52 protein-coding genes and 2 pseudogenes are annotated in these 56,818 nt (G+C 61.5%); 25 read left to right on the top strand and 29 right to left on the bottom strand.

Annotated features, from left to right (window positions below; all coding sequences use genetic code 11):
* Positions 1-254: 254 nt before the first annotated feature.
* Together H3V53_RS00545 and H3V53_RS00540 are read right to left on the bottom strand one after the other, a co-directional pair.
* The gene (locus tag H3V53_RS00545; RefSeq protein WP_336596222.1) at positions 255-1,352 is read right to left on the bottom strand and encodes a hypothetical protein; all 1,098 of its coding nucleotides are present in this window, start codon (positions 1,350-1,352) and stop codon (positions 255-257) included.
* A gap of 95 nt (positions 1,353-1,447) precedes the next feature.
* The gene (locus H3V53_RS00540; RefSeq protein WP_336596221.1) at positions 1,448-2,482 is read right to left on the bottom strand and encodes a helix-turn-helix domain-containing protein; all 1,035 of its coding nucleotides are present in this window, start codon (positions 2,480-2,482) and stop codon (positions 1,448-1,450) included.
* 685 nt (positions 2,483-3,167) lie between these two features.
* Here H3V53_RS00540 and H3V53_RS00535 point away from each other — a divergent pair.
* Positions 3,168-3,979, top strand: a protein-coding gene (locus tag H3V53_RS00535) for an IS5 family transposase (RefSeq protein ID WP_336596220.1) whose coding sequence is annotated in 2 segments (ribosomal slippage) — positions 3,168-3,516 and positions 3,516-3,979 — 813 coding nt in all. Because the reading frame shifts where the segments join, the coding sequence is not laid out codon by codon here.
* A 192-nt stretch (positions 3,980-4,171) separates the two neighbouring features.
* Here the strand turns inward: H3V53_RS00535 and H3V53_RS00530 are convergent.
* The 5 genes from H3V53_RS00530 to H3V53_RS00510 all read right to left on the bottom strand — a co-directional run bounded on the left by H3V53_RS00530 (position 4,172) and on the right by H3V53_RS00510 (position 6,248).
* Positions 4,172-4,465 carry a hypothetical protein gene (locus H3V53_RS00530; RefSeq protein ID WP_336596219.1) on the bottom strand — a complete coding sequence of 98 codons (294 nt, stop codon included), beginning with the start codon at positions 4,463-4,465 and terminating at the stop codon, positions 4,172-4,174.
* Between the two features lie 108 nt (positions 4,466-4,573).
* Positions 4,574-5,008, bottom strand: a complete 435-nt coding sequence (locus H3V53_RS00525) for a GNAT family N-acetyltransferase (RefSeq protein ID WP_336596218.1) — start codon at positions 5,006-5,008, stop codon at positions 4,574-4,576.
* A gap of 83 nt (positions 5,009-5,091) precedes the next feature.
* Positions 5,092-5,373 carry a DUF6566 family protein gene (locus H3V53_RS00520; protein ID WP_336596217.1) on the bottom strand — a complete coding sequence of 94 codons (282 nt, stop codon included), beginning with the start codon at positions 5,371-5,373 and terminating at the stop codon, positions 5,092-5,094.
* Between the two features lie 135 nt (positions 5,374-5,508).
* Complete coding sequence (locus H3V53_RS00515; RefSeq protein ID WP_054925833.1) at positions 5,509-5,727, bottom strand: DUF2795 domain-containing protein; 219 nt, start codon at positions 5,725-5,727, stop codon at positions 5,509-5,511.
* Positions 5,724-6,248, bottom strand: coding sequence for a hypothetical protein (locus H3V53_RS00510; protein WP_336596216.1), 525 nt, complete (start codon positions 6,246-6,248; stop codon positions 5,724-5,726). The genes H3V53_RS00515 and H3V53_RS00510 overlap by 4 nt, the downstream gene beginning before the upstream one ends.
* 181 nt (positions 6,249-6,429) lie before the next feature.
* On the opposite strand from H3V53_RS00510, the gene H3V53_RS00505 reads away from it, so the two are divergent.
* The 3 genes from H3V53_RS00505 (at position 6,430) to H3V53_RS00495 (ending at position 11,819) form a co-directional block, all read left to right on the top strand.
* Positions 6,430-8,847 carry an FdhF/YdeP family oxidoreductase gene (locus H3V53_RS00505; RefSeq protein WP_336596215.1) on the top strand — a complete coding sequence of 806 codons (2,418 nt, stop codon included), beginning with the start codon at positions 6,430-6,432 and terminating at the stop codon, positions 8,845-8,847.
* A 164-nt stretch (positions 8,848-9,011) separates the two neighbouring features.
* Positions 9,012-10,055 (top strand): glycosyltransferase family 4 protein, encoded by a 1,044-nt coding sequence (locus tag H3V53_RS00500; RefSeq protein ID WP_336596214.1) that lies wholly within the window; start codon positions 9,012-9,014, stop codon positions 10,053-10,055.
* 15 nt (positions 10,056-10,070) lie between these two features.
* Positions 10,071-11,819, top strand: a complete 1,749-nt coding sequence (locus H3V53_RS00495) for an HAD family hydrolase (RefSeq protein ID WP_336596213.1) — start codon at positions 10,071-10,073, stop codon at positions 11,817-11,819.
* A 140-nt stretch (positions 11,820-11,959) separates the two neighbouring features.
* Here the strand turns inward: H3V53_RS00495 and H3V53_RS00490 are convergent, their stop codons facing one another.
* Together H3V53_RS00490 and H3V53_RS00485 are read right to left on the bottom strand one after the other, a co-directional pair.
* Positions 11,960-13,012, bottom strand: coding sequence for a glycosyltransferase family 4 protein (locus H3V53_RS00490; protein ID WP_336596212.1), 1,053 nt, complete (start codon positions 13,010-13,012; stop codon positions 11,960-11,962).
* Positions 13,013-13,202: 190 nt separating this feature from the next.
* A complete protein-coding gene (locus H3V53_RS00485; protein ID WP_336596211.1) occupies positions 13,203-14,138 on the bottom strand; it encodes a hypothetical protein in 936 nt (311 codons plus the stop codon).
* Positions 14,139-14,276: 138 nt separating this feature from the next.
* Here H3V53_RS00485 and H3V53_RS00480 point away from each other — a divergent pair, with 138 nt between their 5' ends.
* From H3V53_RS00480 to nadE, 3 genes are all read left to right on the top strand, one after another.
* Positions 14,277-14,540: a hypothetical protein gene (locus H3V53_RS00480; protein WP_336596210.1), complete on the top strand. Its 264-nt coding sequence runs from the start codon at positions 14,277-14,279 to the stop codon at positions 14,538-14,540.
* Between the two features lie 185 nt (positions 14,541-14,725).
* Positions 14,726-15,229 (top strand): CinA family protein, encoded by a 504-nt coding sequence (locus H3V53_RS00475; RefSeq protein ID WP_336596209.1) that lies wholly within the window; start codon positions 14,726-14,728, stop codon positions 15,227-15,229.
* Between the two features lie 164 nt (positions 15,230-15,393).
* Complete coding sequence (nadE, locus tag H3V53_RS00470) at positions 15,394-16,236, top strand: ammonia-dependent NAD(+) synthetase (RefSeq protein WP_336596208.1); 843 nt, start codon at positions 15,394-15,396, stop codon at positions 16,234-16,236.
* 87 nt (positions 16,237-16,323) lie between these two features.
* On the opposite strand, the gene H3V53_RS00465 is transcribed toward nadE, so the two are convergent.
* Positions 16,324-16,671 carry an ElaB/YgaM/YqjD family protein gene (locus tag H3V53_RS00465; protein WP_336596207.1) on the bottom strand — a complete coding sequence of 116 codons (348 nt, stop codon included), beginning with the start codon at positions 16,669-16,671 and terminating at the stop codon, positions 16,324-16,326.
* A gap of 323 nt (positions 16,672-16,994) precedes the next feature.
* Between H3V53_RS00465 and H3V53_RS00460 the strand changes: the two genes are divergently transcribed.
* The 5 genes from H3V53_RS00460 (at position 16,995) to H3V53_RS00440 (ending at position 21,675) form a co-directional block, all read left to right on the top strand.
* Positions 16,995-17,441, top strand: coding sequence for a response regulator (locus H3V53_RS00460; protein WP_336596206.1), 447 nt, complete (start codon positions 16,995-16,997; stop codon positions 17,439-17,441).
* A gap of 296 nt (positions 17,442-17,737) precedes the next feature.
* Positions 17,738-19,177 carry a DUF7125 family protein gene (locus H3V53_RS00455; protein ID WP_336596205.1) on the top strand — a complete coding sequence of 480 codons (1,440 nt, stop codon included), beginning with the start codon at positions 17,738-17,740 and terminating at the stop codon, positions 19,175-19,177.
* An 18-nt stretch (positions 19,178-19,195) separates the two neighbouring features.
* The gene (locus H3V53_RS00450) at positions 19,196-19,591 is read left to right on the top strand and encodes a response regulator (protein ID WP_336596204.1); all 396 of its coding nucleotides are present in this window, start codon (positions 19,196-19,198) and stop codon (positions 19,589-19,591) included.
* 90 nt (positions 19,592-19,681) lie between these two features.
* Positions 19,682-20,038, top strand: coding sequence for a response regulator (locus H3V53_RS00445; RefSeq protein WP_054925813.1), 357 nt, complete (start codon positions 19,682-19,684; stop codon positions 20,036-20,038).
* Positions 20,039-20,100: 62 nt separating this feature from the next.
* Entirely contained in the window at positions 20,101-21,675 is a 1,575-nt protein-coding gene (locus tag H3V53_RS00440) for a sensor histidine kinase (RefSeq protein WP_336596203.1), read from the top strand.
* Positions 21,676-21,758: 83 nt separating this feature from the next.
* On the opposite strand, the gene H3V53_RS00435 is transcribed toward H3V53_RS00440, so the two are convergent.
* The 6 genes from H3V53_RS00435 to H3V53_RS00410 form a co-directional block, all read right to left on the bottom strand.
* Positions 21,759-22,466 carry a TetR/AcrR family transcriptional regulator gene (locus H3V53_RS00435; RefSeq protein WP_336596202.1) on the bottom strand — a complete coding sequence of 236 codons (708 nt, stop codon included), beginning with the start codon at positions 22,464-22,466 and terminating at the stop codon, positions 21,759-21,761.
* A 171-nt stretch (positions 22,467-22,637) separates the two neighbouring features.
* Positions 22,638-23,477, bottom strand: coding sequence for an MFS transporter (locus tag H3V53_RS00430; RefSeq protein ID WP_336596201.1), 840 nt, complete (start codon positions 23,475-23,477; stop codon positions 22,638-22,640).
* Complete coding sequence (locus H3V53_RS00425) at positions 23,470-24,006, bottom strand: MFS transporter (RefSeq protein ID WP_336596200.1); 537 nt, start codon at positions 24,004-24,006, stop codon at positions 23,470-23,472. The genes H3V53_RS00430 and H3V53_RS00425 overlap by 8 nt, the downstream gene beginning before the upstream one ends.
* A 54-nt stretch (positions 24,007-24,060) precedes the next feature.
* Positions 24,061-25,347, bottom strand: coding sequence for a CaiB/BaiF CoA transferase family protein (locus H3V53_RS00420; RefSeq protein WP_336596199.1), 1,287 nt, complete (start codon positions 25,345-25,347; stop codon positions 24,061-24,063).
* Between the two features lies 1 nt (position 25,348).
* A complete protein-coding gene (locus H3V53_RS00415) occupies positions 25,349-26,125 on the bottom strand; it encodes an enoyl-CoA hydratase/isomerase family protein (protein WP_336596198.1) in 777 nt (258 codons plus the stop codon).
* A 212-nt stretch (positions 26,126-26,337) separates the two neighbouring features.
* On the bottom strand, positions 26,338-26,634 hold the full coding sequence (locus tag H3V53_RS00410) for a DUF1330 domain-containing protein (RefSeq protein WP_054925802.1): 297 nt from the start codon (positions 26,632-26,634) through the stop codon (positions 26,338-26,340).
* A 163-nt stretch (positions 26,635-26,797) separates the two neighbouring features.
* Between H3V53_RS00410 and H3V53_RS00405 the strand changes: the two genes are divergently transcribed.
* The 8 genes from H3V53_RS00405 to H3V53_RS00370 all read left to right on the top strand — a co-directional run bounded on the left by H3V53_RS00405 (position 26,798) and on the right by H3V53_RS00370 (position 35,597).
* On the top strand, positions 26,798-28,240 hold the full coding sequence (locus H3V53_RS00405; RefSeq protein ID WP_336596197.1) for an NAD-dependent succinate-semialdehyde dehydrogenase: 1,443 nt from the start codon (positions 26,798-26,800) through the stop codon (positions 28,238-28,240).
* Between the two features lie 9 nt (positions 28,241-28,249).
* Complete coding sequence (locus tag H3V53_RS00400) at positions 28,250-29,134, top strand: beta-keto acid cleavage family enzyme (protein WP_336596196.1); 885 nt, start codon at positions 28,250-28,252, stop codon at positions 29,132-29,134.
* Positions 29,135-29,294: 160 nt separating this feature from the next.
* Positions 29,295-29,738, top strand: a complete 444-nt coding sequence (locus tag H3V53_RS00395) for a tautomerase family protein (RefSeq protein WP_336596195.1) — start codon at positions 29,295-29,297, stop codon at positions 29,736-29,738.
* A gap of 707 nt (positions 29,739-30,445) precedes the next feature.
* Positions 30,446-31,573 carry a sugar ABC transporter substrate-binding protein gene (locus H3V53_RS00390; RefSeq protein WP_336596194.1) on the top strand — a complete coding sequence of 376 codons (1,128 nt, stop codon included), beginning with the start codon at positions 30,446-30,448 and terminating at the stop codon, positions 31,571-31,573.
* A gap of 36 nt (positions 31,574-31,609) precedes the next feature.
* Complete coding sequence (locus H3V53_RS00385) at positions 31,610-33,196, top strand: sugar ABC transporter ATP-binding protein (protein WP_336596193.1); 1,587 nt, start codon at positions 31,610-31,612, stop codon at positions 33,194-33,196.
* Positions 33,193-34,173: an ABC transporter permease gene (locus H3V53_RS00380; protein ID WP_336596192.1), complete on the top strand. Its 981-nt coding sequence runs from the start codon at positions 33,193-33,195 to the stop codon at positions 34,171-34,173. The genes H3V53_RS00385 and H3V53_RS00380 overlap by 4 nt, the downstream gene beginning before the upstream one ends.
* On the top strand, positions 34,170-35,156 hold the full coding sequence (locus H3V53_RS00375) for an ABC transporter permease (RefSeq protein WP_336596191.1): 987 nt from the start codon (positions 34,170-34,172) through the stop codon (positions 35,154-35,156). The genes H3V53_RS00380 and H3V53_RS00375 overlap by 4 nt, the downstream gene beginning before the upstream one ends.
* A gap of 198 nt (positions 35,157-35,354) precedes the next feature.
* On the top strand, positions 35,355-35,597 hold the full coding sequence (locus H3V53_RS00370; RefSeq protein ID WP_336596190.1) for a hypothetical protein: 243 nt from the start codon (positions 35,355-35,357) through the stop codon (positions 35,595-35,597).
* A gap of 216 nt (positions 35,598-35,813) precedes the next feature.
* Here H3V53_RS00370 and H3V53_RS00365 read toward each other — a convergent pair whose 3' ends face one another.
* From H3V53_RS00365 to H3V53_RS00350, 4 genes and pseudogenes are all read right to left on the bottom strand, one after another.
* A complete protein-coding gene (locus tag H3V53_RS00365; protein ID WP_336596189.1) occupies positions 35,814-36,095 on the bottom strand; it encodes a DUF1488 family protein in 282 nt (93 codons plus the stop codon).
* 236 nt (positions 36,096-36,331) lie between these two features.
* Positions 36,332-36,647: pseudogene (locus H3V53_RS00360) on the bottom strand (hypothetical protein).
* Positions 36,648-36,948: 301 nt separating this feature from the next.
* Positions 36,949-37,161 carry a 30S ribosomal protein S21 gene (rpsU, locus tag H3V53_RS00355; protein ID WP_082427331.1) on the bottom strand — a complete coding sequence of 71 codons (213 nt, stop codon included), beginning with the start codon at positions 37,159-37,161 and terminating at the stop codon, positions 36,949-36,951.
* Positions 37,162-37,236: 75 nt separating this feature from the next.
* On the bottom strand, positions 37,237-37,524 hold the full coding sequence (locus tag H3V53_RS00350; RefSeq protein ID WP_082427329.1) for a hypothetical protein: 288 nt from the start codon (positions 37,522-37,524) through the stop codon (positions 37,237-37,239).
* Positions 37,525-38,038: 514 nt separating this feature from the next.
* Between H3V53_RS00350 and H3V53_RS00345 the strand changes: the two genes are divergently transcribed.
* The 3 genes and pseudogenes from H3V53_RS00345 to H3V53_RS00335 all read left to right on the top strand — a co-directional run.
* Complete coding sequence (locus tag H3V53_RS00345) at positions 38,039-38,242, top strand: cold-shock protein (RefSeq protein ID WP_054925770.1); 204 nt, start codon at positions 38,039-38,041, stop codon at positions 38,240-38,242.
* Between the two features lie 281 nt (positions 38,243-38,523).
* Positions 38,524-38,748, top strand: coding sequence for a hypothetical protein (locus H3V53_RS00340; RefSeq protein ID WP_054925768.1), 225 nt, complete (start codon positions 38,524-38,526; stop codon positions 38,746-38,748).
* A gap of 94 nt (positions 38,749-38,842) precedes the next feature.
* Positions 38,843-39,001: pseudogene (locus H3V53_RS00335) on the top strand (Zn-dependent hydrolase); the annotation flags it as partial.
* Between the two features lie 62 nt (positions 39,002-39,063).
* On the opposite strand, the gene H3V53_RS00330 reads toward H3V53_RS00335, so the two are convergent.
* The 6 genes from H3V53_RS00330 to H3V53_RS00300 form a co-directional block, all read right to left on the bottom strand.
* Positions 39,064-40,080, bottom strand: a complete 1,017-nt coding sequence (locus H3V53_RS00330; RefSeq protein ID WP_336596188.1) for an alpha/beta fold hydrolase — start codon at positions 40,078-40,080, stop codon at positions 39,064-39,066.
* A 13-nt stretch (positions 40,081-40,093) separates the two neighbouring features.
* Entirely contained in the window at positions 40,094-41,794 is a 1,701-nt protein-coding gene (locus H3V53_RS00325; protein ID WP_473766650.1) for an amino acid ABC transporter permease/ATP-binding protein, read from the bottom strand.
* A gap of 60 nt (positions 41,795-41,854) precedes the next feature.
* Positions 41,855-42,616: an ABC transporter substrate-binding protein gene (locus H3V53_RS00320; RefSeq protein ID WP_336596186.1), complete on the bottom strand. Its 762-nt coding sequence runs from the start codon at positions 42,614-42,616 to the stop codon at positions 41,855-41,857.
* Between the two features lie 166 nt (positions 42,617-42,782).
* Complete coding sequence (locus tag H3V53_RS00315; protein ID WP_336596185.1) at positions 42,783-43,685, bottom strand: polysaccharide deacetylase family protein; 903 nt, start codon at positions 43,683-43,685, stop codon at positions 42,783-42,785.
* A gap of 138 nt (positions 43,686-43,823) precedes the next feature.
* Positions 43,824-46,199 (bottom strand): acetamidase/formamidase family protein, encoded by a 2,376-nt coding sequence (locus H3V53_RS00310; protein ID WP_419539377.1) that lies wholly within the window; start codon positions 46,197-46,199, stop codon positions 43,824-43,826.
* A 133-nt stretch (positions 46,200-46,332) separates the two neighbouring features.
* Positions 46,333-47,367: an acetamidase/formamidase family protein gene (locus H3V53_RS00300; protein ID WP_336596182.1), complete on the bottom strand. Its 1,035-nt coding sequence runs from the start codon at positions 47,365-47,367 to the stop codon at positions 46,333-46,335.
* Between the two features lie 391 nt (positions 47,368-47,758).
* On the opposite strand from H3V53_RS00300, the gene H3V53_RS00295 reads away from it, so the two are divergent.
* Positions 47,759-48,688: an ABC transporter substrate-binding protein gene (locus H3V53_RS00295; RefSeq protein ID WP_336596181.1), complete on the top strand. Its 930-nt coding sequence runs from the start codon at positions 47,759-47,761 to the stop codon at positions 48,686-48,688.
* A complete protein-coding gene (locus H3V53_RS00290) occupies positions 48,688-50,319 on the top strand; it encodes an amino acid ABC transporter permease/ATP-binding protein (RefSeq protein ID WP_336596180.1) in 1,632 nt (543 codons plus the stop codon). The genes H3V53_RS00295 and H3V53_RS00290 overlap by 1 nt, the downstream gene beginning before the upstream one ends.
* A gap of 182 nt (positions 50,320-50,501) precedes the next feature.
* Here H3V53_RS00290 and H3V53_RS00285 read toward each other — a convergent pair whose 3' ends face one another.
* The 3 genes from H3V53_RS00285 to H3V53_RS00275 form a co-directional block, all read right to left on the bottom strand.
* Complete coding sequence (locus H3V53_RS00285; protein ID WP_336596179.1) at positions 50,502-53,753, bottom strand: efflux RND transporter permease subunit; 3,252 nt, start codon at positions 53,751-53,753, stop codon at positions 50,502-50,504.
* A 10-nt stretch (positions 53,754-53,763) separates the two neighbouring features.
* A complete protein-coding gene (locus H3V53_RS00280; protein ID WP_336596178.1) occupies positions 53,764-54,963 on the bottom strand; it encodes an efflux RND transporter periplasmic adaptor subunit in 1,200 nt (399 codons plus the stop codon).
* A gap of 128 nt (positions 54,964-55,091) precedes the next feature.
* Positions 55,092-56,609, bottom strand: coding sequence for an efflux transporter outer membrane subunit (locus tag H3V53_RS00275; protein ID WP_336596177.1), 1,518 nt, complete (start codon positions 56,607-56,609; stop codon positions 55,092-55,094).
* Positions 56,610-56,818: the final 209 nt, after the last annotated feature.

Here is a 56,818-nt window from a genome sequence, read left to right as displayed (position 1 = left end):
AGTCGGGATTTCGGCAGTCAGAGGGCTTAGCCAGTGGACAAGGAAATCGTCCACTGGCTCTGTCTCGATCAGCGGGCGCACAGTTGGCGCAGGGCGCAGGGCGCAGCAGCCGGCATGGCAACGGCGTTTGCTGGAAGTGCGCTCGCCCAGGCCAATGCAAATGGCTCCGCGAGCGGCAGCTCCGCGCTGGGCGCGCGGCAAGTCGCTCGCGGGGGCGGTCCCACATAGCCAGGCAGCCATGTGCGCTTGCATCCTCAGACGTTCGGCGTGCCGCTTTGCGGATCTGCGGGTGTCGCCGGATCGGGACTCGCTGCCGGAGGAGCGTAGTTAATCACGTTCGGCAGGCGCGGATTACTCGTGTTGGTGCTGTCGCGCACGCGGTTCTGGATGGTCGTCGTGTCGGTGAGTCCCCAGAAATTATTGGAAAAGTCGAGCGTATGAACGGCGGCAGGATCATACGTGCCGTGCGACTCGATGACCGTCCGGTTGAGGTTCGGTGAGCTTTGCTTGAACAGAAAAGAGTTGTTTTTCGCGATCCCTGTCGGTGCCTGACCGGTGGCGGGGAACGCATTGATCAGCACGAGCGGATCGACCATGTTAATGAACAAGTTGTTCTGCACGATCACGGACGGGTCGAACGCAAAGGCGGCCGAGTCGACGAACGTGTTGTATCTGACAGTTGCATTGCTGAAGCTCGGATATCCATTCGTGCCCGCCTGATAGGTAGTCACGCCGGCCCGAACAATCGGGGTAACGTTCAGGCGATAGGCCTGGCTGTATGTCATGGAAAACGCTGCCGCATTGCTGACCTGTACGAATGCGTCCTGGAGCAGCGTGTGCTGAATGCTGACGAGACCACCACCCGTTTGCGGGTCCACATTGCTAACGGTGACGCCGAGTAGCTGAGCCTGATTGGTTTGTCCCACGTTCATCGCGCCCGCGACATCGATAATGCCTTTGGTCGGAATCTGTCCTATGCAGTCGACTGCACACGGCACCGGCTTGAACGACTCAACGATGGTACCGTCGCCCACCGTGAGGGTTGCACCTTTGGCGACCCGCACCGTTCCTGCAATGAAGTAAGGGGAGCCATCCGGCGACCATGTGGTGTCTGCCGAGATTACCGTCCCGTCGGGAATGATCGTGGTCGGCAGCGCATAGACATAGGCCGTCACGACGTTGCCATTCGGGTCGTTGCAGACCTTCGCAGGGTCGGTTGTGTAAGGCCCGGCGGTACAGGCAGCGGGCGTTCTCGCTGGCGTCGCCGACGCTGCGTTGTTGCTGCCGCTACCACCGCCCCCGCCGCATGCGGCAAGCGCGACAGAAGTCATGGCGACCAGTTTCGCTTTCATCCTCATCTCCCTTTGTTGAATTTTTTGGTCCAGGTCGGTCACGTCAAGACGTGCAGGCTGGATACTCTGCAAGCAACGGGTGCATCAGCTACTTCTTATCCGGCCAGCAGCGCCTCACTGCTATGGAGCAATGAGGCCGCATTTCTCTTCGGTTCGAGGCCGACTTCCAGCGGCAAGCGCTGTGTTTGACGGCCTTCGTCCGTCGCGATGGACTGCTGGGTCGCGGCGCGATATTCGGTTGGCGTCATGCCTGTTACACGCCGGAGAATCTTGCCGAACCGGTCGCCGTTGTTCAGACCGACGCGGCGTGCGATCTTGTCCGCCGGCAGCGACGTGTGGGTAAGCATTTCGCACCCGCGCTCGAGTCGAACCCGCTGCAGGTAATCGGACGGCGTCGTCTTGAGGTATGTCTGGAAATGGCGCAGCAGACTGCGCTCGCTCATCGCGCACGCGTCGGCCACATCCATGACAGACACAGGACGATGGCAGTTTTCGCGAAGCCAGCGAGTCGCCGAATGAACCTTGTCGGCCGCGCTTTTTACACCGCCGAATCCGGCGCCGTGATCGTGTTCGCCAGTTGCCAGCCGGATTGCTTCCAAAGCCTGCTCGTCGCCGAGCCCTGCACAGGTGATATCGAAGACCGCACGCAGGGCGGATAACACGCGATCTCTCGGCGTCTGCAATCCAGGTATGGTTCTGAGTGTCGAAGTACTTTTCGCCAGATGCGCGTCGGGCGCTGCGCCGATCAGGCGGATCGTCGAGCCGCTGTTTCGCATCCGCTGCAGCCACGCATTTCGAACTAACTCGTCCGACTGATTTTCCGACCGGTCTCCGCCCGCAAAAAGCACGTAGTCAGGCCGTTGGCCGCTGAATTCATGAAGGGCCTGGGTTGAAACGCGCAGCGACGCCGCGCAGCGGACGTGCCCGCCCCTTGCCGAGAGATGATGCACTTCGTACCTGACGCCAGCCGCGAGACGTTCGGACAGAACGTTGGCCTGGGCGAGAACCTCCGCGACCGTGCTTGCCGCAAGGAGGTCACAGCCCTCGGATAGTACGAGCGCAATCCTGCGCGTCACTGCCGGACGCGGATGCGATGCCGCGTCCCTTTCGATTTTGCCGGCGGTAATCATGAAGGCTCCCGAGCTATTCTTTTATTAAAAATGTGCTTATGTCGGCGCATGATGCCTCAGCGAAATCGCCTCTAATGTTAGGTAGCGTACAAGCGATAGATAATGGTCAGTTATTACATCGCATAACTAAATAAAGGAAAACATTGCACGTTATCGAGCACAGTCGCCTGTGCGATTGAGACCCAAAATCGGTCGGTTCGGTTGCGGCGTGGAAGAGGTATCTGACGGCTGATGGATGCCGAGGTGAAGGCGAAGACGAATGTTCCCTAGTTTCGCTTGCCGTGAGTATTGGCGGGTTCGCTACGGTCGTGCGGACCTTGAAAGCTCCGCGTGCGGCCGCGGTCGGCCATGCCTGCCGCTGAGACAGCGTTGTTCGTCGTCCGGACACGCGACGACCGGCTGGCGCCCGGCGGCTGCCCCGCGCGGTCGGCGCCCGACGATGTAATCGGTATGCCGGGTTTCGCCGCGGAGTCAGCGCCCGTTTGCGCGCCGGCCGCGAGTGGCGCGGCGGATATCGATAGGGCCATCAGCATCCGGAAAATGGAAGCGCTATTCATGCTTGCTCCTTTTGCAGCGTCCAGCCATTTATGCGCAAGTCTTAGAGCCCTTAACAAAATGAACGAAGGGGCTGTTTACTCTCGATGAATCCTGTTAACCTTTTCATTGTTTCGACGACGAAAAGGACATGGCTAAACCCATACTCGACGACGAACTTTGGGCACTCATCGAACCGTTGCTGCCCCCTCCCAAACCAAGACGAAGCCGTTATCCGGGGCGCAAGCCGCTCGATGATCGTGCGCTGCTCACGGGCATCCTGTTCATCCTGCAGACGGGCCTGCGCTGGGACCTGCTGCCGCGCGAGATGGGCTGCGGCAGCGGCATGAGTTGCTGGCGCCGTCTGCGAGACTGGCAGGCGGCCGGCGTCTGGGACCGACTGCATGAAGTCCTGCTCGCAAAGCTGCGCGCGGCTGACCAGATTGACTGGTCCCGTGTCGTCGTCGATTCCTCCTCGATCCGCGCAGTGGGTGCAGGTCAAAAACGGGACCGAATCCCACGGACCGCGCGCGACCCGGTTCAAAACACCATCTCATCACCGAAGCGCAGGGCATCCCGCTCGCGGTAATCCTCACTGGCGCCAATCGTAACGATGTTACCCAGCTTCACCCACTGGTTGGCGCCATCCCGCCCATTGCCGGCAAGCGCGGCCGGCCTCTTTCTAAGCCCCGCATTGCTCAGGGCGACCGGGGCTACGATCATGACAAATACCGCCGTCCACTACACGCAGCCGGCATCGTGACTGAAATCGCCCGACGCGGCGAGCCACACGGCAGCGGACTCGGCAAAACACGCTGGGTTGTCGAGCGCACCATTTCATGGCTCCACAACTTTCGACGACTGCGCATCCGCTTCGAACGCCTCGCATTCATCCATGAAGCCTTCATGAAAATCGCCTGCTCCATCATCTGCTGGCGAAAGCTGCAGAACTCATTTTGTTAACGCTTGTTATTCCGTGCGCCCATGCGCGGTCATAGCTGCCGTCGCAGGTCTTATCGACGAAGCGTGTTTTTCTGCACCGGAGGGTCTTTTACCGCTAACGCGGGCGGCGCGCGAAAGCCGCAACCGCGCAAAAAATACTGGTCGCGGAGCTATCGGCATCGACTGTGCTCGCCTGGCTCTAAAAAGGGTCGATCATCTGGTCGAAGTTGTATCGCTCTCGGACGAAAGCACATGCAGCAATGCGTGAGTTACCCATCGCTCGGCCTCGAGCCTTGTCAGAATGAAGTCTGCTTGCGTCTGGTCGAGCGGGGCGAAACTGATCGTGATGCGCTCAAAGTCTGCGCGCTTCATACAACTGGTGCGGGCGCCCTGCATGTGCGCGCCCGCCGCTGCCAGCAGACGCCACAGCGCGATCACGTGAAGATCGCCGCACGCCGCTTGAACCGTGACCCCTCCGACACGCTCACCTGTCTGTAAGTGACGCATGATGTCCGTCCGCAAAGTCAACGTCGTCGTTTCGAGTGTAGCGCTTTCAAAGCTGGATGGTGAGCAAACCAGCGACGGTTACATTGTGCTGACGATGGACCACGGCGATCAAAGCGCTTTCTTCATCGAAGGAGCGGGGTGCAACACATAATCGCGCCGCTCATAAAATTTGACGGCGTCCGGCTTGGCGTCGAGGAATACCCAGTTCATGTTTCGCGCGCGAGCGTCCGCTTCGGCATAGTCCATTAACGCTCGGCCCGCACCGCTTCCCCGATGACTCCCTGCAACGACGAGATCGTCAACGTATAGAAACGCCCCTCTCGCTAACGTGTGAACAGGCCGCATGCCAAGCAATCCGACGAGCTTTCCGTCAACGAACGCACCGACCAGCTCGTAGCCGGAATACGATTGTCGACTGATGGCCTGCAGAAACTCCGCTTCGTCCACGGAGCGCAACTGTGAAATAACGGGAAATGCGGTCGGCCATTCTCCGGGAGAAAGTCGTCGAACAGTGATGGCTGTACCGCGAGCAGGAGTCGTCATTGGTTTCCTTTTGCTTGAACGGATTCGCTCATCCGAAGCGTGGTTCGCGTCGTTAGCGCCGCCCGATATGCAGCGCTGTCCGGTCACGTCGGCCGCGCAGGATTGCGCAGGTCGAGCACACCGTCGCGCCGATCCAGCAAGTAGCGGGCGCGTTCGAGGCCCGCCCGTTGCGCTTCCTCGCGCGTCTGCCAGAACGGTCCGACGTCCTCGGTTTCTTCCAGTTGCACGGGATGTCCGTCGCGCTCGACTTCAATGACGGCGCGCCAGTTGTCGCGATCGTTGCGTGTTGCGTAGACGCTCACGTGGTAGCCGCGATACTCAAGGCGCTCACGTGGAGACTCGCCGGAGTGCGGTAAGGAGGACATAAACGGGCCTCATCGGAATATGGCTGCGTTGACGACGTCAGCAAAGAGCCAGCAAAACGCAATGCGTTGCAAGCGAAACCCGCGCAACGCGTCCGGTTCAGGAGATGGACTTGCCGCCACGCACAACGTAGTGGGCTATTCCTCGTTACCGACTGCCTTGGAGACGGCAGCGGGGCTGTCGAACTCCTCGTCGGGCAGTGCGGCAAGCGCTTCCATGACCTCTTCGTCGGCATTGTTTCCCTTCGCGGTCTTGAGCAGTTCTTCCTTCCTCGCGGGATAGGAGGCGCCCTTCAATGCCTTCTGCACGTCGATGAACTTGCGGATTTGCGGATTCTTTGCGCCGGACGCGGTCATGATCGATCTCCCTGTAGTCGGCTGCGCAGCAGCGCTGCCACAGCGAAGCCCGCGGCCAGCGCAACATATACGCCCGCCAGCGAACGGTTGGAAAGGTGTGCGTCGAAGCCCGGCGTGAGCCGCTCGGGCACGACGTGATAGTCGACGATATAGGCGGTCGCGGCCGTCGCTGTGGCGGCCGTCGCGGTCGCCACGGGGTCCGTGCGGGGTGCGCCGCGCGCGAGCCGCGCATTGGCCGCTTCGAACAGCATCGCCCAGAAGACCGCCGACGCCTGATGAATCGCGAGACCTGTCAGCGTGAAACGCAGACTGAAGCCGGTTTCGCTGAACGCGCGGCGCGGCCAGATGCAGTGCGTGACGGCGTTGATCGGCGCGAGCATCGTCGAGCCTTCGGATGCTGACCGCCAGCCCGCGAAGACCGCCGCCAGCGTGCCTGCCGCAATGCCCGACTGCAGCGCCCGACGCGATACCGGTTCGTGTCCTGCCTTCGGGCTGCATCGGGCGCGCCTGATTGATTCCATCGACTGTCTCCGTGCGCCGCCAGGTCGATTGGAGACGCGCCATGTCTGTGACGCTTGCGAACCCGCAAGCGATGTGCCGCACCTATGAAGCCGATATAAGCACCGATCCCCGCATCCGCATCCGTGCACGCCCACAGGCACAGCGCTTGCCGCATGCCGTGCTTGTCCAGGAGGAATGCAAATGAGCAAGCAGGATGTGCCAGGCGTCGGTCCGTATGGCGGACCGGCAGGCGGCTGGGGTGCGTTGCAGGCGGTGGCTCGCGCGCTGCGCCAGCAGATGGGCGTCGCGCGCGAAGCGAAGATGCTGCTGAAGGTGAACCAGCCGGCGGGCTTCGACTGCCCTGGTTGCGCATGGCCCGATCCGCGCAGCACGTCGTCGTTCGAGTTCTGCGAGAACGGAGCGAAGGCGGTGTCGTGGGAGGCGACCACAAAACGAACGACCCCCGAATTTTTTGCGCGACACGCCGTCAGCGAGTTGTGGAACTGGTCCGATTTCGACCTGGAGGACCAGGGGCGGCTAACGCATCCGATGCGTTACGACGCCGCCACGGACCGCTATGTGCCCGTCAGCTGGGAAGATGCGTTTGTGCGCATCGGCACCGCCCTGCGCGCGCTGCAGGACCCGAACATGGCGGAGTTCTATACGTCGGGCCGTGCATCGAATGAAGCCGCGTTTCTGTATCAGCTGTTCGCGCGCCGCTTCGGCACGAACAACTTTCCCGACTGCTCGAACATGTGCCATGAGGCGACGAGCGTCGGCTTGCCTGAGTCGATCGGTGTCGGAAAAGGTACGGTGACGCTTGCCGATTTCGATCATTGCGATGCGATCTTTTGCATCGGGCACAATCCCGGCACCAACCATCCGCGCATGCTCGCAACGCTGCGCGCGGCGTCGCGGCGCGGCGCGAAGATCGTCGTGTTGAATCCGTTGCGCGAGCGCGGACTCGAACGTTTCATGTCGCCGCAAGATCCCGTCGAAATGGTCACGGGCCGGTCTACGGCAATCGCCACCGATTACCTGCAATTGAAAATCGGCGGCGACGTGGCCGTGCTGAAAGGCATGATGAAGACGCTGCTGGCGATGGATCGCGCGAACCGCGCAGCACGTGGCGAGGGCGTGTTCGACCGGCCGTTCATCGACGCGCACACGGCGGGCTTCGACGAACTGGTGAGCGACCTCGATGCAACTTCGTGGGCCGATATCGTCGGCACGGCGGGCGTGTCGCGCGAAGAGATAGAGAAGATCGCGGACGTGTATGCGCAAGCGCGCGCCGTCATCGTCTGCTATGGCATGGGCATCACGCAACATCGCAGTGGCACGGCCAACGTGCAGCAGATCGTCAATCTGCAGTTGTTGCGCGGCAACCTCGGCCGTGACGGCGCGGGCATCTGCCCGCTGCGAGGCCATTCGAATGTGCAAGGCGATCGCACCGTCGGCATCACCGAGGTGCCACCGGCGCCGTTTCTCGATTCGTTGCAGCGCGTGTTCGGTTTCGAGCCGCCACGAGAGCATGGACATGGCGCGATAGCCGCCATCGAAGCCATGCGGGATGGCCGCTCGAAGGCGTTGATTTGCCTCGGCGGAAATCTGCCTGTCGCAATGTCGGACCCGCAAGTGTGCTTCGACGCGATACGGAAGCTGGATCTGGCCGTGCACATTGCGACCAAGCTGAACCGCTCGCATTTGCTGGCTGCCAAAGAAACATTGCTGTTGCCGTGTCTTGGCCGCACGGAACTGGACGTGCAGGCCGGCGGTCCGCAGTCGGTCACCGTGGAAGACTCGATGTCGATGGTGCATGCATCGCAAGGGTCGTTGACGCCTGCATCGGAACATCTTCGCTCCGAGCCCGCGATAGTCGCCGGCATGGCCAAGGCGACGCTCGACGATCCTTTGCTCGATTGGGACGGCTGGATTGCCGATTACAGCCGCATTCGCGACAAAATTGAAGCGGTCTTCCCTTCGTTCGAGGGGTACAACGAACGAATCCGCGAACCGGGTGGCTTCCGGCTGTACAACGCCGCGTCCGCGCGGCAGTGGAACACGGCATCGGGCCGCGCGCTGTTTGTCACGCACAAGGGCGTGATGGAAGACCCGCGACTCGGCAGAGCCGACGCGCTAGTGCTCGCAACCATTCGCAGCCACGACCAGTACAACACCACCATCTATGCGCTGAATGACCGCTATCGCGGGATAACGGGCCGCCGGGACGTCGTGTTTGTCAACGAACAGGATCTGGAGGAGCGCGGCCTGAAGCATGGCGATCTCGTCGACCTCGAGACGATCGAGCATGCGGTTAGTGTCGGCGGATCGCGCAGGCTGTGTGGACTGACAGCCGTCGCATACGACATCCCTCGGGGCTCAGTCGCCGCGTACTACCCCGAGGCGAACGGGCTCGTCAGTCTCGGCGACAACGATTCGCGCAGCGGCACTCCGTCCTACAAGTCGATTCCTGTGCTGCTTTCCCTTAGCCAGGGCGACTGTTTGCCGGAGGCGGCGGTGGCCGCGTGGCGTCATGACGATGTTCGCGACAATCGCACGGGCGCGGCTGTCGCCGCAGAAGACGGCGGGCGCCGCGCGGACCGTTCGACGCCTGCGTGAGCGCTCTCGCATGACGCCGTGTGGAACAGAGGACAACCATGAGCGTGCTGCGCTTCAGCCTTAAAAGCTCCGACGGTAAGGTCGCTCATGACGATGTTCCGCGGTCACGGGAACAGCGGATGCTGCCTTCATCGAACAACATGTAGAGGCCGGTGAGAGTCAACATGCGCATCGCCCAGGTTTCGACGCTCTACGAACGCGTGCCGCCCGTGGCCTATGGCGGCACAGAGCGCGTGGTCTCGTGGCTGACGGAAGAGCTGGTGGCAAGGGGACACGACGTGACGCTCTTTGCGAGCGGCGATTCGACGACGGGCGCGAAGCTCGTGCCGGTATGTCAGCGGGCGTTGCGCGAAATGGAAGGCGCAGCCGACCCGGCGGCGTTCCACCTGGCGATGCTCGAACGCGTCGTGCGCAGCTCGGAAGCCTTCGACGTGGTGCACTTTCATACGGACTATGCGAGCTTTCCGTTTGCCCGTCGCCTTGCGTGTCCTCACGTGACGACATTGCACTGGCGGCTCGACATAACCGGACTGGAAACGATGTACCGCGAGTTCCACGACATGCCCGTCGTGTCCATATCGAATGCTCAAAGGTCTCCGCTACCGTGGCTGGCATGGCAGCGTACGATCTATCATGGATTGCCGCCCGATCTCTACCGGTTCAATGCGCGCCCTCACGACTACCTCGCTTTCGTCGGGCGCATCGCGCCGTCGAAAGGGCCGGGCGCCGCGGTCGAAATCGCAAGGCGAGCAGGCACGCGCATCGAGATCGCCGCCAAGATCGACGAAGGCGACCGCGCGTACTACGAGCGCGACTTCGCGCCGCTGGCCGCTGAATCGCACGTGTTGTTTCGCGGAGAAATCGGTGACAGCGAGAAGAGCGCGTTTATCGGTGGCGCGCGTGCGTTGCTGTTTCCGATCGATTGGCCGGAACCGTTCGGACTCGTGCTCGCCGAGGCGCTCGCATGCGGGACCCCTGTCATCGCGATTGGCCGCGGCTCCGTGCCGGAGATCATTGAAGACGGGGTCACGGGCTTCGTCGTCGACAGTATCGATGATGCCGTCGATGCCGTGAAGAAGCTGCCCGATCTCGATCGCGTCCGTTGCCGCGCCGCATTCGAGAAACGCTTCACGGCAGCGCGCATGGCGAGCGAGTATCTCGACGTGTACAACACGCTAGCCAGGTCGGCGCAGGCTCGACGCCAGTGAGACGAGAGGCTGACCATGCGATTTCTTGCGCTTGCGACTGATTACGACAACACAATTGCGACGAATGGCCGTGTCGCAGATGCGACGTGGGCTGCAATCGACCGGCTGCGCGAGTCGGGACGCCATGCGGTGCTGGTGACGGGCCGCGAACTTTCGGATCTGATGACGGTATGCCCGCACGTCGACAGGTTTTCGCGCGTGGTGGCGGAAAACGGCGGCGTGCTTTACGACCCTGCAACAATGGAATCGCGGCTGCTGGCCGATCCGCCGCCGCAGTCGTTCGTCAATGCATTGCGAGAGCGAGGACTGGCGAACTTCAGCGTCAGCCAGACGCTCGTCGCGACGATGAAGCCGAATGAGATCATCGCGCTTGAATTGATACGCGACCTCGCGCTGGACCTCCACGTCGTCTTCAACGGAGATGCCGTCATGATCGTCCACCCGGGTGTGAGCAAGGCATCGGGCCTGCTCGCTGCACTCGACGAACTGCAGCTTTCGGCGCTCAACGTCGTCGGCGTGGGGGACGCGGAGAATGATCACGCGCTCATTAGCGCATGCGGCATGGCCGTGGCTGTCGACAATGCACTGCCCGCGCTCAAGCAGCATGCCGATCTCGTCACTTCGCTGCCCGATGGCCAAGGCGTATGCCAACTGATCGACGCGATCATTGCCGACGATCTGCGCAGCCGCTCGTCGTCGCTGGACAAGTGCAGGCTGCCGATAGGCGCGCGCCATGACGTGGCGGGCGCGGAACCCGTTTCCATCGACGCTTATGGAAGCGTTGTGCTCGTGATAGGCGGGTCGGGATCGGGGAAGTCAACGGCATCCGCGATGCTTATCGAGAAGCTGGAAGAGGCGGGACATCAGTTGTGCATCTTCGACCCTGAGGGAGACTGCAGCAACGATGAATACACCACGGTGGTGGGCAGCGCACGCAGTGCGCCCGACGAAGAAGAGGTGCTGCAACTGCTGCAGGATGCGCGAGGGCAACGCGCGGTCGCCGTCAACATGATGCGCGTTGCGCCCGGCGAGCGCCCGCAGTGCTGCGTGCAACTTCTGTTGCGGTTGCAGGCGCTGCGCGCCAAAACGGGGCGGCCGAACTGGCTCGTATTCGACGAAGCGCATCATCTGTTTCCCGCACAATGGGCATCCGCAGACGGAACGATGCCGGACTTCGAATCAGGGTTGCTGATTACCGTCAACGCGGATCAGCTTGCACCCGCCGTGCTGCGTCAGGTCAATGTCGTGATCGCGACGGGCGACGATGCGTTGGAAAGGCTCAAGTCGTTTGCGACGGCGACGGGCAACGAGCCGCCGGATGGGCCCTCGTCTGCTGTCTCGCGCGGCGAGGCACTATTCTGGCGACCGTCTGACGAAGTTGCCTGCGTGGTGACGCTCGAAAAAGGCCACAGACAGCAACGCCGCCATCGGCGTAAATACGCGGAAGGCCTTCTCATTCCGGAGCGTAGCTTCTATTTTCGCGGGCCCGGCGACAGATTGAATCTGCGCGCGCACAACCTCGTGCTTTTTATCGAACTTGCTGAAGGCGTCGATCGGGATACCTGGCTGTATCACCTGAGGCGGGGCGATTATTCGCGCTGGTTCCGTGAAGTCATCGACGACGACGATCTTGCGAACGAGGCATGCGAGATCGAACGGGACGATTCGCTCACGCCGAAGGAAAGCCTTGAACGCATGCGCGGCGCTGTTTTCCGTCGTTACACGCAACCGGAAAATCCAACCTTGCCGAAGCTCGAACCGTAGTGACCGAATGGACCTTCACGAAAGCCGCCTTTCGTTGCCCGAGCGGTAAATGGTCAGGCGATAGACGCGCGAGCATATGTTCATGCAATGACATGCGCGTGCCGCGATGTGCGAAAAGAAACGCCGCTCCCGTGTGTCCGCTAGGTACCGATGATGGCATCGGTGCAGCTGCGTAGCCCGACGTAAAGATCCAGATAGTCGTCCGCCATGCGCGCGGCCGTGAAGCGCGACTCGAACGCGCGGCGGCATCGTGCACGGTCGAGCGCGGGCAAGCGCGTGACGGCCGCCGCCGCGCCGTCGACATCGTCGACGAGCCATCCGCTTACATCATCTTCGACCACTTCCTGCATCGCGCCGCGCCTGAACGCAATCACGGGCGTCCCGCAAGCCATTGCTTCGATGGCGACGAGACCGAATGGCTCTTCCCACTCAATCGGAAGAAGTAGCGCGGCTGCGTGGGATAGCAGGCGCTCGCGCGCCTTGCCTCGCGTTTCGCCAAGGTATTCGACGGACCGGGAGTTCTGTTTCAGCAAAGGCTCGATTGAATCATGGAAGTATTCGCGTTCACCTGGATGAACGACGCCTGCGATCTTCAGCGGCAGGCCTGCCAGTCGCGCGATTTCTACGGCGAGATCAGGACGCTTGCCAGGGATGATGCGGCCGAGAAAGAGCAGATAGTCGTCTGGTTTCGTGTTGAGCGGGAACAGGTTGGGCGGAACGCCGTGGTGAACGGTGCGAACCCAGTTCGCCCACGGCACGGGTTTGCGTTGGCTGTTGGAAATCGAAACGAGGGGTGCGTCGGAGAATTCCCGCAGCAGCGGCCCGTGGTCGGACGGAAGCAGCAAGCCGTGCATCGTCGTCACGCAGGTACACCCTAAATGGCGCATGAGCGGGAAGTGGATCGGCTCGCCGTGAAAATGGAGGATATCGAAGTCGTGGCAAAGGCGTGCAACCTGTTCCAGTTGGCGCACATGGTGGGCCGATGTGTCCCAGACGTTCGGGTCTCGCCACAGTGCGCGTTCGCAACCCGCCACCAATGTCGCCGAGGTATCCGAGTCGGCGCTTGCGAAGAGTGTCACGTCGTGACCGCGACGAACCAGTTCCTCCGTGAGGTAGTGGACGATGCGTTCCGTCGCTCCGTAGGCAAGCGGCGGCACCGACTCGTATAGGGGCGCTACCTGGGCAATGCGCATGTCTTTTCGCCTCCCGTATCTGGCAAGGAACGCCGTGCGCGCATGTCGCCCGCGCCGGACTCGTGGCGCCTGCGAGATTCGTCCGCCGCGCGTGACGGCCGATCGGCTTGCTAAACGTGGTTCGCCATCGAGCAGTTCCTTGCATGACGTGTACCTGAATGAGCGGGGCAAGTTGCGGCAGTGAGAGAGGCTAACGATGTGACGGGGGGTATCCGGATGTGATGACTCGCCATTTGTCCGGCAAGGAGGCCGCGCAGGGGACGGCTCCAAAATGCTGAAACAGGCTGACGAGTGGCGCGGCGCATCGAACGTCGAGGGCGCTAAACCAGGCCCAGAGATTTTCCTGGACCCGAGGGTCCGCGAGCGCATCGTATGGATAGGCAACGGTTGCCTGCAGCATGGCAAGCCTTTCTACCGCCATGCGCATACGGGCCGTGTGACACGACTGGCCGATCAGTCTGTCGAGCGCGCGCAGCATCGCATTGCGTGTGCTCGCTGGTCTGCAATTGGCCAGCAGCACCTGCTGAACCAGATAATAAAGAGGTGCTCTGCAATCCTGCGGCAGCCTGGTTAGCAACGCGCCGCAATGGACATCCGCGACGCACCTTGCGTCCGAGGCGAACATCAGGCAGGCGAGCCTTGCCCATTGTCGCCGGGTAAGCCGCTGCCGCTCCTCGTTGGGATCGCCGCACGCGAGTGCCGCAACACGTGCATAGTCTTTGCGTCCTTTTGCCTTGTTGGCCCGTGTGCTTAACACCACGAGATTGCCGACAGCATAAGCGCCATCGTTGTTGATGCGATCGACGGACCAGTCCGTGTCTGCCAACGTGGCGTGCGTCAGTGGCGAGAGCACGACGGGACAGAAGTCCGCGTCGATGGAGCGCAGATAGTCCGCTGTAACGCCGGCGTCGACCGCACGTCTTCGACGTAGCGCGCCCACACGCAGTTGCAGCCACTTTGCCGTAAACCGATCACAGCGATGCTGCGGGAAAGGAAATTGCAAATGGCCAGCCCTGTAGCCGTCACGCAGCCCGGGCAAAGCAACGTCCTTGGGCGCCGTCCTGCCGAAGCGGGCGAGATCCCAACCGAGATCGAAGCCTATTGCAAAGAACTCGCTGTCGGCCATTCGGTGCGCGCTCCAGGTGGAGTAGAAAACGACAGTTGCCGCAACGCGCACGTGGTGGAACGACGAAACGTCGGGCGTCGCTTCAGGACGAGCAACCCATGTTCCGTGAGCCCGATGTTTTCGACAGGCCTGGAAAGCATGATCGGTCGCCTGGGACGAGGTGCGCTGTCGATCGTCGAGGTGGCAGCTAAAGCCGCGCAGGCAGTCGACGCGTTATGTCGCAACCTTGTATTCGACGGTCGCGTAAAGCAGCTTTCGCGAGGCGGATTCAATAAAAGCCGTTCTGCGCAAGCAAGCGGCAAACGTAAGAGCGTGGCTTTTCCGCCAACGCCAGGGGGCGGTGGCGATGGAGAACATACCGTCCGTATTCACGGCGACGCGACATACGCGCATTGTCGCTGACCTGTGGCGGCCTCTGTCCCTCAGCCTCGAGCGCGACCGACCCTCCTGGCCGTCCCGAGCCACGCCAGCCTTGACTGCGCTGCTCGTCCCTGCGGGATCGCCTGTACCCGGCGTTGCGGCACGCCGCTTGCGGTACGCGTTGCGCTCGCGCCCGCGTGCTGCGTAGATTCGAAAGGGAGGAAGCGATGAATGTGGCGAGGCAAGTAGTGTCGTTTCTCGGCTCGCGCGGCCTGAAACTGGTCACGGCCGAATCATGCACGGCCGGGCTGATCGCATCGTGTCTGGCCGAGGTGCCGGGCAGCGGGGCATGCCTGGACGTCGGGTTTGTCACGTATTCGCCGTCGGGCAAGGCCGGCTTTCTCGGCGTGCAGCACGCAACGATGCAGGCTCATGGCCTGACGAGCGAACCCGTCGCACGTGAGATGGCGGAAGGAGCGCTGCAGCAAAACGCCGTTTGCGCTGACGTGGCTGTGTCCAACACGGGTGTTGCCGATGCCGTGCCCGCGAGCGGACCGCCTCCCGGTACGCAATGTTTCGCCTGGGCCTACCGGAGGCGCGATGGGAGCATCGCGACGTTCACCGAGACGCGCCGGTTTTCGGGCAGCCGCAATGAGATCAGACGTCAAGCCGCGCGTTACGCACTGTCTCGCGTCGAGCACTATTTCAATGCCCTCGGTGCCCGCCGATGAGCCCGCACACGTGTGCCCGACGGGCGGTCCGGGCGTTAAGGTCAGCGACGCGTGTTCTCGCCGCAATAACGCCGCAATAACGCCGCAATAACGCCGCAGTAACGCCACAGTAACGCCGCAATAACGCCGCAGCGCAAAGCGCATTACCGATACGGAGATCGAACATGACTGTCGATGTGTCAGCATTCCAGCGCGACTGGCAGCAGCAGGTGATCCACGAGCTATGCGTCGCTGCGCATTTCGACGCAAACGCCGAACGCGAACGGCGTGTCGAGTTCCTCAGCGATTACCTGTATTCGAATGGGCTGCGTACCTACGTCCTCGGCATCAGCGGAGGCGTTGACTCGTCGACGGCGGGGCGGCTGGCGCAACTCAGTGTGGAGCGGCTGCGGGCGAAAGGTTATGAAGCGCATTTTCTCGCCGTGCGTCTGCCGTACGGCGACCAACGCGACGAAGCGGATGCGCAGCACGCGCTGCACTTCATCCGCCCGGATGAGGCGTTGACGGTCAATGTGAAAGAACCGTCCGATGCGATGCTGTCCGCGCTCAAGCGCGCAGGCGCACAGTACACCGACGACTTCCAGGAAGACTTCGTGCTCGGCAACATCAAGGCGCGGCAGAGGATGATCGCGCAGTACGCGATCGCGGGTGCGAGAGCGGGCGTCGTGATCGGCACCGACCATGCGGCCGAGTCCCTGATGGGCTTTTTCACCAAGTTCGGAGACGGTGCCGCGGACATTCTTCCCCTCGCCGGGTTGACCAAACGACGGGTGCGGGAGTTGGCGCGAGCGCTAGGCGCGCCCGATCAGCTGGTGATGAAGGTGCCGACCGCCGACCTCGAAACGCTGACGCCGCAACGACCCGACGAAGACAGCTATGGCATCGCCTACGACGACATCGACGATTTCCTCGAAGGCAAGTCCGTCAGCGACGAGGTCTTGACCACGATCCGGCGCTTCTACATGGCGACGCGGCACAAGCGCGCATTGCCCGTGACGCCGGACTGAACACAAGCCAACGTATCGCTGCGCTGCGTGGGCGGGCCGACGGGCAAACCCGCATCGAGCGGACCACGACGCGGGTCGCCGTCGCTGCTAACGCGCAGCGATCATGCCGATGATGATGCCGCCGAGCATCGCGTACGCGATCGACTTCCATGGACTGTCGTGAACGAACGCATCGGTCGATGCAGAGGCTTCGTGATAGCTATGCGCAACCGCCTCGCGCGCGTCCGCGAGTCGCCCCCTGACCAACCGCAGACGCGGCGCCTCCCCGCGCTCCTCTTCTGGCTTTCCGGCCGTCGCGCTGGTCGGAAACGAGTAGGTATCGGCGGTCGGCTGCGCGAGTACGGCCGGCGCGGCCGCCTGAACCGTCGCCTTGCTCACGCCTTGTTGCGGATCTGAAGCGCCCAACACGTCATTCGATTCAACCTTGGTATTCATCGCTGCTCTCCTCTCCTGATCTGTTGCCGGACTGGGAACTGTCAGAAGAGCAAGGCTTGTACCGCGAACCGATGTCTGCGGTGCAGCAACGGCCTCGAGCGCGATACGGCACAGGCATGCGGGATGCAGTGTGTCCCCGGTCGCCGTCGTGGTGATTGCAGCCGAGCGCCATGACGACGAAGATCCTGAAAGATGTTTTTATCCATCGGCTGTCCGACATTCACATTGCCGAAAGGCAATTGACGAAGTCGCTGTAGAAGTTGGCGCGTGCGGCGCTTTTCTTCTCGTACCGACGCCGCCCAATGGCTATGCGTGAACCGACTATGGATACTGCGAAGTATGAGATGTGGGGCACTAGGCGCCTCGCCAGAGAGAATGGAGATGCGCGGGTGCTGGTGGTCGACGACGATCCAGGCGGCCGCGGCGCCATCGCAGCGTATCTGGCACTCGAAGGGATGGAGGCGCGCGGCGTCGCGAGTTGCGACGAGGCGCTGCTGGTTTCTTCGGAGTGGGAGCCCGATATTGCGGTGCTGGACATCATGATGCCCGTCCATGACGGGTTCCAGACTGCGCGGGCACTGCGCGCGAAATTCGACGAAAAGATCTTGATCGTTGCTTTCACGGCGACGGATAGCGTATTCGTGAAGTCGCATTCGGACAGTTGCTGGCTGTTCGATGGTTATTGCCAGAAAGGCATGCCGCCGATGCACCTCGTCCGGGTACTGGAAAGTCTGCTAGCGAGCAAGCAACGACGGCAGTCGCCCGCGTGAAACGGATAGACGAGCGCCACTTCCGGCCATTCATCATGACGCGTTCGGTCTCCGTGGCCCGGAAAATCTGACCCGTCTTCATCCAGATCCCTCCGTTGCAATATGGGCGTTGTACGGCACGAGACGGCATTCCGCGCGCTAGCGCCAGTACCTTGCTGGCGAAGTTCGATGGACACTCCGCTGTATTCGGTTAGACTGCGGTTTTCAGTCGGCGGACCGGATGCACTAGCGTAGACGTGCGTTGAAGGTCACGCACGTGACTGGTCGACGCTAACTCTCTCTCACGGATGCATGCAATGGATAACACGCTTGCGCGGTTAAGCAGCGACGTTCCAGGACTTGACGAGATCTGCGGCGGCGGGCTGATCGCCGGCTCGTCGTACATCATCCAGGGACGTCCAGGCGCGGGCAAGACGATCCTCGCGAACCAGATCGCGTTCGCGCAGGCCCGACGCGGCAGCAAGGTGCTCTATGTGACGTTGCTCGCGGAATCGCATGACCGCCTGTTTCAGTCGCTGTCCGCGCTCGACTTTTACGACGCGCAGCGGGTCGGCAAGGATCTGACGTACATCAGCCTGTTTCGCACGTTGCTGGACGAGGGGCTCGATGCGCTCGTCGCGACGCTGCGCGGTGAACTCGCGCGCCAGAAAGCGAGCATTCTGATCCTCGACGGCTTGCTGAATGCGCGCGAAAGCGGCCAGAGCAATCTCGACGTCAAGACCTTCGTGGCAGAACTGCAGGGCCACGCTGCATTTACCGGCTGCACGGTGCTCTTTCTGACGAGCGCGAGAATCGACGAGTCCAGCCCCGAACACACGATGGTCGACGGTGTCCTGCAACTCGAGGAAAGACTGTCCGCGTCACGCACGGTGAGGCAGATCCGCGTCGCCAAGTCGCGCGGCAGCGGCGCGTTGGGCGGGTTGCACCTGTTTGAGATCTCGCAGCGAGGAATCGACGTCTATCCGCGCCTCGAGGCAGCGCTCGCGTCTCCTTCGGTTGTCGAGCGGCCGGTCACGGCGCGCCTGACCACGGGGGTTGCGGGCCTTGACGAGCGGCTCGGCGGGGGCTTTCCGCATAACTCGGTGTCGGTACTCGTCGGGCCTGCCGGCAGCGGCAAGACGACATTCGGTCTCACCTTCCTGAAAGAGGCGACACGCGAGCGGCCCGGCGTTCACTTCGGCTTCTATGAAACACCCGGACGCCTTTGTACCAAGGCGCGGGCGCTCGGAATCGATTTAGAGGGGCTGGCGGCGTCGGGCGCGCTCAAACTGCTGTGGCGTCCTCTCACCGAAAACCTGCTCGACAAGCTCGCCTACGATCTGCTGCGGGCGGTTCGCGAGACGGGCGCCGAGCGGCTCTTTATCGATGGCCTCACGGGCTTCGAGCGGGCCACGGTCGATCCGCATCGGGTCGTCGAATTTTTTTCCGCGCTGACCAACGAACTGCGCGCCGTCGGCGTAACGACGGTCTGCACGTGGGAGGTGAAAGAGCTGTCGGGGCCGTGGGTGACCAATCCTTCGCCCGAGATACTGAGCCAGCTGGACAACGTGATCGGCATGCAGCACGAGATGACGGGCGGCACGCTCAAGCGCAGCATCACCGTGCTGAAAGTCCGCGACAGCGTTTTTGACACGTCGGTGGCAGAAGCCGTCATTTCGAAGGAGGGCGCGGGTCTGCAGGTGACGGGCACGATGCCGGGCGGCCGCACGGCGGCCGAACGCGGGGCCGGACACTAACCGGGCGTGAGCCAGCGCATGACAACCCTGGTCGTCGTCGATGACGAATCCCTGGTCACTGACTTTCTGACGTTCTTGCTGGAGGGCGAGGGCTTTACGGTCCATGTCGCCACGAACGGCAAGGAGGCACTGGACGTGATCGGCCGCGTACGTCCCGTGCTCGTCATCACTGACTTGATGATGCCGGTGATGTCTGGCCTGGAGCTTGCGAAAGCGCTACGGGCGCAACAAGCATTCGTACGGCTGCCCGTCATCCTTTGCAGCGCTGCGGCGCATGCCGTCGCGCAGGATGACCGGCGGCTGTTTTCGGCAATCCTTCAAAAGCCGCAGGCGCCCGCCGCCTTACTGGCCGTCGTGGCGCAGTACGCGCGTGCGGCAAAAAGCGACCGCGAAACGGATTCTGAAGAGCCGTAAAGCGGGCGCGGCGGGTTGTGTCGGGACATGTGCAAAGCGCGCGTCCCTTCTCGGTGTCAGCTAGAGGATCTTATCGGTGGCGAGCAGTCCATGACGCGTGTCCTTCTTGTCGACGACGAACCGGAGCTGCTCGAAGCATGGAGCTTCGCGCTCGAATACGTCGGTTACGACGTCGAGCGCGCTCGCGAAGGCCGGCAAGCCCTTGCCGCGATCCAGCGTCAGCCGCCCGATCTGCTGATCACCGATCTCATGATGCCGGGCATGAACGGCGAAGACCTGTGTCGCGCACTGCGCGACGATCCCCGCTGGACAGACATTCCCATCGTCCTCCATACGTCGGCCTATGTCGGCTCGAACGACGGCACGGCGCCGTGGAATGCCGTCCTTCGGAAGCCCGCGCGGATGGAGGATTTTCTGGCAACCGTTGCAAGACTTACTCAAGGGTGACCGACCATGTTCGCCAACCGGAGCGGGAGTGGACGCGCCATCTGCCTGGTGCAGCAAGCGTGATGGAAGCGCGTTCAATCGGCACGGTGGCGCTTGCCCAGACGGAAGCGCAGATGCGGCTGTTCGACAGGTTGCCTGAACCGTATCTCGTGCTCGACGGCGCGCTGTCGGTGGTGACGGCGAACGCGGCGTGGCGCGAGTTGTTTGCGCCTGACGATCTGCGTCAATGCGAGCAGTGGCTCAGCACGCTCGCGATGGAGCTGCGCGCCAGCGATCGCCGCGTGTCTCCCGTCTTCCGGCTCGATGTCGGCGCGGAGGAAACCGACGAAGGCGAAAGGCGGCCACGGTACTGGCAAATGCATGCGTTCCTGCTTCCCGCGACGCCGCATGATCGGGCGCTGATCGCCGTGCGCTTCGACGACGTCACCGCCCGCACGTTGCAGGAAGACGAGGACCGGCGGGAGAAGGCACTGCTGCGCTCGCGGGCGAGGTTGCGACAACTTCTCGTCAAGGAAGCTGGCGAGCGTCTCGACGATCACGCGAGCAAAGTCGAATGGGCACTCGCGACGGCGGGTGTGGGAGTCTGGCAGGTCGACGTGAGGAGCGGCATCATCGACTGCAGCGAACGATGCCTGCGCGACCTCGGACTCGGTCAGACGGCCGCGTTGACCAAAGAGAGCCTGCTGGGCGAGCGGACCGGGCAGTTCGTCGCGAACTGGAGAGTGCTGCAATCCGGTCATCCCGTGGAGTTCGAGCTGAAAGTGCAGGCGTCGCAAGGTGCTTGGCGCTGGGTGCTGATTCGCGGTGTCGGCCAGTTCGACGACGAGGGCACGATGCGCTCGGTGATGGGATTCACGCTGGACATCACGGGCCGTAAAGAGCATGAACTGGAACTGGACGCAGTCGCGGGCGCGGAGCGTTCGGAACGCGAGCGCAGCGATGCCTTCGCAAAAGCGATGGATCAGTTCATCGCAGCCGTCAGCCATGAATTGCGTTCGCCGCTCAATGCGATCGTGTCGTGGGCGGAACTGCTTCAGCTCGTCGCCGACCCTGCGAATGTCGCGCGGGCGGGCGAAGCGATCCGGCGCAATGGCCGGCAGCTGTCACGCATGGTCGACGACCTGCTCGACAGCGGCGCGGTCGGCACCGGAAAATTGTCGATGAACCTGCAGCCCGTCGACCTCGGCGCGCTCGCCGCGACGGTGGTGGAAGACACGCGCAAGCTGATCGAACACAAGGGCTTGCAGCTCAGCACGGCGGACATCTACCCTTGCACCGTCATGGCCGACGACAACCGGATGAAGCAGGTTGTCTGGAATCTGCTGACCAACGCAGTCAAGTTCACCGATGCGGGAAGTATTCAGGTGTCGGTCATTCCAGAGGGCGACTATGTGGAACTGATCGTCCGCGACACGGGACGCGGCATCGAGGCAGACGCAATGCCTTTGATATTCGACCGTTTTCAGCAGGTCGCGCCCAACTCGAGCGGTCGCGTGGGCGGGCTCGGGCTCGGGCTGTGGCTGGCGAAGCACATCGTGAATCTGCATGCGGGCACCATCACCGTTACCAGCGAAGGGCTCGGCAAGGGCGCACAGTTTGTCGTCCGCATTCCTGCGCTGACGACGCGCATCGATTGACGCTTCGGACAATCGCACTTTTCTGGCCGTCGATCGCAACACACGTTCGACGCAATACGCAGCGTGACGTGAAGCGACGGTAACTACGCCTTCGCGCGCTTGCGAGCCGTGCGCGTCGGCTTCCCGGCGAGCGCGCATTGCTGGATCACGCGCTGCAGATGGTCCGGACCGGCCGTGATTGCGCTGAGCAAGGTCATCAGCACGAAATCGATCAGCTTTGGAATGGCGACCTTGGTGTCCGCGCGCGGCGCGCGGTTCGCCAGAAGCAGCGTGGCGAGGCCATGTTCCATGCTCCACGCGGCGTGGGTTACCAGCTTGAGATCGGTCTGGGTCCAACCCGTCTCGATGGCCAGCGCTTCAATCGTCTCCGAAAACAAGCCGAAAGAGCGGTTACTTTCCTCGATGAGTTCCGGATACGCTTGATGCGCGACGATGCGAGGCCCGATCATCAGGCCGAACAGCCCATTGTGGCGCTGCGCAAACTCAACATACACACGCATCATCCGATACGCTTTGGAAAGCGCTGTATCCTCGCTGTCACGGATGGCAACGCGCAGCGCAGCAAGGTCGCGATAACCGCTCGCCGCGATCGTGGCCAGCAGTTCGTCGATACCCGAGAAATGTCGCGAGGGCGCGGCTTCGGATACGCCCACCATGCGCGCGAGGTAACGCAGACTCAGGTCTTGTGCCGATACGTTCATGAGCGCGCTGCGCCCCGCTTCGATGAGCGCGTTGCGCAGATTGCCATGGTGGTAATCCGCATTCTTCGCAATAGATGGCTTGGGACTCACGTGACCTTCGTGCGTGGAGCAAAAGAAGGAATCGATTATAAATTCTGCGCAAAGAGCCACGCAATTTTTCCGATGCTGCGTAAGCAGGCGCGTCGCTACGCTTATTCTAGCGGGCTGGTGGTGCGGCCGGCTCCGCGCGACGAATACCCGTGCGCCCGCGTCGGCATCGACTCATAACGTCGGGCATCGAACCGTTACATCGTCGTCATGTGATCGCTTCCGGACAATCTGTTGAACGCCGAAAAGAAGAACGACCACGCCGAGCGCCTGGACACCGGCGATCATGATGAACCCGCTCGCATAGGTACCCGTAGCGTCGCGGACATATCCAATCAGAAAGGGCGTAACGAAGCCGGCGACGTTGGCCACGGAACTGATCAACGGCACGCCAACCACTAGTGTCTTGCCGCTGAGAAAGCCGACAGCCATTTGCCAGAACAGCGTGATTCCCGCTCCCGTTCCTGCGAAGCCTAGAGCAAGCAGGAAAAACGTCGCGGCGGTACTGCTGTGCCACACGCAAACCAGTCCCGACAGGCTCACGGCAGTGAAAACGGACGCCAGCGCACAAAAGACCCGTCGACGCTGCGCACTGCCCCCGATGCTGCAGATGGCCACATTGCCCAAAGCCCCCAACACGCACGCACCGGCGACTGCGCGGCCAATCTCTCTGAATCCGCCGAATCCCGCCTCGCGAAGTATCGTCGGCGAGAAGAAAAAGAGTGCTGCCGTCGCGGCCAGGAGGCAGAAGTACGCGGCGCTCAAGATCCAGACAGCGGGGTTGCGCAACAGAGGGCGCTCGTCGTGGCCGGTATTGCTCATCGTTTCGGCGTGATGCCGCAGATCGTCCTCGACGAGCGTCCGCTGTCGCGCCGAGAGCCACCTGGCGCCGCGAGGCAGATCGGGAAGCAGCATGAACGCCACGCACGCCAACACGACGGTAGGGATGGCCTGAGCGAAGAACATCCATCGCCAGCCCTGGAAGCCGGCCATTCCGTTCATATGCTCAAGCACGAATCCCCCCCGTTAAACCAATTGCGACCGTCGAAAAGAGCGACCCTGAGTGGAAGATGCTGAAGTTGCGCGTGCGCCTTTTCCCCGCAAACCATGCATTGAAGTACAACACGACGCCCGGGTAGAAGCCCGCCTCGAACACGCCGAGCAGGAACCTCAACACGTAGAAGGTCGGTGCGTTGTTGACGAACGTCATCGCGACACTCGTCAGTCCCCATGCGAACGCGATACCCGCAAGCACGGCGCGTGCGCCGAACTTCTTTTGCAATATCGTAGTGGGAACGCCGAACAGCACGTAGCCGACGAAGAAAAGGCCGGCGCCTAATCCATAGACCGTTTCGCTGAATCGCAGATCCACCACCATTTGCAGCTTCGCAAAGGCAACGTTCGATCGACCGACCCACGCGAGCATCCATAGCCCGAACAGGATCGGCAGTATTCTCCATTGCGCCGAAGCGTAGGCCTTGCGAAGCAGGGCGTCGTCATCTGACGATGCCTCCTCTGTGTGAGCCTGATTTATCACTTCCATTCGGTCCTCCCATCTCTTGGGTCGATACAGGTGCTGCGAGGCGTACTGCCGTGATCAGGGCTCGCCCGTTACTGCCTGCAACGCGCTTGCTTGCGCAAGAGCGGCAACGGGTGTCTGCTGCGCGGGCGGCGGCGGGCCGCCGACCAGAATGCCCGTATCGATTGCCTCGCGGATTTCGCGATTCGACAGCCCCGCTTCGCGGAACACCTGCTCGTTGTGCTCGCCGCGAAATGCGGGTGCGCCGCGCATGCCAAGCTGGTCGTCGGAAAAGTGCCATGGATAGCCGTGTATCAGATACGAGCCGCCGCGACGGTCCGTGATTTCGTGCACTGCACCCCATTGCTTCGCCCAATCGGTCTCGGCCAATTCCTTCAGCGTACGAATCTGGCCCATCGCAATCTTGGCCTCGTCGAGTTGCGCGTCGAGCGTCTTGAGATCGCGAAACGACAGCATCCACGTCTGGATCACGGCGTGAAGTGCCTTGTAGTTCTGCAGGCGGCGCTCAGCCGTGCTGAAACGCGGATCTTGCGCCAGGTCCATACGGCGCATTGCGCGCAAGTAGTTCGGAAACGTGTTGCTGCCGACAATGCTTTGCGCCGCCACGAACGCTTCGCCTCCGGGACCGACGAAATGCGGCCCGTCGGCGGCGCCGAGAATGCCGGGCTCGGCGCCCGTATCGATTCCCGCGAGATCGAGGTGGGCGCGCTCGTTGATCGACAGCATCACCGCTGCCATCGCGACGTCGATGTATTGTCCGCGCCCCGTGACTTCGCGCTTGCGCATTGCCGCAAGTACGGCGATGGTCGCCTGCAGGCCCGCATAGACGTCGGCATGCGAGAGGGGATCGGTCCACCTGCGGCCCTCGCTTGCACTGTCGAAATGACGCAGCGTGTTGTGCGTGAATCCCGTCTCGGCCTGCACGGTCGGGGCGTAGGCCATGCGCGATGCCCAGGGGCCGCGTTGGCCATAGCCTGTGATCGATACATAGACCAGCTTCGGATTGCGGCGGGAAAGCGTGTCGTAGTCGAGTCCGAAACCCTTGAGCGTGCCGGCCCGAAAATTCTCGACGACGATGTCGGCTTCGTCGCACAGGCGCAGCACGAACTCGCGCGCACCCGGTGCATTCAGATCGACGCTGATATTGCGCTTGCCGCTGTTTTGCTGAGCGTAGTAGCCCGACATGCCATCGCGATTCGGGAATGCGGCACGCGATACGTCGGGCCGAGGCGGCTCGATCTTGATCACGTCAGCACCGAGATCGGCCAGCGTGCGCGCGCAGAGCGGCCCCGCCAGCACGCGGGAAAAATCGACTACCTTGAGTCCTTCGAGAGGTCCGGCCATGTCAGTTCCCTTCGAAAATGGCAGTGCCCGGGCCAGCCTTGTCGAAGGCCTCCAGTCCACGTTTGAGATCCTGCGATGCCCAGATCGGCTTTTGCAGTTCGAACATCGCCTCGTCGGCGGCAGCCACACCTTCGTTGACCGCGACGCGAACGAGCTGCTTCGTGGCGGCATGCGCGATGGTCGGACCCGCCGCCAGTTCTTGAGCAACCGACAGCGCCACTTCATCGAGCTTGTCGTCGGGCACAACAAGATTGATCAAACCCCAACGTTCGAGCGTCGCCGCGTCGTAACGGCGACCGAGCAACGCGAGTTCTTTCGCACGCGCAGGACCAGCTCGCATCACCTGACGCTGGATGCCGCCGAGCAACGGATGCAGACCGAGCGCGACCTCGACCGAGCCGATCCTGGCCGATTCGGCGGCCACACTGAAATCGCAGGCGAGCGCCACTTCGAACCCGCCGCCGAGGCAGGTGCCGTTTACTGCGACAACGATCGGGATCGGTAGTGTCTCGAAGCCACGCAGAACCTCGAGCGGGTCCATCAACGCTTTGCCTTGTTTGGCAATGCGGTCTGGAAAAAGCGCGACTTCAGCGCCGGCCGAGAAGTGACGTAGACCACTGCGCAGCAGGATCGCGCGGGAGCCGCGTTTTACTGCCTCATCGAATTCATCGAGTAGCGCGCGATACAAGGTCGGGCCCATCAGATTGTGCGGGCGACGGTTCATCGTCAGAACCGTTACGCAGTCCTTGATTTCTGTCTGAACAATTGCTTCGTTCATTTCTGCTCCATTTCATCAGGTTCGAATGTACTTTTTTAGCCTAATGTTAATATGCATAACATTAGGCTAAAAGTTCATGCGATGATTCACTCGAATACGGGTGCGTGTCAGATCCGAAGATTGACTATTGCCAATTGGTAAGGGCACAGCGCGCCCATTCTTTGCGCGTGAAAGTGCGCGCCCCAGGCACAAGGTCGCAGCCGGCAAGGATCTCAATCATCGAGACCCGCAACGACGCGGGCGTCCCTTTCCGCGCCATCACCCAACACGTCCAGCGCTTTCTGATAAGCCTCGCTCGTGAACGTGGCGAGTGCCTGTTCGAAACTCGGGAATTCGACCACGACCGTCCGCTCCTTCAGGCCCGCCTGAAAGGCAACGACTTCGCCGCCTCGCACCAGAAATTTTCCGCCCGCGGCTTTCACCACCTCTGTCGCGATCACGCCGTACGCCGCGAGCTTGTTTGCGTCGTGGACCGCCCGGTACGCTGCCACCCAATATCCCTTTGCCATTTTGCTTCCCAAACGAGTGATGTCAGGTGTAATAGTAACGGCGTTAACATCGATATCAATGCGGGTTTTTCCTGGCCACAAAAAGCTGGTCAGGTGATGTGTTAACGATGTTAGCATAGGGCCAATGCGATGACTCGCTGCCAACCTTTTCGCGGAGAACTTCATGCCGTACACGACGACCAATCCTGCCACGGGCGAACTGCTCGCCACCTACGACGACATATCCGACGCGTTGCTTGAAGCGAAGCTCGCCGCCGCGCAGCGCGCGTTCGAAACTGACTGGCGCCGTCGTCCAGTCAGCGACCGGGCTCGCATCGTGTCGCGCGCGGCGGCGCTGTTACGCGATAAGGTGGACGAATATGCGGGCTATCTGACGCTGGAGATGGGCAAGCGTAGCGGCGAAGCGCGCAAGGAAGTGGAATCGTCGGCGAACATTCTCGACTATTACGCGAAGCATGCGCACGCGTATCTGCAACCGCGTCTGCTCGATGAAGCGCCCGGTGCTGCCGTGCACATCGAACCAATCGGCGTGCTGTTCGGTATCGAGCCATGGAATTTTCCGTACTACCAGATCGCGCGCGTAGCCGGGCCGCAACTGATGGTAGGCAACGTCCTGCTGCTCAAGCATGCGGAGAGCGTGCCGCAATCCGCGTCGGCTTTTGCGCGGTTGTTCGAGGAAGCGGGCGCGCCCGAAGGCGTCTATACGAATCTGTTCATCTCGATCGAGCAGGCCGGCCGCGTCATCGACGATGCGCGCGTGCAGGGCGTGACACTGACGGGCAGCGAGCGCGCTGGCGCCGCCGTGGCCGAGCGCGCGGGCCGCAATCTGAAGAAGGTCGTGCTCGAACTGGGCGGCAGCGATCCGTTCATCGTGCTCGACGATGCGCCGCTCGACTGGGCGATTGAAAGCGCGGTCGCGGGCCGCATGCTCAATGCGGGTCAATGCTGCGTCGGTTCCAAGCGCATCATCGTGGTCGGCAAGGAGCGCGGTGCCGCGTTTCTCGAAGGCTTCGCGCAGCGCATGGCAGCACTTGAGACGGGCGATCCCGCCGACCCTTCGACCGCCGTCGCGCCGCTTTCGTCTGAGCGCGCGTTGAAACTGCTGCTCGAGCAGATCGATCGCGCGGCTTCGCATGGGGCACGCATCGTGTGCGGCGGAAAGCGCGTCGCGCGCCCGGGCTTCTATTTGCACCCGACTGTCCTCACCGATATCTCGCCGCAGAATCCCGTTTTCGCCGAAGAACTATTCGGGCCGGTCGCCGCGTTCCATATCGTCGACGACGAAGCCGCGGCGATCGCGCTCGCCAATGGCACGCCGTACGGTCTGGGTGCGTCGGTGTTCACTGCGGATACCGGGCGAGGCGAGGGGATCGCCGCGCAGATCGACAGCGGCATGGTGTTCATCAATCAGCCGTTCGGCACGTCGGCAGAACTGCCGTTCGGTGGCATCAAGCGTTCGGGTTTTGGACGGGAGCTTTCTCTGCTGGGCTTCGACGAGTTCGTCAACAAGAAGCTGATCCGCGTCGCGCCTGTCGGCGCTTCACCGTTCGGCCCGCGCGGGCCGCCTGAACGCCCGATGGCAGCGCGCAATTTTTATATCCTTTGAACGAACATCATGACGAGCAAGACGATTATCAGTTGTGCACTCACAGGAAGCGACGATACACAGCGGCTGAATCCCGCAGTGCCCGTGACGCCCGAGCAGATCGCCAATGAGGCCATGGCTGCCTGTGAGGCGGGAGCGAGCATCGCGCATATTCACGTACGGGACCCGAAAACCGGCGCGCCAAGCACAGAGTTGTCGCTGTACGCAGAAGTCGTTTCGCGTATCCGCGATAGCGGCTGCCCGATATTGATCAATCTGACGACGGGCCCAGGCGCGCGTTTCGTTCCCAGCGACGAAGATCCGAACCGTGGAAGCGAACTCAGCACGATGATGACGCCCGAGGCGCGCGTGCGGCACGTGCTCGCGTTGCGTCCGGAAATCTGCACGCTTGACATCGCGACCATGAACTTCGGCAATCGCGCCTTCGTGAACGTGCCCGACCATCTGATCAAGATGGCAACCTTGATTGAAGCAGCCGGCGTCAAGCCGGAACTCGAGGTATTCGATCTGGGCCACGTGCGTCTGGCGCGTCACCTGATCGACACGCAAGGCATTCTGCAGGCTCCGCTGTTCCAGTTATGTCTTGGCGTGCCATGGGGCGCGGCCGCCGACACCGAGAGCCTGCTTCAGATGAAGCGCTATCTGCCACAGAACGCGCGCTGGTCCGCGTTTGGCATCTCGCGGGCCCAATTTCCGATCGTCGCACAAAGCGTGATTCTCGGCGGGCACGTCCGCGTCGGTCTCGAAGACAACCTTTATCTCGCCAAAGGGGAACTGGCGCCGGGCAACGCATCGCTCGTCAAACGCGCCGCGGGAATCGTCAAAAGCATCGGCGGGGAGGTCGCAACACCGGAAGAGGCGCGCAGCATCCTCGGACTTTCCCGCCGCCAATAGAAGGCAAGCGCCGATGCGATCGCGCCTCTATCTGACGACTCGCAATCAATGCTGCGTTGCGAAAGCATTGGTTTCAAACGGTGGCCTATTCTTGGGCTATCCATAACGCCGCGTCACTCATGTCGGGTTCTGACATGAAAAGCGCGGCATCTATTGATGCATGGAGACAACAATGCCTTTGTGGAATATCTATCATCCCCCCGGTGCCTACACGGCAGAAGACAAGCTCGAGATGGCGAATCGAATCGCCGACATCTACATCATTCCGCGCTTCTATGTCGGCGTTCTGTTTCATGAACAACCGAAAGACTCTTTCTTCATGGGCGGTGTGTCGCGCGACGATTTTGTCAGAATCCGATTGGATCAATTCGCCAGGCACATCTCCAAGGACGTCGCGTGGACGGAGTCGTGGTTGCGCAAGGCCAACGCCGCGATTGCGCCGTTTGTCCAGGAGCGGGGCTATCACTACGAGTTGCATGTCGGCGAAACGCCGCGAGAACTGTGGTTGATCGACGGCATTCGGCCGCCTCGGCCGGATACGGAAGCTGAGAAGAAATGGAAGCTTGAAAACCGGGCGTCGCCGTACGAGCCGAGCGAAGGTTGAATCGCTCGTTTTCCTTTGAAGCGACGTGGAGGCTGAACCGATCGACTGCGGTGAACGCGCGGCTTTCACCGCAGTCTCTGCCAACCGTCTGGAAGAGCAGCGCCGCACACGACGCCAGGCCGCTGCTGGTTTCGCGCAGCGTTGAACTTCGCGCAACGTCACCAGCGACGCGCGCCATGAATGAGACTGCGGTGGCATTTCCGGCTCAGGCCGCCAGCGCAAGTCGGCGTCCGCCGGGACCATTCGCCGCTGAAAGGTAGATCGGGTCCGCAAGCCCGGAATGCGAACGATCGTGCGCAACTGTGTCGGCGGCTGCGTCGGTTGCCGGGTGAGCAAGCTCGCCCATCTGCGGCTCGCGAAACGGCCGGAGCCACCGGACGAGCGCCGAACTCCGTCGAAACGGCACGCCCACTCCGTGCTGCGCCGCCTCCGTTCGCGGCACCCCAGTCCTTATTCACCACGGGTTTCAGCGGGGTCGCCCGGACCGCCCGAGTCACTGGTAAACCACTATCGCGCGTGGATTGGTATGCCATTACTGTCAGACGGGAAAGCGTTTACCCATGCCCTTCTTTTCGCTTCGAGGAGGCGCCGTTGAAAAGCTCCTTCTGCCAGTCCGATCCAGTCCCGCCATAGCAGTTCCGCGAATACTGCGCACCAGCCATGTGTGCAGGCAATCGGTACGTCCAATCGAACAAAAAGGAGGCAACATGCTTTCAGGAATCCACGTGCTTCGAGCGGCGGCGAGCGCCGCATTGGCGCTCTGCGCAGGCGGGGCTTTCGCGCAGGCTTCAATTGTTTCAGGGCCGTCCAGCGATCCCACCTGCATGGTCCCCTGGAAGAGCGACACCAAGTTCATCAAGTATCCGAAGAAGAACCCGCCTTACCGGATCGCACTCGTGAACGGCTATATCGCGAACACCTGGCGTATCCAGATGATCCGGACGGCCAAGGCCTACACCGCGCAACCGGCCGTTGCCGCCAAGCTCAAGGAATTCAAGGTCGTCTCGACCGGCGAGGATGTTCCGGCGCAGATCTCGGCCGTCAACAACTTCATCGATGCCGGCTATGACGCCGTCATCGTGAACGCGCAGAATCCCTCCTCATTCGGCCCCGCGATTCGCCGCGCGAAGAACGCCGGTGTAGTGCTGGTCGCTTTCGACAACACGCTCGACAGCGAAGACGCGATCAACGTCAACGTCGACCAGTATGGGCTCGGCGCGCTGTGGGCCAAATGGCTCGCGGGCCACCTGCCGAACGGAGGCAAGGTGCTCGAAGTGCGCGGGGTGGCGGGCACGTCGGTGGATACGGACCGGCACAATGGTTTCACCAAAACGCTGGACGGCACCGGCAAGAAGTGGAACGTCGTCCAGGTCTACGGCAAATGGGACGACGGGGTCGCGCAAAAGGCCGCCGCCGACGCGATTGCCGTGCAAGGTCATTTCGACGGCATCTCGGCGCAGGGCGGCGACACGGGCGTTGTGCGCGCGATGATCGATGCGAAGCATCCGTTCGTGCCTTTCGGCGGCGAGACGGAAAACGGCTTTCGCAAGTTCTGCGCGCAGTATGGAAGCCAAGGCCTGAAGTGCACGTCGGCGGGCACGGGGCCCGCGCAGGTGGCCGTGGCGATCAAGACGGCACTCGCCGCGCTGGATGGCCAGACGATTCCCGTGGCGATCAAGCTGCCGCTCGACGTCACCGACGATTCGATGCTGAAGTCGGGCGTCAACTATTTTCCGAACGACTCCGACAACTTTTTCGTCGGCAACTCGTTTCCGACATGCGGTATCAATTTCTCTGCGCAGGAAATCATGAAGCAGAACCAGGGCAACCAGTGACGGGATGACGGCCCGCGCTGTGACGGGAGACGAAGCATGCTGCAGGATGCAGAGCCGCCGTTCTTTCAGATGTCTGGCGTGTCGAAAAGCTATGGCGGCGCCGTCGCGCTGGATCACGCCGAACTCACGGTGCGCAGAGGTCGCATTCACGCGATCCTCGGCGAGAACGGCGCGGGCAAGTCCACGTTGCTGAAGGTGATGTCCGGCGTCGTGCAGCCGGACGAGGGCACGATGCATTTCGAAGGCCGGGCGGTCTCGTTCGCGTCGCCTGCCGAGGCGAACGCGGCCGGCATCGTCTGCGTGTATCAGGAGCTGTCGTTGATCCCCGACTTGAGCGTGGCGGACAACATTTACGCCGCGAACCCGCCGCGACGTTTCGGGATGATCGACCGGCGGGCCCAACGCCGCCAGGCGGAGGAGGCGCTCGCGCGAGCGGGCGCCGCCGACATCAATCCGCTTGCGAAAGTCCGGGACCTGCCGCTGTCGCGCCAGCAGATGGTCGAGCTGGCGAAGGGGCTGGCGCACGCGCCGCGCATTCTGATCCTCGACGAAGCCACCTCGGCGCTGACCGCGGCCGACGTCGCGCTGCTGATCGACGTGCTCAAGCGCCTGCGCGAAGAGGGGCTGGCGCTGCTGTTCATCTCGCACCGCATGCACGAGGTGAAGGCGCTCGCGGACGAATGCACGGTCTACCGCAACGGTCGCCATGTGATGAGCTTCGACGCCGGCACGCGCTCCGACAACGAGGTTGTCGAAATGATGATCGGCCGGAAGTACCAGCATGCGTTTCCTTCCAAACCCGCTGCGAAATCCGCGGCCAAAGCGGCGGACCAACCCTCGGACGCCCGGAGCATCGGGCCGGTTCTCGCCTGTCGTGATCTCGCATGGAGCGACACGCTGCGGGGCATCAGCTTTACGTTGCGGCCCGGTGAGATCCTCGGACTGGGCGGCCTCGACGGGCAAGGCCAGCGCGAACTGCTGCTCGCGCTGTTCGGCGTGTTGCGCGGCTGTGCGGGCAAGATCGAGATCAACGGCAAAACGGTGTCCATCGGCAGTCCGACGACCGCGCGCGCCAAAGAAATCGGTATGGCGCTGATACCCGAGGATCGCAAAACGGAAGGCTTGATGCTGCCGATGTCGGTACGCGAGAACCTGTCGTTTGCTGCACTCGACCGCATGTCCACCGCTGGCATCATCGATCGCGACCGCCAGCAGTCGCTCGTCGAGCGGATGATGGAACTGCTTGCGATCAAGTCGTTCAGCATCGACGCGCCTGTGGCGGCGCTGTCGGGCGGCAACCAGCAGAAGGTCGTCATCGCGAAGTGGCTGATGCGGCAGCCGAAGATACTGCTGCTCAGCGACCCGACGCGCGGCATCGACGTCGGCACCAAGCAGGAGCTCTACCAGCTGCTCAGGCGCCTCGCCGACGAAGGCGCCGCGATCGTCTTCTATTCGACCGACTATGACGAGCTGATCGGCTGCTGCGACCGCGTGCTCGTACTGTACGAAGGCAGGATCAAGAAGGAACTCGTCGGCCCGGCGATCACCGAGCAGAACCTGATTGCCAGTGCGCTCGACCTGCCCGTCGGACAGACTTTGCCTTCCACGGGAGTGGCGCGATGAGCGGGCTGCGGTACTGGTATGCAGAGAATCGCGGAGCGGTGTTCGCGTTCGGCCTGTTCGTGCTGATGTTCGCGATCTATCTCGTCAACTATCCGTCGGCGTTGTCGGCCAACGTATTTCAGACGGCGGCGAACAAGGCGGTTCTGCTCGCGCTCGTCTCGATGGGCCAGGCGCTCGTCGTGCTGACGGCCGGCATCGACCTGTCGATCGGCATGACGCTGGTGCTGACGAACTGCATCGGCTCGTGGATCGTCTCGGGCGACTCGCTGCACAGCGCGTTCGGCATCGCCGGCGTGCTCGGGGCGGGTGCGCTGTGCGGCGCGCTGAACGGCGTGATCATCATTTTCGGCCGGCTGCAGCCCATCGTGACGACGATTGCGACGGGCGCCGTCTTCTACGGATTGGCGCTGCTGCTGCGCCCCGTGCCAGGCGGATCGATCAACGAGAACCTCGCCGACGCACTGACGGGTAAGGTCGTAGGCGTTCTGCCAGCGAGCCTGCTGATCCTGCTCGCCACGATCGTGATCGTGTGGATTCCTTTCAAACGCTCGGCGATCGGACGAGCGGCGTACGCGACGGGATCGTCCGAACCCGCGGCTTTCCTGTCCGGCATGCCGATCCGCCGCGCGAAGTTCGCGAGCTATACGCTGGCCGGCCTGCTCGCGGCAGTCGGCGGTCTGTTTCTGACGTTCTTCACGGACACCGGCGAAGCGAACCTCGGCAGCGCGAACTCGTACACGCTGTTTTCGATCGCGGCGGTGGTGATCGGCGGCGTGTCGCTGCTCGGCGGCAAGGGCAGCGCGATCGGCGCGATCTTCGGCGCATTCGCGTTCCGCTCCATCGGCGATCTGCTGTTCGTGTTCAATGTCGATGCGCTGTGGCAGCCGCTATTTCAAGGTGTGATTCTTCTGCTTGCTGTCGCGATCGGCGCGTGCGGATTGTTCCGGGTACGCAACCGTCTGGAGTGGTTTCAATGAGCCAGGCTTCCGCGAGCGGCCGCACCACATTCGTGTCGAGGCTCACCCGCAGAATCGACAAGCCGATCGTGATCGCATTCGCGTGCATCGTCGCGCTGCTGCTCGTGGGCGGGATGTTTTCGCGCAACTTCACGTCGCCGGAATACATCCTGCTGCAACTGAAGGTCGGCGCATTCCTCGGCATCATCGCGACGGGCCTGATGATGGTGATCCTGCTCGGCCACATCGACCTGTCGCTGCCGTGGACGATCACCGTCGGCGCGATGATGGCGTGCGCGGTCGCGGGGCACGGCGATCTCGGGCGCGTTCTCGCGATTCCGGCCGGGATCGGTTGCGGCGTGCTGATCGGCATCGTCAACGGCATCCTCGTCGCACTGCTGCGCATCCCGTCGATGATCGCGACGCTTGCGACCAATGCGGTCGCGCAGGGCATCATGATTGTCTATACGGGTGGATCGTCGCCGCAGGATTCCGCGCCCGAGGTGATGCGCTGGCTTGCGGCGGGCTGGCTGGTACCGGGCGTGCCGAATGCCGTCGCGCTGTGGGTGGTGATCGGCGGCGCCACGATGTTCCTGTTGTCGCGCACGACCTTCGGCCGCACGCTTTACGCGATCGGCAACACCGAGCGCGCGGCGTATCTTTCCGGCATCGATACGCGGCTCGTCACGGTGACCGCCTTCGCCGTGTGCAGTGGGTTCGCCGCGTTCGGCGGCGTACTGCTCGCGGGCTATGCGTCGAAGGCCGCACAGTCGATGGGCGACGCTTACCTGTTGCCGGCGATTGCGGCGGTCGTGCTCGGGGGCACGTCGATTCTGGGTGGACGCGGTTCATACCTGGGCACGGTGGCGGGCGCGATCCTCATCACACTGCTGCAATCGATCCTCTCGGTCGCGCAGATGCCGGAGGCGGGGCGTCAGATCATCTACGGCGTGGTGATCGCGGCGATGCTGCTGTTGTATGGGCGAAGCAAGCGAGAGGCGTAGGGCGGAGAGAATGTGCTTTTCGCTTGTTGCTTGGAGGTTATCGGCCGTTGCCGCACTTATGGGGTTGCCGTGCAAGGACAGAACTAAAAATCAGGTCTGGGGTCGGTGACAGTCGCACCACTTCGATTAGAGTGGTAGTTGGCAATGCTCTCTGATTCTGTGCGCGAGTCGTAGCCTTGCCCCTCACCGGAGTCAAAAATGGACCGGACGATCACTTACAGAGGGTTCGAAATCAGTGTCATACTGACCCCATCCTCTGAAGGCGAAGATTTGTATGACGTGAAAATGCAGGTAAAGGGTGGCGAGAAACTGGCCATCATCGGTGAGAGCGGGAGGGCTGTCATGCTTCGTCACGGCCCGTTTACCGCCCGATGGGCCTATCTGATCGGGGAAGTCGCTGGGCAAGCCGCAATAGATTTGCTGTTCGCGAACGCAGATTGACCAAGCGGCGGCACTCCATCCGACAAAGCCATTCGAGTCGACTGGACGCCGCAACCTAACCGAAACGGTGCTGGTGCCGCTAGTGGCACGAAAAGTTCGCTAGCGAGCTTTCCATCAAGAATCTGAGCCGCGACACTATTGGATGTCGTAGAGCGCAGAACGCAACAGTTCAGATGACCGCACTAAGGGCGGATAATCGCTTGTAAAAACATTCGGCTAATGCAGTTGATCAGGACAGACGATGTACCTGTTCTGTGGGCCGCCTTTATACACTGTCCTCGCAAACGCCAGAATCTCATCGCGGTTGCGGTCGAACGCTGCCAGCAACGAGGACTCGTCGCCGTCCTTGCTGGGATTCAGTTTGGCAAGTACCACATCGTCGATCTGGAAGACAATCTCGCGCGCATTGTCGTAACCCCAGAAATAGACGCAATGCCTGGATTCGTCGTGGACCCTGGTCGGATTTGGAAAATTGATCATCGTCTTCGCTTTTGTCATTTATTTACCGTCACAAGAATACCGCCATTTGCCAGCATTGACGTCAAGGCGTGCGTCCATCTCACGACGCCTTTGCTCCCGGTCTATTTCGGCCTTCTGTTGAGCGGCAACACGTACTCTCTGCTGCGCAGCGTAGTCGCTTTGCTTTGCAGGCGCGACCTGATAAACCTTGCTTTTCGTTTGCATGCCGGAACCCAAAAAGTTTGAATGATTTTTCACCCGACGAAACGAGCGGCCTACCGACTCGGGCGTTTCATTGCCTCGGCCTCTGTCGCCGCATGACGTTCTTCGCTTGCCTCGATGGGTTCCATTGACTCATCGAGAGAAGCTGTTGCCCGTTCTGCAGCAGAATGGTCGTAATCTAAATCTCCGCTGAATGCCTCGTCTTCGTCGTCGGGAGGCGCGAGCATATCGTTGAGCATCGCGTCAAGCTCAGGCGTGTCCCAAGGCGCGCCGCGTTGTCTTCTGCCCTTTATGTAGTCGAATTTCTGCGTCCTGCTCTGCTGTCAATGGCAGACCGCGAAATGTGGTTTGGGGCGTTGCTTCTGACATGGTGAAGCTCCTTGAGCGGCCATGTTCGGGTGCGGTTTATCGTGTGATCCGCCGGACTACCGATGATAGTGAGAGAGGTACAACCCATCCTACACGCATCGGTGAGGATGTATAGGGATATTTTCGGCCATTAATCCGCTTTGCTTCTGGACGAGCGACACGGAGTGGGTCGATCAGACGATCACCCAAAGGCCGACGATATGTATGTATCAGCCTCATGCATTTGACGAGACGATGTATCTGTTGCGCAGGCCGCCTATGTACACCGTTCTCCCAATCGCTGGAGGAAATTAAACGCCGATCAGTACAGCTTTCTCGGCGGAAGCGAGCGCCGGATCTGCTTGCGTAATCGTGTCACTGCTGCCGCTTTCTTGCGCTTGCGTTCGGTCGTCGGTTTCTCATACGCGGTGCGCGCACGCAACTCCTGAATTAGTCCCGTGTGTTGGATCGAACGGCGGAAGCGCCGCAGCGCAACGTCGAGAGGCTCGTCAGGTTTGAGGATAACGGTAGTCAGATCATTCCTTTTTGTGCGTTGTGCAGCAGTGGAGCGCCCATGAGCGGGTTGCCGGATAGGGGATGAGTAAATCGTTCACATGTCAGCGACTGAGGCACCGGCCACTTTCCCATCGACGATGTCCTCGCCTTGCCGGTATGCAGCGCGCCGAGCGGTACCAAAATCCGAAAACGCTTGCAGCCTTTCCAGCCTGAAAACACGCGATGCTCCGGCAACGCCAGCCGTGTCCGGTCTGCAAATGCGCACTGCTACGTCATAGCCTTCCGCATAGCGTGAATGTCTGTCGAAGTGGCTGAAGGTACGCGCGAAAACAAGGGGATGTAGCTCAAAACCCCTGTAAAGGAGGAGCAGGTTGGCGGGCATCGTTGTTCCTCGACCTCGGCAAGGGGTGCCTCACTATACACGCGAATCCGCGGAGACCGATCTTTTATTGCAACCAACGTGTGCCGCGGAACGTCTGCTGGCACGTGAGGGCCGTTGCTGCCGGTCGACGAACAGAACATTAGTTATCCCATTCAGGTCGCGGACGTGTCAGACAGGCTTTGCACGCTTGCTGGCTGGTAGCGGAGGTGGGCTGAGCGGCTGCTCTGGTTCTGCATGGGGCTATATCGACGCTTGAGATGACGCGAGCGCGGCTCATCTCGTTCGTGTTCGCGCTCGGGAATGTGTCAGCTGGGCGGACCTGCTGAAACAGTTACAAGATAACGATTGACGCTGACGAGGTGCGGCGGTTAGTCTACCGCCTGAAGTTCAAGAAGTTCGATTGCTGTTCATCAATTGTTCGCTATTCAGCGATATTCGTTGTCCTCTCCCTCCTTGATGCTTCACTCGCTCATTAGTCGAGCACACCTCCGTTTTTTTAATTCAAGGATTCTCCATGGAAACCGGTATCGTTAAATGGTTCAACGACAGCAAAGGCTTCGGCTTCATCACACCGGACAAGGGCGGCGACGATCTATTCGCTCACTTTTCCGAAATCACGGGCGACGGCTTCAAGACGCTGGCTGAAAACCAGAAGGTGAGCTTCGAAACCAAGAAGGGACCGAAGGGTCTGCAAGCGGCTAATATCAAGCCGCTGTAACGGGCGCCGAACCGGCAGATTCAGAGGGGCACGCTCGTACCAGCGAGGAGGCATGCTCCTCGCGAGGTCGTGGCCAACCGGCGTCCGTTGCGCTAAAGCGCCCGGCCTCCGCCGATGGTTTCCATTCGCAACCGCTAAACGCCTCGTTGCGTACTGGTCTGCCCAGGTAGCGGCAACGCGGTATTTCGTGCTCCGACTGTGTCGCCGTAGGTTTCCACGGTTATCGCAGCACGCACACACTCCGCGCGACATTCGCGCGCTCCGACATCATTAAAACTACAATGAAAGACGAACATATTCAGCATTACAACGGCTATGCCGTCCAACCCTCGGCGCATCGTTTGCCCGACGGGAGCTTTTCATCCAATCTCCTGCTCGAACGTGCCGATAGCGTGCACGGTGATTGCCGATACCGCTTTTATTCGCTCGATTACTTCATGAATGAAGAGCAGGCGCTGCAGCACTCGACACGATGGGGACGCAACTGGGTCGACAGCCGCGGTTAAGGGTGGCGCCGTCATTCAAGAACACGGACGGCCTCAGCAACCGAGCCGATGCGCGCAAATGCCTCGATGCATCACCCGCCAAATGCTGAATCTTTTCATGCATTGGCTGGGGCGCCGCCACGCGCCGGATGGCCGCGCCACCGTCGACATGATCGAATCGCGTCCTAAGTCGAGCAACACGGTGCCAGGCGAATGTTTTCTGACGGTCGAATTCCGGCATCCCGATGCGCAGGTGCTCGATCAGATGGATGCCGGGGCATTGGACAAAGAGTCGCCTCATATGATTTCGACATGAACTGCACACAACCTCGTCCACTACATCGCCAAAATTTCCCTCACTGCGCTATCGATGAAGTTCACATCGACGGGATTGGCTGCAGGGCCGCCCGCAAAATGTCCCCACACCGACTCGATAGGACGCAGCTGTGCATTAGGCATCTTCGAAACCTCATATTCACTATCTTCCGGCGGGAAATACAGATCTGTGCGACCGGGCATAACAATGGCTTTTGCAGTGATACTGCCTAATGCCCGATCGAAATCTCCGTTGTAAAGTGAATTTGCAGAAATATCGCCGTTCTGCCAGCTCCACATCATCGACAGAATATTGTTGGCATCCTTCCTCAAGAAATCGCCCTCCCAGAACTGAGTAATAAAGTCCTCGAGCGATCCATACCCCATCGCTTCCATGTCGAGCCGTTGACGTAGAAACGCCTGGGAAAATCCCCAACCGGCAAACACGCGTGCAGCGGCGCGCATTCCACGCGTCGGTGGCGCATCGTAGAAGCCGTTCCTGAACTCGGGGTCCAGCAACAACGGCGCCTTAAGGCCCTCGATAAATACGAAGTTGTGTCGCGAGCACCGTGCCGCCCCGCAGAACGGCAAAATACGCTCGACCATATCCGGGTACATCGCGGCCCAATGGAAAGCCTGCATCGCGCCCATCGACCAGCCAGTGACGAGCCTGAGCGAGCCGATGCCGAATTTCTCTGTCACCAGGCGATACTGCATCGCGACGTTGTCGTACAGCGTGACATGCGGAAAGCGGCCGCGATCATACGGCTGCGGGTTATTACTCGGTGAACTCGATACCCCGTTGCCGAACATATTCGGCACGATGATGAAGTACTCCCGCGGATCGAGCCCCATGTGATCTCCGATCAGCCACTCATTGTCCACATGGCTGCCGCTATAGAAGGTCGGATAGACAATCGCATTGTCTCGCGCTGCATTCAGCCGGCCATAGGTCTTGTAGGCAAGCTGCATGTCGGGCAGTGTCGCGCCGGACTGCAGCACGACGCGGCCGAGATCGAAAGTTTCATAGTCGGTCATTTGAGCCTCGTCTTTAATCAACGACAACGTTAAGAAATTTTTGGGTGCGCTCCTGGGTCGGGTTGTCGATGACCTGCTGCGGCGTCCCTTGCTCGATCACTTCGCCGCCATCCATGAAGACGACCCTGTCGGCAACCTCGCGCGCGAAGCGGATCTCGTGTGTGACGACGATCATCGTCATGCCGGCATCTGCCAGCCCGCGCATCACACTGAGCACTTCACCGACGAGCTCAGGATCGAGCGCAGAAGTGGGCTCGTCGAACAGCATCAACTTTGGTTTGATCGCGAGCGCACGCGCGATCGCCACGCGCTGCTGCTGTCCACCGGATAACCGATGCGGCAGGAAATCCGCGTGGCCGGCGAGTCCTACGCTTTTCAACAGCTCGCGACCGAGTGCTTCCGCTTCGATGCGTGGCACGTCATAGACCTGGCGCTGCGCTTCAACAATGTTTTCCAGCGCGCTTAGATGACTGAAGAGATTGAAATGCTGAAACACCATACCCACGCGTGCTTCGGCGCGGGCACGCGCGAGGTTATGCAGGGGCCGAACCACACCGCCACCGCCTGGTACTTCGCGATAGCCCACATACTGCGAATCGACCTTGATCGTTCCCCAGTCGAGCGGCTCGAGGTGGTTGATCAGTTTGAGCAGAGTACTTTTTCCGGAGCCACTCGGGCCCAGTATGACGACCACTTCGCCATGCGCGATCGACAGGTCGACACCGCGCAAGATCTCGCGTTTGCCATATGATTTCCAGACGTTCTTGCATACGACAAACGGTTCATCGCATCGCCGCGGCGTGCGGTTTTCGGTAGGCAGTAGCGTGCCGATCCATGCGTGATCGTTCGTCTCAGGCGCTTTGTCAGGGACGGGATCAGCAATCGGTGCGTCGAGAGGTTTCACATCAGTCGATGCGCGCAGTCCGAACCACGAGAATGTGACCTTTCGATCGCGCTCGTGATCGAAGATGCGCTCGAGCCACACCTGAAGCAATGAGATCCCACTCGTCAGGACCAGATAAATCACGGCAGCCGCGCCGAACACGGTAAAGAACTTGAAGTTCTGCCCGACGACCTGTTGCGAGCGAAACGTAAGCTCGTTGACGAAGATCACCGACGCGATCGACGTCAGCTTCAACATGCCGATGGTGTCGTTCGCGAGACCGGGGATCACCGCGCGCATCGATTGGGGCAGGATAATGCGGCGCAACGTCAGCAAGGGCCCCATGCCAAGCGCGGCGGCGGCGGTCGATTGCGAACGGTTCACGGAGAGGATGCCGGCACGAAACAGCTCGGCGCTGAAGGCCGCTTCGTTCAAGGCGAATCCGATGACCGCAGTCGTGACTTCATCGAAACGCAAACCGATCAGCGGCAACGCGTCGAAGATGAAAACGAGTTGCAGCAGTTGCGGCGTGCCGCGCACGAACCAGATATAACCCCACGCCGCTGAGTCCAGGGCCTTGAAGCGCGACAGCCGCATCAGCGCAAGACCAAGTCCGAGCACCAGCCCGATCGACATCGCTATCAGCGTGATCTTCACCGCGATCCACGCGCCGCCGAGCAGGAACGGCGAGCCGACGTATCCTGCCAGCTCTTTGAACCCGTCGACCATCTGAACGCCATCGAGACCAGCGGCCATCGCCGGCTGCAATACGAACATGGCCGCCGTACCGAGAGCGCCGACGATCTTATGTTTGATACGCAATGCCTTCATTTCCAAACCCTGTTCCATGACGCTGCCGGCACACGACATAGTGTGCCGCGCAGGGAGCCTTTATTGAGTAAGCAGTGTGGTCGGCATTTCCAGCGACGGATCTACGCCGTACTGCTGAAAGGTCTTCTTCTGGGTTTGATTGGCCTGCATGATCTTGAGTCCATCGGACACGGCGGCAATCATATCGGCGTTGCCTTTCTTGACGCCCACGCCGATCTTCATTCCGCTTGTCACCATGAAGCCGCGCATGTAGAGCTGGGGGTTTTGTTTCGCGAGTCCATCGACGAGCGCCAGATCGTACATCATCACATCGGCACGATGGCTTGCAACGAGGCGTGCGCCTGACGCGATATCGGCGGACGTCATGATGGTCACGTCAGGCTTGTTTTCCGCCTTGCATTTGGCCGCTTGCGCTTGTGCCATTGTCAGTTCGACGGTGCCGATGCCTGCCGTGACCGTCATGCCGCAGAGCTTGGAGATGTCATCGATCTTCTTGGGGTTGCCGGCTGCGACGAGTCCACCTGTGCCGGCCTGCATATAGGTGACGAAGCTCGTCTCCTTGGCGCGTTCCGGCGTGTAGTACAGCAAGTCCCACATCACATCGATCTGTCCGGCACGCAGTGCGGGCAGCAGGCCTGGCCAGCCGGCGGTAAAGAATTCGGTCTTGACGCCAGCACAGGCGAACACGGCGCGGGCCATGTCGGCGTCGGCGCCAATGATCTTGTTGAAATCTTTGCTGTCGCGAAACGCGTACGGAGGCGACTCTGGGTCCACGCCGATCTTGATCGTTTTGCCTGCGAGCGAGGGATATTTCTGCGCCACCTTGGACGGCTCGCACGATTGCGCTGACGCGCCTTGCGCGAGGAGGAGGCCGGTGACTGCGCATAGCAGCAACTTGATTGCCTTTGACATGAACATGGCGAATCCTATTCAGGTTGAACGACAAGGAAAGGGAAAAGGTGATGCGGCAAAGCAAGGATGAAGTGGGCTAACGGCCGATGAAGTCCATGTGGCTCGCGATGGAACCCGGCGTGGTGATACAGGTGAGGCCCTCGTCCCGCGCGCGCGCAATATGTTCGAGCGCCCTGCGCAAGTGACACAGACGATGCGGCTGACCCATCAGGTATGCATGCAACGCAATGCCCATTACCAGCGGCTGACGTGCGGATTGCCGCAGCATTTCGTCAAAGTGATCGATCACCATATCGGCGAACGACTTCGCATCCATCTGGCGCGCAAGAATCATCGGAATATCGTTGACTTCTTCCGGATACGGTATGGCCCACAGCGGATGACCGTTGCGCGTGCGCAGTCGCGTCGGCTGATCGTCGTGACACCAGTTGAGCGTGTACTGATAGCCCGCCTCGGCTACCAGATCGCTGGTGACGTGACTTTCCGAGAGCCACGGCGATAGCCATCCCGCTGGTTGTTGCGCGCTCTCCGACGCAATCCGCTCCCGGCATGCAACGATCAGCGCCCGTTCGTCGTCCTCGGTAAGCATGCCTTGCCGTTCCGAATTCGTATGACCGTGCGCCACCAGTTCATCGCCGCGCTGGGCGAACGCGGCGACCAGCTCCGGGCAGTGATCGTAGAGCGCCGTGTTGATGATGGCGGCGCTCGGCAGTGCGAGTTCATCGAAGAGATCAAGACAGCGCCATGCGCCCACGCGCAATGCGTACTCTCGCCACGCGTGATTCAGCACATCGGGTTCGGGCATCACGGGACCGATAGACGGCCCCAGTCCTTCTCCGAATGCAAAGTGCTCGATGTTGAAGCCGATATAGACAGCGAGCCGAGATCCGTCAGGCCAGCGATAAACAGGGCGACTGTTGATCGGCGAATATTGAAAGCGCCCGTGGCCGGGCAGCACACGATGTGCGGAAGAATCCATGGTCCGATGAGTCCTGTCGAGCGGCGCGTACGCCGGTGGTCACGTCGGAATCCATGGTATGGATGCCAAAATAGCCGCATCGGGCTTGCGGCGAACAAACTCTTGTCCGCACGCGCATTGAAGGTGACTCGCGCCTCGTCACGAGTTGAAGAGCGCCTTCCGGATGATCGCGTGCACACCCCAGTTGCCGTCCACCACCTGTGTCACGCCAAAGTCGACCGCGACGGAGATCAGCGAGATCGCCTCATCTTCGGACAGGCCCTTGGTCGTCATCAGGAAGCGCCGCGTTTTGATGAATGCGTCGCGCATCGCGAGGTCGAGTGTCGATTTTTCATACACCGCGCTCTGCGCGTTCGTACCAAACTCGGCGAGGTAGTTGGGATAACTGAAGCCGTGAAGTACCCATTCGTCGGCGGTTTCCACCAAGGGGTAGGTGAGGTCTGCAAACGGCTGCCCGTTTAGCGTATCTTTCTTGTGAACCAGCAGTTGGAAATCACCCGTAAGCGAACACTCGATTGCAGTGCCGCACAGTTCCGAGTCTCCTTGCGATGCATGCGGATCGCCAATGGAGAGTAATGCGCCGGGTACTCCGATTGGCAGGAAGACGCTTGCGCCGCGCGTTACGCGCCAGTTGTCGAGATTGCCGCCGAAGGTGGACGGTGGTATCGAATCGATCAGGCCGTCCTGCTGCGGGGCGACGGTGACCACGCCGAAATGCGGGCGCACCGGGATTTTGACGTTCTTCAGGATGTCGTGATTCTCGACAACCGTCGAATGGTCGACGGGCACGCCGGGATAATCGATCGTCGGATGCATTACGCCGAACGGATCGCGCTGAGGGGTCCAGCGGAAGTTATAGACCGCCCGGGCGTAGGCGGTTTCGCCTGCTGTGGCGGCATCGTCGATTTCATAGATGGTGACGACCTCGCGGGGTTTCGGCTCGGTCAATAGCTCTCGATAGTGAAAGCCCCACCATGCAGCGGCATTGCTGCCGAACGCGCGGCCGGCAAATTTCGGATTGGCACAGCCGCGCGGATGAATATCGACGATACGCACTTCCAGCACATCGCCTGGTTCTGCGCCGCGCACGGCGATCGGACCTGTGCAGATATGCACGCCGATGCCTTCTCCCGCGCCGCGTCCGTAGATGGACGCGTCCATGGGACCGGCGCCGCGGCGGTTGACGTTCTTGCGTGCGGCAGTCCAATGGAACACACTTTCCGCGCCGGGATCGCCTTGCACCATGCGCTCCCAGTCGTCTGCCGCGTGCTGGGTGAGCGTTTCGATCGTTACCGTATCTCCACTGTTCACTTCGAGCACGGGCTTGAGATCGTGACTAAAGTACCCCCAGTGGATCGTGTTAGCCGTTGCACGCAACAGATGATGACGCGGCTTGCCCGACTCGCGCGGTACTTGTACTGCGGGCGCCTCGATCTGCCCGTTAGACTCGGCCTCGTCGGCAACTTCCTGATCCGCGCCGTGCCCGGCAAGTTGTGCATGTACGATCAGACTTCCGGCATTGACGGGCAATCCGCGTGAGATTCGCCGCACCAGATGGCGCGCCAGTTCAAGACCTGCTTCATGTCGAAATGTGCGTGGCGACGCCCCATATTGCTCGCGAAACACCCGGCTGAAATACGCGGGGTCGTTAAAACCCCAGCGGAAACACACATCGGCAATCGAAACTTTTTCATACAGCGGATTCACCAACTCCGCGCGGCAGCGTTCCAGTCTGCGCGAGCGCAAGTAGATCGAGAAATTCTGTCCAACCGCTTCGAACAGCTTCTGCAGGTAGCGCGGAGAGACCCGCTCTTCTTTTGCTATCGATGTCAGCCCGAGATCGGGGTCGGCGAGCCTGCTCTCTATCGTCCGACACACGCGCGAGAAAATCGCGGCCTGAGACGGCGTGAGGCCGCTAAAGCTGCCTTCCTTGTCGTGAGCGGCGAGACTCGCGACCAGGAACTCAGCGAGCGCGAGTTCGAGAGGGCGCAATTCGTCGAGCGTTAGCGTCTCCACGCTTTCAGCAATCGAGCGCAGAAAGCCGGAGAACACGTGACCGATGCCGGCCTCGCCGGGCAAGCGCCCGGCACGCAGCGAGAACGGCGTGAGAAGGCGGGCATTAATGGCGGAGCGGGGCACGCGGATGGCGAACACGCGGAAGTCGGATGTGAACGCCAGGTGGGCTTCGTCGCGCGACGACGCATAGATAATATCGCCGGCTGCAATCGGCGCACGCACGCCGTCGGCGACGAGTGTCACGCCGCCGTCGAGATGCAGCACTATCACGAGACTGTCGGCGCCGTCGACCTTGAACTCGACGGTTTGCGCGAAAGCCGCCAACGCTATCAGCTCAAAGCCGCTTGCCGACCTGCGCGACGTAATGGTTCCATGCAACGGGCGCCCTGCACCGAGCGGCGTGCCGCAGCGCAAGCCAAGCCGGTCGAGCGCCTCGCTCCAGGCGCGCAGGCGATCTACTTCGGCATACGACTCGGTCGTGAAACGCAGTAAGTCCAACCCAGGCTCCCGGACGCTGACGAAAGTCAGTCGAGTGAGTCAAAGGCAATGTCCGTGCCATTGATAGCGACGCTGCTAGCACTGCAACGCGCGGCAACGGTGCGTCGATGCACTGTTGCCGCGCACGCACGCACTACCTGGGCGCAAGTTTTCTTTTGGGAGGAAAAATGCTACGGGGGATCTTGCAGTGAACGCCCTGGCGGCCATCGACCACCTGGGTGACGGAGAAATCGGCCGCGACGCTCATCAGCGAATACGCGTCGTCACGCGAAAGCCCCTGCTGCCCGGTGAGCAACAGCAACATATCGCGCGAAGCGTTTTTAGTCGCAATGTCGAGATCCTCATCGAAGCCGTGAACGATCCAGAAGTCCGGTGTTTCCAGCAGCGGCGAGGGAAACGCGAAGTCTCGCCGCAGCACGATCTGGAACATTACATTGAGCGACGCTTCGATCGCCGTCCCGCTGATCTCGCCGTCACCTTGCGATACATGCGGGTCGCCAATCGAGAACAACCCGCCATCGACGGCGACTGGGTAATACATGGTCGAACCCGCGCCGATACGCCAGTTATCGATATTGCCGCCATGCGCGCCGGGCGGCACGGTACTCACGCGGCCCGCCACATCGGGCGCGACGCCTGCCGTGCCCAGATGCGGGCGCACGGGCACGCGAACACCATCGAGCGCGAGTTCGCGGCAGCAGTCGCGGATTTCCGAACGCTTGCCCGGCACGAGATACTTACCAGGATAGTCGTAGGCATAGAGCGCGTGAGCCGTGTTCGAAGCCTGATCGAGCTCATAGATCGTGACGCGCTCTTTCTCGAAGTCAGTGAACAGATGGCCCCAGTGCGCCGCCAGATTCGAGCCATAGTTGAAGCGCGGGGTCATCTGCAGATAGCGCACCTCGAGCAGATCGCCGGGTCTGGCGTCCTTCACGAAGATCGGGCCCGTCATCAGATGCACGCCGGGCGCGCGATCGGACTCGGGGATCGCGTCGTAGAGCGCACGCACGTTGTCATCCATCATGAGGTCGGGTGCGTCACCTGCATGATGCGTGACGGCTTCGGCGCGAATAAAGTCGCCGCTCTCGACAATCAAGGCGGGCGCTAGCGCCGCATCGAAATATCCCCAATGAACATTCTTCTGAATGGCAGGCAAGTCGTAAAGCATGCTATCTAAAGCTCCGTGAGAGTGTGCAATGGATGCGACGCGACTGATGACCGATCGTACGGGCGACAGAATAGACAGACTTGGTTGTCTGCGTACAAAAGCTTGTGTGTGGACGAATCCGTTTTCGTATCACTGAGCCTACGAGTATTCCGTTATGCCCCGGTACAAACGCATCCAGTCGATTTGCGCATTCGCCACGTCCCGGTTCCGGGCAATGCCGCGCGATCCGCTAACGCATCGGCAGCCGGACATCTCCTGCATCCCCGTACAAGGATTTGTGCGCGCCGGGACAAGTCCGCGAAATTTCCTCCACCTACGCTTGCGCTGATGCGATGCAACAAGGCTTACATGGGGTAGGCCATTGACATCCGCCGCTGAGGGAGTCTTCAGTATGCGTACCAATCTCATCGAACACAGATATCGATCGCTCGACAGAGCTGTTGCGTTTCGCCGCTGGCACGAGTTCGTGATCGGTGCCGTCTGTTTGCTGGCACTGTTGATATCGGGTCACGCGAAGGCTGCCGCACTGGCTACGCCCGCCGAGTGCAAGGCGCTGCAAGCCAAGTATCCGCAGTTCAAGGGAAAGTCACTTGTCAACGCGATCAATCCGCACACACCTGGCTATGAAGCGCTGGACCCGAGCGACCCCAGCAAATACATCGGCTTCGATATCGACCTTGGCGAGACAATCGGCAACTGCCTCGGCTTCACGATGACGTACAAGCCCGTGACGTTCGCCGCGCTGTTGACGACGCTGCAAAGCGGTCAGGCTGACATTGTGATCTCCGACATCTATGCGACTGAAGAGCGCGCAAAGGCGGCGGACTTTATCACCTACTCGAAGGTGTTCGACGGCGTTCTTGTTGCCAGGGGTAATCCGAAGAAAATCACGGGAATCAACCCGACCATGTGCGGTACCACGGCAGCGGAAAACACCGGCTATGTCGAAGTGCCTCTGATCCAGAATCTTGCGCCGTCCTGCAAGGCGGCCAACCGGCAGGAGGCCGCGATCCAGCTATACGACAACAACGCGAACTGCATTCAGGCAATCCTGTCGGGTCGCGCCGATACGTACATCAACGACGTGAACACGGTAGACCAGGCGGTGAAGGCGTATCCGGACAAGCTCGAAAAGGCGAGCGCGGTGACGCTGCCGTACTCGGTCGGAATCGCCGTACCGAAGGATAAGCCTGAATTTCGCGCAGCCGTGATGGCAGCGCTCGTTGCGATCCAGAAGGCGGGCATCGAGGCCGAGCTGCTGAAGAAGTGGTCGCTTGGCGCTGAAAATCTCGAAACACCCAAACTGATCGTGTCGAACTGATGGAACTGTTTCTGCATTATCTCGGCTTGCCGTATCTGCTGCGCGGCATCGGCTTCACGATCGCGGTCACGGCCCTCGGGCTCGCGGGCGGTGTTGTCGTGGGGCTGGTGCTCGTGGCGATGCAATTGAGCAGGGTCTGGCCGTTAGCCGCGCTCGCGCGCGGCTACACGGTGATCTTTCGCGGTACACCGCTCATCCTGCAACTCGTTTTTGCGTATGACGCGCTTCCCCATCTCGGGCTGAAGCTGAGCGCAATAGGCGCCGCCGGTCTCGCGCTGGCGGCAAACGAGGGACCGTTCATTGCCGAGATCCTGCGGGCGGGCGTGCTCGGCGTGGAACGCGGCCAGTTGCTCGCAGGACAGGCGCTTGGCATGACGCCGTCCGTGCTTATGCGCCGCGTGATCGCACCGCAGGCGATCCGCGCCATCGTGCCCGCGCTTGGCAACGAATCGGTCAGCGCGTTGAAGAACTCATCGTTGGCCTCGGTGATCGCCGTCGATGAGCTGACGTTGCGCAGCACGCAGCTCGCGTCATCGACGTTCGACTTCTTTTCGATCTTCTTTGCATCGGGGCTGATGTACCTGATCCTGACGGGGGCGATTGCCGTGATCCAGCTGATCGCGGAAACCGCGCTCGATCTCGATCGTCCCGCTTCCGGGCGGGGCGCGCGTTGGCTGCCGTGGCGCCATGCTGCTGTGGCGGCGGATACAGTGGCAGGCGCGCCAGCGGAGCCTCGGCCCGCGCCGCTCATTGCCGATCCACTTCATGAGAGCGACCCGCCTCCACGCAGACGGGCGTATAGCCGGGCCGATCATGCCAAACGCCATGCGGAACTTGCCCGGCAGGGCGCGGCGGTGAAAGTGAGCGCCCTGCGCAAACAGTACGGCAAGCAGACAGTGCTCGATGGCTTCGATCTGACCGTTCGCTTCGGTGAAGTCGTCGTGGTGCTCGGGCCGAGCGGCTCAGGCAAGAGCACGCTGCTGCGTTGTATCAACCACCTCGAACACTGGGACGCGGGCGAAATCCGCATCGACGGAAGACACGTTGGCTTTCGCGCCGACGGCCGACCCATGACGCAGCACGACATCGCGAACGAGCGCGCGAGCATCGGCGTTGGCATGGTGTTTCAGCATTTCAATCTGTTCAGTCATCTGAGCGCGTGCGAGAACATCGCGGGGCCTTTGCGGTGGGTGCATGGCATGGAGCCCGCCGACGCAGAGCGCCGCGCACTCGAACTGCTTGAACGCGTCGGCCTTGGTCATCGCGCCCACGCATTGCCACGCCATCTTTCTGGCGGGCAGCAACAGCGTGTTGCTATCGCCCGTGCGCTGGCTCCGAATCCCCGCGTACTGCTGCTCGATGAACCGACGTCCGCGCTGGACCCGGAGCTCGTCGGAGAAGTGTTGGACGTGATCCAGCGCCTCGCAATCGAAGACGGCTTGACCATGATCATCTCCACCCATCAATTGCGGTTCGCCGATCAGATCGCCGATCGTGTGGTGTTTATGAGTGGCGGCAGGGTCATTGAAGAGGGACCCGCACACGATGTGCTCACCCATCCGAGGCATCCTTTGACGAGTCGATTTTTGAGCGTGATGGGCGCCGACAGCGGATTGGAAGTTGCATCATGAGCGCGGGGCGCGGGGCCGCTGTTCGCGCGCTGCTTTGCGCGTTGCGTCCGTTCCCTTGTTGCATTGAAGGATCCGCACGCGGCGTGCGTGCGCTTCGGGCTGCAATGCGCTAGCCAGCCGCGACGGTGGCGTCGTGTTGTGTAGCGTTTCGTCGCAGGCAAGCCAGTCCATCTCACGCGGAGTCATAGTTCCTGATGTCCACCGTCATCATCGCGATGGCCCGGTTTCATCGAAGTCTCATCGAGCTTGTCGCCGAGTACACGGCGCACGGTCACATAAAACACGGGAATCAGCAACAGGCCGAAAACGGTCGCGAATATCATTCCGCCGATCACGCCCGTTCCGATTTCATGGCGTGAGGCAGCGCCCGCGCCCGCCGAAATGATGAGGGGAACCACACCGAGAATGAACGCCATCGACGTCATCAAAATCGGGCGCAGGCGCAGTTTGCACGCAGTCACGACGGCTTCGTATAGCGTCATGCCGCGTGCCTGTCCTTCCACGGCGAATTCGACGATCAGGATCGCGTTTTTCGCCGCAAGGCCGATGACCGTCACCAGGCCGATCTTGAAGTAGATGTCGTTGGGCACGCCGCGCATCAAACAGAACGTCAGCATGCCGAGCAGGCCGAGCGGTACCACCAGCAGTACAGCAACCGGGATTGACCAGCTTTCATATAGCGCGGCAAGGCACAGGAACACGACGACGATCGACAGCACCATCAGCACGACGGCGGAACTTCCGGCAAGCAGTTCCTGATACGACTGCCCCGTCCAGTCCGCGTCGAAACCCGTCGGCAGTTTCTGATCGACGATCCGTTGCAGCGACTGGATTGCCTGTCCTGTGGAGTAGCCCGGCGCCGGGTTGCCGACGATCTCGACAGCGGAATACCCGTTGTAGCGCGGCAGCACGAGCGGCCCGATGTCCCAGTTGGCCTTCACGACGCTCGAGAGCGGAACCATGTTGTACGGGCTGATTGCCGTGTTGCTCGCGGAAGGATCAACGGGCGCAAGGCTTGCGCTCGCCGCAGCGGGTGCGGACGCGCTTGCCGTGGCGCCTGCGGCGGCCGTTACGTTGCTCGGCGTATAGAGGTGCTGGAAAGCATCGAGACCCATCCGGTACGGTGCGTCCGCCTCCACATAGACGCGCTTGACCCGGCCGCCGTAGTTGAACTGGTTGATGAAGAATGGCGCTAGTTCCATCTGGATGGTGGCGTAGACGTCGCTCAGCGACAGCCCCATCGACTCTGCCTGAACGCGGTCTACCATGATGTCCAGTTGCGGCGCCGTGGGCAAGGAATTCGCCCGGATGCCGACCAGACCCGGCGTCCTGGCCGCCTGCGCGATCAACGTGTTCTGGGCGTCCGTCAGTGCCTGCCTCGATTGACCGTCGCGCGCCTGCAGGTACATGTCGATGCCGCCGAACTGGCTGAGACCGCGAATGGTCGGCAGGTTTGTCGCGAAGATCTGCGCATCCGGGATGCCTTGCAAGATCTTGTTGACCTGCGGGATCAACTGCATCGCTGTCTGCGAGCGCTTGCTCCAGTCTGTCAGCTTGATGAACGCCATGCCGACGTTCTCGCTCGTGCCGACGAAACTGAATCCCTCCGGCTGGAAGATCGCGGCAATGTCCTTGCCGACAGGGCTATGTGCGAGCCTTGTGCGAACCTCTGCCATTACGCGGTCGGTGCGCTGCAGCGTCGCGCCCGAAGGCAAATTGATCAGCGCCAGCACGAAGCCCTGGTCTTCATCGGGAACGAAGCCGGTCGGCAGTTTCGTATAGAGAAAACCGGCCAGCACGGTCATCAGCGCAAACACCATCATCCAGCGCGGCGCACGGCGCACCGCCTTGCCGACATGGCCGAGATACGAACCGGTGAGGCGTTCGAACGATCGGTCGAACCAGTTATAAAACGCGTTTTTTCCAGCATGATGGTTCGGCTTCAGTATCGCCGCGCACAACGAAGGCGTGAATGACATCGCGAGGAACGCGGAAAAGCTCATCGACACGGCGATGGTCAGCGCGAACTGCGCATAGATGATTCCCGTCGCGCCGGGCTGTAACGCCGACGGAACGAACACGGCCGACAGCACCACCGTGATCGCCACGATGGCGCCCGTGATCTGTTTCATCGCCTTGCGCGTCGCCTCGCGGGGATCGCTGCGCTCCTCATTCATGATCCGCTCGACGTTCTCGATGACGACGATCGCGTCGTCGACGACGATGCCGATTGCCAGCACCATCCCGAAGAGCGTCAACTGATTGAGTGTGTAGTGCAACATCGAAAGACCGATGAACGTGCCGAGCAGTGCCACAGGAATGACGAGTGTGGGAATGATTGTCGCCCGCAGGTTCTGCAGGAACACGAGCATCACGATGAACACGAGGAATATGGCCTCGATGAGTGTCTTGACCACGTCGGCAATCGACGCGTTGATGAACGGCGTCGTATCGTACGGCACGCTCCACGTAACGCCCGCCGGCAGGTCTTTGGCGAGCGTGGCCATCTGGGACTTCACGGCGTCCGCCACCGCCAGCGCGTTCGCGCCGGGCAGCAGGAAGATCGCCATCCCCGCCGCGGGCTTGCCGTTGAAGACGGGCGACAGGCCATAGGTCTGCGGCCCGAATGTGATGCGCGCGACGTCGCCGAGTCGCACCGTCGTGCCGTTGTTGTTGGCGAGCACGACGATGTCCTTGAACTGCTTTACGGAAGAAAAGAGCGCGTCGCCGGCGATGGTCGCGGTGAATTCCTGTCCTTTGACGGCAGGATCGGCGCCCAGCGAGCCGGCTGCGAACTGCGCGTTTTGCGCCGTCACGGCGTCGAGCACCTGCGTGGTGGACAGGCCATAGGATTGCAGCTTGTCGGGATCGAGCCAGATACGCATCGCGTATTCGGAGCCGAGCAGCGTCGTGTTGCCGACACCCGTGACGCGGCCGATTGCGGGCTGGATCTGCGAGGCCATGATGTCGCTCAGGCGACCCGCGTCGATCGACGGGTTGCCCGACTGCAGCGCGAGAAACATCAGAATGTCGGGGCTGGCCTTTGCAACCACCACGCCCTGCTGCGTGACGGGCGCGGGTAACAGCGGCTGCGCCAACGACACCTTGTTCTGCACCTGTACCTGCGCGATATCGGGATTCGTTCCGGTAGCGAAGGTGAGCGTGATCACCGCCTGTCCATTGGAACTCGACTTCGAGCTGAAATACAGCAGATTGTCGATGCCCGTCAGTTGCTGTTCGATAACCTGCGTGACGGTCGATTCCATTGTCGCGGCGCTCGCGCCGGGATATGTCGCGGTGACGGTCACCTCGGGAGGCGCAATGTCGGGATACGAATCGATCCCCATGCTGCGCATCGAAATGATGCCGAACAGTGAAATCAGAATCGCGACAACCCACGCGAATACCGGACGGTTGATGAAGAAACTCGGCATGTGGGGTCTCCTATCGCGCGGTGCCGGCGGAGGCTGCGGCGGGCGCGGGAACGGCCGGCGCGGCGGCGGGCGGTTGCCACGTCGTTGCCATGACCGCCTGACCTTCATGCACATTCTGGAGACCCGACACGATCACGCGGTCGCCGTTCGCGAGGCCACTCGTGACGATCCAGTCGGTACCGTCGCTGTCCGTGGTGTGAACATCCTTGCGCACTGCCTTGCCGTCGGGACCCACGACCATCAGATACGCGCCCACCGTATCTCGCTCCAGCGCCCGTTGCGGCACGAGGAACACGTTGTTCCGCAGGCCGAGGTCGACCGTCAGCGTCACGTACATTCCGGGTAGCAGCTGGTGCTGTGGATTGGCGACGAGGGCGCGCAGGTTAACCGCGCCCGTCGCGGCATTCACTGCCACGTCGGAGAAGTCGAGCGTGCCCACGCGATCGTATCGCGTGCCATCGGGCAAACCGATTTGCACAGTGGTTCTGTCTGGCTGCGCAAGCGCGACGGAGCCGTTGCTTTGCGCCCGCCGCAGCGTGATCAGATCGGCTGCGCTGATGGTGAAATTGACGTAGGCGGGGTCGATCTGCTCCACCGTGGTCAGCAAAGTGCCGCCTGCGCCCGTGTCGTTCGTGCTGCTGCCCACGACGGCGCCTGCCGTCACCAGTTGCTGGCTCGCGATCCCGCTGATCGGCGACACGACGCGTGTATAGCCGAGATCGACGCGCGCGCTTTCGACCGTCGCCTCATCGGCCTTCACCTTCGCGGCGGCGCTGCGCTCAGCCGCGTCGGCATTGTCCACCGTCTGCTGCGAAACCGAGCCGACGGGCAACAGTGCCCGGTTCCGTTGCGCGGTGACGCGATCGTTGACGTAGGTTGCCTGGTCTTCTGCGAGAAGGGCGAGATCGTTGTCGAGCTGCGTCTTGTAGAACGTGGGGTCGATCTGGAACAGCGCCTCGCCCTGCCGCACTTCGCTGCCTTCCGTATAAAGCCGGTCGAGCAGCACGCCCGAAACCCGAGCGGTGACATTCGCGCTGTAGTAGGGCGACAACCTGCCCACCAGCTGCCGCGTAAGCGGCACGTCCTGTGCATGGACCGTTACCGCGGCCACCTGCGGCGGCGGGGGCGCCGTTGGATTGTCGTTGCCGCAATGGGTGAGCGCAAGCGCGCTCAGACACACAACAGGCACGCGCAGTGCGAAAGACTTCATGGAGACTCCATTCCTGCCTCTGACGACAGGGAAAGTGAATGCCGGGCGGACGCGCATGTAATGAGCGCTCGACGTACGCCGCATCCCCATTGCCTCCACGCGAGGCTGGGGATTCGGGCCGGACGGGCTCAGTCCGGCGGGGCTGTCGCCGCCTCCCGCAGCACGGACTTCGCGCCCGACGGCAGATCGCTGCCTGCCGCTCGCGCCCGCTTGTCGTCTCCTTGTTTTTTGCCGCTCTGGCTATCCTTCCACTGCCAACCCCCTCCCAGGTTCTTGATCAGCGTGACGCTGTTTTCGATGAGCAATGCCTGTGAGTCATTCAGGTTCTGGTGGGCCTGAATGAGCGTGAGCTGCTGTGTCAGCAGATCCTGTTCGCTCGCGACGCCGGTCCTGAATTGCGCTTTCTCGCTGGTGAACAGCTGCTGGTTGCGTTGGAAAATGTTCGCGAATGCCTGCGTTTGCTGCCGTAGATGGTTCACTGAGGACAGGCTGTCCTCCACCGACTGAAACGCCGTCAACACAGTGTTGCGGTACAGCGCCGCTTCGTCGTCGTAGGTTGCCTGCGCTTCATGCAGGGCCGCCGTGCGCGCGCCCGCATCGAAAATCGTCGCGGCAAGATCGGGACCGAGCGTCCAGAAGCGGCTTGGCAGCGAGAATAGATGTGCAAGCGCGTTGTGCTGGAAGCCGCCTTCGGCAGAGAGCGTCAGTGTCGGGAAGAACGCCGCCTCGGCCACGCCGATTTTCGCGTTGGCCGCTGCCGCGGTGCGCTCGGCGCTGACCACGTCGTAGCGACGCTCGAGCAGTTGCGACGGCAGCTCGAGCGGCACGTCCGGTAACACGAACGCATAGGACGGGTCCGGTGGCAGCGTGAAGTTCGCTGGCGGCACGCCCGTCAGTACCGCGATGGCATGTTCGTCCTGCTCGCGCGTGGTCTGCGTGGCTTGCAGCGTGGCCACCACCTGTTCGAGCGTGTCCTGCGCGGCAAGCACCTGATCGTTCGACGCTTCGCCTTGCAAAAATGTCGCGCGGGTCATGTCGAGGATGCGGTCGTCGATGTCCTGCTGCTGCTTGAGCGACCGAATGTCGATATCCGCCTGCCGCAACTGGAAGTAATCCACTGCGACGCTTGCGGCAATCGACAGGCGTTCGCCTGCGAGTTGAGCATCCGTTGCCTGCGCGCTTTCTTTCGCCGATTCGATCTCGCGACGGATCGAGCCCCACAGATCGACTTCCCAGCTCGCGGCCACGCTGACGGAGACGTTGTTGCGCACGGCCGCGAAATCCGATCCGTTGCCGCCATTTCCTCCGCTCGCAGCGGCGGCTGCACCCGTGCCGCTGCGCGACGCGGACGCGCCGGCCGTCACGATGGGAAAAAGGCTCGCGGTATTAGCCTGAACGATGGCAAGCGCAAGCCGGTAGGCGGCCTCCGCGGCGACAATCGACTGATTCGCCTTCAGCGACGTTTCGACGAGTTGCGTGAGCGTCTCGTCGTGATATTCGCGCCACCATGTGCCAGATAGCGATCCCTGTGGATTCGCCTGCGCCCGCTGCCAGTGCGCGCCCTCCTTGAAGCCGTCGGGAATCTGCACGAGAGGCGTGTGATAGTCCGGCCCGAGCGTGCACGCGCTGATGCACAGTACGAGCATCAGCGCGACACCTCGGCGGGCTAGACAGCTGAATGCCAAAGCCGGTTGCTTACCGGTGCCCCTATCTTCAGACAGCGTATTCATGTTGACGCATGCTTCCTTGAAAACCCACGCCAGGTTCCGATACCTGGCAGGCGTTGCCGTTACGTCCGACATGGCAGTATCGACAACGCGAATTCGTGCGATTCGAAGCAGTCGCGACGGCCGAT

This window comes from Paraburkholderia bengalensis (assembly GCF_037126505.1).
GTDB lineage: Bacteria > Pseudomonadota > Gammaproteobacteria > Burkholderiales > Burkholderiaceae > Paraburkholderia > Paraburkholderia bengalensis.
Note: the sequence above shows the minus strand (reverse complement) of the source record. Positions and strands in the feature narration are given on the sequence as shown.

What these genes read in the sequence shown, in the direction of transcription:
- H3V53_RS00545 (WP_336596222.1), bottom strand. Translation starts at nt 1,352, where the DNA reads ATGAAAGCGAAACTGGTCGCCATGACTTCTGTCGCGCTTGCCGCATGC.
- H3V53_RS00540 (WP_336596221.1), bottom strand. Translation starts at nt 2,482, where the DNA reads ATGATTACCGCCGGCAAAATCGAAAGGGACGCGGCATCGCATCCGCGT.
- H3V53_RS00530 (WP_336596219.1), bottom strand. Translation starts at nt 4,465, where the DNA reads ATGCGTCACTTACAGACAGGTGAGCGTGTCGGAGGGGTCACGGTTCAA.
- H3V53_RS00525 (WP_336596218.1), bottom strand. Translation starts at nt 5,008, where the DNA reads ATGACGACTCCTGCTCGCGGTACAGCCATCACTGTTCGACGACTTTCT.
- H3V53_RS00520 (WP_336596217.1), bottom strand. Translation starts at nt 5,373, where the DNA reads ATGTCCTCCTTACCGCACTCCGGCGAGTCTCCACGTGAGCGCCTTGAG.
- H3V53_RS00515 (WP_054925833.1), bottom strand. Translation starts at nt 5,727, where the DNA reads ATGACCGCGTCCGGCGCAAAGAATCCGCAAATCCGCAAGTTCATCGAC.
- H3V53_RS00510 (WP_336596216.1), bottom strand. Translation starts at nt 6,248, where the DNA reads ATGGAATCAATCAGGCGCGCCCGATGCAGCCCGAAGGCAGGACACGAA.
- H3V53_RS00505 (WP_336596215.1), top strand. Translation starts at nt 6,430, where the DNA reads ATGAGCAAGCAGGATGTGCCAGGCGTCGGTCCGTATGGCGGACCGGCA.
- H3V53_RS00500 (WP_336596214.1), top strand. Translation starts at nt 9,012, where the DNA reads ATGCGCATCGCCCAGGTTTCGACGCTCTACGAACGCGTGCCGCCCGTG.
- H3V53_RS00495 (WP_336596213.1), top strand. Translation starts at nt 10,071, where the DNA reads ATGCGATTTCTTGCGCTTGCGACTGATTACGACAACACAATTGCGACG.
- H3V53_RS00490 (WP_336596212.1), bottom strand. Translation starts at nt 13,012, where the DNA reads ATGCGCATTGCCCAGGTAGCGCCCCTATACGAGTCGGTGCCGCCGCTT.
- H3V53_RS00485 (WP_336596211.1), bottom strand. Translation starts at nt 14,138, where the DNA reads ATGGCCGACAGCGAGTTCTTTGCAATAGGCTTCGATCTCGGTTGGGAT.
- H3V53_RS00480 (WP_336596210.1), top strand. Translation starts at nt 14,277, where the DNA reads ATGATCGGTCGCCTGGGACGAGGTGCGCTGTCGATCGTCGAGGTGGCA.
- H3V53_RS00475 (WP_336596209.1), top strand. Translation starts at nt 14,726, where the DNA reads ATGAATGTGGCGAGGCAAGTAGTGTCGTTTCTCGGCTCGCGCGGCCTG.
- nadE (WP_336596208.1), top strand. Translation starts at nt 15,394, where the DNA reads ATGACTGTCGATGTGTCAGCATTCCAGCGCGACTGGCAGCAGCAGGTG.
- H3V53_RS00465 (WP_336596207.1), bottom strand. Translation starts at nt 16,671, where the DNA reads ATGAATACCAAGGTTGAATCGAATGACGTGTTGGGCGCTTCAGATCCG.
- H3V53_RS00460 (WP_336596206.1), top strand. Translation starts at nt 16,995, where the DNA reads ATGGATACTGCGAAGTATGAGATGTGGGGCACTAGGCGCCTCGCCAGA.
- H3V53_RS00455 (WP_336596205.1), top strand. Translation starts at nt 17,738, where the DNA reads ATGGATAACACGCTTGCGCGGTTAAGCAGCGACGTTCCAGGACTTGAC.
- H3V53_RS00450 (WP_336596204.1), top strand. Translation starts at nt 19,196, where the DNA reads ATGACAACCCTGGTCGTCGTCGATGACGAATCCCTGGTCACTGACTTT.
- H3V53_RS00445 (WP_054925813.1), top strand. Translation starts at nt 19,682, where the DNA reads ATGACGCGTGTCCTTCTTGTCGACGACGAACCGGAGCTGCTCGAAGCA.
- H3V53_RS00440 (WP_336596203.1), top strand. Translation starts at nt 20,101, where the DNA reads ATGGAAGCGCGTTCAATCGGCACGGTGGCGCTTGCCCAGACGGAAGCG.
- H3V53_RS00425 (WP_336596200.1), bottom strand. Translation starts at nt 24,006, where the DNA reads ATGGAAGTGATAAATCAGGCTCACACAGAGGAGGCATCGTCAGATGAC.
- H3V53_RS00420 (WP_336596199.1), bottom strand. Translation starts at nt 25,347, where the DNA reads ATGGCCGGACCTCTCGAAGGACTCAAGGTAGTCGATTTTTCCCGCGTG.
- H3V53_RS00415 (WP_336596198.1), bottom strand. Translation starts at nt 26,125, where the DNA reads ATGAACGAAGCAATTGTTCAGACAGAAATCAAGGACTGCGTAACGGTT.
- H3V53_RS00410 (WP_054925802.1), bottom strand. Translation starts at nt 26,634, where the DNA reads ATGGCAAAGGGATATTGGGTGGCAGCGTACCGGGCGGTCCACGACGCA.
- H3V53_RS00405 (WP_336596197.1), top strand. Translation starts at nt 26,798, where the DNA reads ATGCCGTACACGACGACCAATCCTGCCACGGGCGAACTGCTCGCCACC.
- H3V53_RS00400 (WP_336596196.1), top strand. Translation starts at nt 28,250, where the DNA reads ATGACGAGCAAGACGATTATCAGTTGTGCACTCACAGGAAGCGACGAT.
- H3V53_RS00395 (WP_336596195.1), top strand. Translation starts at nt 29,295, where the DNA reads ATGGAGACAACAATGCCTTTGTGGAATATCTATCATCCCCCCGGTGCC.
- H3V53_RS00390 (WP_336596194.1), top strand. Translation starts at nt 30,446, where the DNA reads ATGCTTTCAGGAATCCACGTGCTTCGAGCGGCGGCGAGCGCCGCATTG.
- H3V53_RS00385 (WP_336596193.1), top strand. Translation starts at nt 31,610, where the DNA reads ATGCTGCAGGATGCAGAGCCGCCGTTCTTTCAGATGTCTGGCGTGTCG.
- H3V53_RS00380 (WP_336596192.1), top strand. Translation starts at nt 33,193, where the DNA reads ATGAGCGGGCTGCGGTACTGGTATGCAGAGAATCGCGGAGCGGTGTTC.
- H3V53_RS00375 (WP_336596191.1), top strand. Translation starts at nt 34,170, where the DNA reads ATGAGCCAGGCTTCCGCGAGCGGCCGCACCACATTCGTGTCGAGGCTC.
- H3V53_RS00370 (WP_336596190.1), top strand. Translation starts at nt 35,355, where the DNA reads ATGGACCGGACGATCACTTACAGAGGGTTCGAAATCAGTGTCATACTG.
- H3V53_RS00365 (WP_336596189.1), bottom strand. Translation starts at nt 36,095, where the DNA reads ATGACAAAAGCGAAGACGATGATCAATTTTCCAAATCCGACCAGGGTC.
- H3V53_RS00350 (WP_082427329.1), bottom strand. Translation starts at nt 37,524, where the DNA reads ATGCCCGCCAACCTGCTCCTCCTTTACAGGGGTTTTGAGCTACATCCC.
- H3V53_RS00345 (WP_054925770.1), top strand. Translation starts at nt 38,039, where the DNA reads ATGGAAACCGGTATCGTTAAATGGTTCAACGACAGCAAAGGCTTCGGC.
- H3V53_RS00340 (WP_054925768.1), top strand. Translation starts at nt 38,524, where the DNA reads ATGAAAGACGAACATATTCAGCATTACAACGGCTATGCCGTCCAACCC.
- H3V53_RS00330 (WP_336596188.1), bottom strand. Translation starts at nt 40,080, where the DNA reads ATGACCGACTATGAAACTTTCGATCTCGGCCGCGTCGTGCTGCAGTCC.
- H3V53_RS00325 (WP_473766650.1), bottom strand. Translation starts at nt 41,794, where the DNA reads ATGAAGGCATTGCGTATCAAACATAAGATCGTCGGCGCTCTCGGTACG.
- H3V53_RS00315 (WP_336596185.1), bottom strand. Translation starts at nt 43,685, where the DNA reads ATGGATTCTTCCGCACATCGTGTGCTGCCCGGCCACGGGCGCTTTCAA.
- H3V53_RS00300 (WP_336596182.1), bottom strand. Translation starts at nt 47,367, where the DNA reads ATGCTTTACGACTTGCCTGCCATTCAGAAGAATGTTCATTGGGGATAT.
- H3V53_RS00295 (WP_336596181.1), top strand. Translation starts at nt 47,759, where the DNA reads ATGCGTACCAATCTCATCGAACACAGATATCGATCGCTCGACAGAGCT.
- H3V53_RS00290 (WP_336596180.1), top strand. Translation starts at nt 48,688, where the DNA reads ATGGAACTGTTTCTGCATTATCTCGGCTTGCCGTATCTGCTGCGCGGC.
- H3V53_RS00285 (WP_336596179.1), bottom strand. Translation starts at nt 53,753, where the DNA reads ATGCCGAGTTTCTTCATCAACCGTCCGGTATTCGCGTGGGTTGTCGCG.
- H3V53_RS00280 (WP_336596178.1), bottom strand. Translation starts at nt 54,963, where the DNA reads ATGAAGTCTTTCGCACTGCGCGTGCCTGTTGTGTGTCTGAGCGCGCTT.
- H3V53_RS00275 (WP_336596177.1), bottom strand. Translation starts at nt 56,609, where the DNA reads ATGCTCGTACTGTGCATCAGCGCGTGCACGCTCGGGCCGGACTATCAC.